Annotated in this window: 38 protein-coding genes, 2 rRNA genes and 1 riboswitch; of the genes, 12 read left to right on the plus strand and 28 right to left on the minus strand. The window is 60.2% G+C overall.

Features of this window, described 5'->3' with window-relative positions:
- On the plus strand, positions 1–270 hold a 270-nt coding region (locus D7D26_RS05625; protein WP_147413033.1), incomplete at its 5' end, for a transposase.
- Positions 271–752: 482 nt separating this feature from the next.
- Here the strand turns inward: D7D26_RS05625 and D7D26_RS05630 are convergent.
- Entirely contained in the window at positions 753–1,988 is a 1,236-nt protein-coding gene (locus tag D7D26_RS05630) for a dicarboxylate/amino acid:cation symporter (RefSeq protein WP_078016655.1), read from the minus strand.
- Positions 1,989–2,013: 25 nt separating this feature from the next.
- Complete coding sequence (locus D7D26_RS05635; RefSeq protein ID WP_078016654.1) at positions 2,014–3,051, minus strand: threonine aldolase family protein; 1,038 nt, start codon at positions 3,049–3,051, stop codon at positions 2,014–2,016.
- Between the two features lie 152 nt (positions 3,052–3,203).
- Between D7D26_RS05635 and D7D26_RS05640 the strand changes: the two genes are divergently transcribed.
- From D7D26_RS05640 to D7D26_RS05670, 7 genes are all read left to right on the plus strand, one after another.
- Complete coding sequence (locus tag D7D26_RS05640; protein WP_120372376.1) at positions 3,204–4,154, plus strand: LysR family transcriptional regulator; 951 nt, start codon at positions 3,204–3,206, stop codon at positions 4,152–4,154.
- Positions 4,155–4,393: 239 nt separating this feature from the next.
- Complete coding sequence (locus D7D26_RS05645) at positions 4,394–5,311, plus strand: ABC transporter permease (RefSeq protein WP_078016652.1); 918 nt, start codon at positions 4,394–4,396, stop codon at positions 5,309–5,311.
- Positions 5,304–6,164 carry a nickel/cobalt ABC transporter permease gene (gene opp1C, locus D7D26_RS05650; protein ID WP_078016651.1) on the plus strand — a complete coding sequence of 287 codons (861 nt, stop codon included), beginning with the start codon at positions 5,304–5,306 and terminating at the stop codon, positions 6,162–6,164. The genes D7D26_RS05645 and opp1C overlap by 8 nt, the downstream gene beginning before the upstream one ends.
- A gap of 6 nt (positions 6,165–6,170) precedes the next feature.
- Positions 6,171–7,148: an ABC transporter ATP-binding protein gene (locus tag D7D26_RS05655; protein ID WP_120372377.1), complete on the plus strand. Its 978-nt coding sequence runs from the start codon at positions 6,171–6,173 to the stop codon at positions 7,146–7,148.
- The gene (locus tag D7D26_RS05660; RefSeq protein WP_120372378.1) at positions 7,135–8,103 is read left to right on the plus strand and encodes an ABC transporter ATP-binding protein; all 969 of its coding nucleotides are present in this window, start codon (positions 7,135–7,137) and stop codon (positions 8,101–8,103) included. The genes D7D26_RS05655 and D7D26_RS05660 overlap by 14 nt, the downstream gene beginning before the upstream one ends.
- 82 nt (positions 8,104–8,185) lie before the next feature.
- Entirely contained in the window at positions 8,186–9,757 is a 1,572-nt protein-coding gene (locus D7D26_RS05665) for an ABC transporter substrate-binding protein (RefSeq protein WP_120372379.1), read from the plus strand.
- Between the two features lie 142 nt (positions 9,758–9,899).
- On the plus strand, positions 9,900–10,733 hold the full coding sequence (locus tag D7D26_RS05670; protein WP_120372380.1) for a M55 family metallopeptidase: 834 nt from the start codon (positions 9,900–9,902) through the stop codon (positions 10,731–10,733).
- 100 nt (positions 10,734–10,833) lie between these two features.
- Here the strand turns inward: D7D26_RS05670 and D7D26_RS05675 are convergent, their stop codons facing one another.
- From D7D26_RS05675 to D7D26_RS05695, 5 genes are all read right to left on the minus strand, one after another.
- The gene (locus D7D26_RS05675) at positions 10,834–12,345 is read right to left on the minus strand and encodes a tripartite tricarboxylate transporter permease (RefSeq protein ID WP_120372381.1); all 1,512 of its coding nucleotides are present in this window, start codon (positions 12,343–12,345) and stop codon (positions 10,834–10,836) included.
- An 11-nt stretch (positions 12,346–12,356) separates the two neighbouring features.
- Positions 12,357–12,836 carry a tripartite tricarboxylate transporter TctB family protein gene (locus D7D26_RS05680; RefSeq protein ID WP_120372382.1) on the minus strand — a complete coding sequence of 160 codons (480 nt, stop codon included), beginning with the start codon at positions 12,834–12,836 and terminating at the stop codon, positions 12,357–12,359.
- Between the two features lie 81 nt (positions 12,837–12,917).
- Entirely contained in the window at positions 12,918–13,880 is a 963-nt protein-coding gene (locus tag D7D26_RS05685; RefSeq protein WP_120372383.1) for a Bug family tripartite tricarboxylate transporter substrate binding protein, read from the minus strand.
- 50 nt (positions 13,881–13,930) lie between these two features.
- Positions 13,931–14,926, minus strand: a complete 996-nt coding sequence (locus tag D7D26_RS05690) for a 2-hydroxyacid dehydrogenase (RefSeq protein ID WP_078016643.1) — start codon at positions 14,924–14,926, stop codon at positions 13,931–13,933.
- A gap of 30 nt (positions 14,927–14,956) precedes the next feature.
- A complete protein-coding gene (locus D7D26_RS05695) occupies positions 14,957–15,682 on the minus strand; it encodes an RraA family protein (protein ID WP_120372384.1) in 726 nt (241 codons plus the stop codon).
- Positions 15,683–15,843: 161 nt separating this feature from the next.
- On the opposite strand from D7D26_RS05695, the gene D7D26_RS05700 reads away from it, so the two are divergent.
- Positions 15,844–16,812: a LysR family transcriptional regulator gene (locus D7D26_RS05700; protein WP_120372385.1), complete on the plus strand. Its 969-nt coding sequence runs from the start codon at positions 15,844–15,846 to the stop codon at positions 16,810–16,812.
- A gap of 138 nt (positions 16,813–16,950) precedes the next feature.
- Here D7D26_RS05700 and tnpA read toward each other — a convergent pair whose 3' ends face one another.
- The 7 genes from tnpA to D7D26_RS05735 all read right to left on the minus strand — a co-directional run bounded on the left by tnpA (position 16,951) and on the right by D7D26_RS05735 (position 22,600).
- Positions 16,951–17,427: an IS200/IS605 family transposase gene (tnpA, locus tag D7D26_RS05705; protein ID WP_120372386.1), complete on the minus strand. Its 477-nt coding sequence runs from the start codon at positions 17,425–17,427 to the stop codon at positions 16,951–16,953.
- A 193-nt stretch (positions 17,428–17,620) separates the two neighbouring features.
- Positions 17,621–18,124: a branched-chain amino acid transport system II carrier protein gene (locus tag D7D26_RS12760; RefSeq protein ID WP_158606282.1), complete on the minus strand. Its 504-nt coding sequence runs from the start codon at positions 18,122–18,124 to the stop codon at positions 17,621–17,623.
- On the minus strand, positions 18,100–18,966 hold the full coding sequence (locus D7D26_RS12765; RefSeq protein WP_120372388.1) for a branched-chain amino acid transport system II carrier protein: 867 nt from the start codon (positions 18,964–18,966) through the stop codon (positions 18,100–18,102). Before D7D26_RS12765 ends, D7D26_RS12760 begins: the two co-directional genes overlap by 25 nt.
- Before the next feature lie 124 nt (positions 18,967–19,090).
- Positions 19,091–19,606 (minus strand): pyridoxamine 5'-phosphate oxidase family protein, encoded by a 516-nt coding sequence (locus D7D26_RS05720; RefSeq protein WP_120372389.1) that lies wholly within the window; start codon positions 19,604–19,606, stop codon positions 19,091–19,093.
- 90 nt (positions 19,607–19,696) lie between these two features.
- On the minus strand, positions 19,697–20,353 hold the full coding sequence (locus D7D26_RS05725) for a hypothetical protein (protein WP_120372390.1): 657 nt from the start codon (positions 20,351–20,353) through the stop codon (positions 19,697–19,699).
- 13 nt (positions 20,354–20,366) lie between these two features.
- The gene (locus D7D26_RS05730) at positions 20,367–21,062 is read right to left on the minus strand and encodes a DUF5058 family protein (protein ID WP_120372391.1); all 696 of its coding nucleotides are present in this window, start codon (positions 21,060–21,062) and stop codon (positions 20,367–20,369) included.
- An 86-nt stretch (positions 21,063–21,148) separates the two neighbouring features.
- Positions 21,149–22,600, minus strand: coding sequence for an amidase (locus tag D7D26_RS05735; RefSeq protein WP_199674708.1), 1,452 nt, complete (start codon positions 22,598–22,600; stop codon positions 21,149–21,151).
- A 328-nt stretch (positions 22,601–22,928) separates the two neighbouring features.
- Here D7D26_RS05735 and D7D26_RS05740 point away from each other — a divergent pair, with 328 nt between their 5' ends.
- Both D7D26_RS05740 and D7D26_RS05745 read left to right on the plus strand, forming a co-directional pair.
- Positions 22,929–23,243: a winged helix-turn-helix transcriptional regulator gene (locus D7D26_RS05740; RefSeq protein WP_120372393.1), complete on the plus strand. Its 315-nt coding sequence runs from the start codon at positions 22,929–22,931 to the stop codon at positions 23,241–23,243.
- A complete protein-coding gene (locus D7D26_RS05745) occupies positions 23,243–24,127 on the plus strand; it encodes a MurR/RpiR family transcriptional regulator (protein WP_120372394.1) in 885 nt (294 codons plus the stop codon). Before D7D26_RS05740 ends, D7D26_RS05745 begins: the two co-directional genes overlap by 1 nt.
- A 71-nt stretch (positions 24,128–24,198) precedes the next feature.
- Here D7D26_RS05745 and D7D26_RS05750 read toward each other — a convergent pair whose 3' ends face one another.
- The 4 genes from D7D26_RS05750 to D7D26_RS05765 all read right to left on the minus strand — a co-directional run bounded on the left by D7D26_RS05750 (position 24,199) and on the right by D7D26_RS05765 (position 28,419).
- On the minus strand, positions 24,199–24,984 hold the full coding sequence (locus tag D7D26_RS05750; protein ID WP_120372395.1) for an ABC transporter ATP-binding protein: 786 nt from the start codon (positions 24,982–24,984) through the stop codon (positions 24,199–24,201).
- Entirely contained in the window at positions 24,981–26,042 is a 1,062-nt protein-coding gene (locus tag D7D26_RS05755; RefSeq protein WP_120372396.1) for a FecCD family ABC transporter permease, read from the minus strand. The genes D7D26_RS05750 and D7D26_RS05755 overlap by 4 nt, the downstream gene beginning before the upstream one ends.
- Positions 26,043–27,047: an ABC transporter substrate-binding protein gene (locus D7D26_RS05760; protein WP_120372397.1), complete on the minus strand. Its 1,005-nt coding sequence runs from the start codon at positions 27,045–27,047 to the stop codon at positions 26,043–26,045. It lies immediately after the preceding gene.
- A gap of 364 nt (positions 27,048–27,411) precedes the next feature.
- Positions 27,412–28,419 (minus strand): ABC transporter substrate-binding protein, encoded by a 1,008-nt coding sequence (locus D7D26_RS05765; RefSeq protein WP_009163837.1) that lies wholly within the window; start codon positions 28,417–28,419, stop codon positions 27,412–27,414.
- 150 nt (positions 28,420–28,569) lie between these two features.
- A riboswitch (cobalamin riboswitch) is annotated at positions 28,570–28,738 on the minus strand.
- Between the two features lie 141 nt (positions 28,739–28,879).
- On the opposite strand from D7D26_RS05765, the gene D7D26_RS05770 reads away from it, so the two are divergent.
- Complete coding sequence (locus D7D26_RS05770) at positions 28,880–29,542, plus strand: L,D-transpeptidase family protein (protein ID WP_009163836.1); 663 nt, start codon at positions 28,880–28,882, stop codon at positions 29,540–29,542.
- 114 nt (positions 29,543–29,656) lie between these two features.
- On the opposite strand, the gene D7D26_RS05775 is transcribed toward D7D26_RS05770, so the two are convergent.
- The 10 genes from D7D26_RS05775 to rrf (D7D26_RS05820) form a co-directional block, all read right to left on the minus strand.
- Positions 29,657–30,760, minus strand: a complete 1,104-nt coding sequence (locus D7D26_RS05775; RefSeq protein ID WP_009163834.1) for an ornithine cyclodeaminase family domain — start codon at positions 30,758–30,760, stop codon at positions 29,657–29,659.
- Complete coding sequence (locus tag D7D26_RS05780) at positions 30,757–31,923, minus strand: ornithine cyclodeaminase family domain (RefSeq protein ID WP_009163833.1); 1,167 nt, start codon at positions 31,921–31,923, stop codon at positions 30,757–30,759. The genes D7D26_RS05775 and D7D26_RS05780 overlap by 4 nt, the downstream gene beginning before the upstream one ends.
- The gene (locus D7D26_RS05785; RefSeq protein ID WP_009163832.1) at positions 31,920–33,251 is read right to left on the minus strand and encodes a helix-turn-helix transcriptional regulator; all 1,332 of its coding nucleotides are present in this window, start codon (positions 33,249–33,251) and stop codon (positions 31,920–31,922) included. The genes D7D26_RS05780 and D7D26_RS05785 overlap by 4 nt, the downstream gene beginning before the upstream one ends.
- Positions 33,252–33,301: 50 nt before the next feature.
- Positions 33,302–34,231 (minus strand): carbamate kinase, encoded by a 930-nt coding sequence (arcC, locus tag D7D26_RS05790; RefSeq protein WP_009163831.1) that lies wholly within the window; start codon positions 34,229–34,231, stop codon positions 33,302–33,304.
- Positions 34,232–34,266: 35 nt separating this feature from the next.
- Positions 34,267–36,756, minus strand: coding sequence for an AAA family ATPase (locus D7D26_RS05795; protein ID WP_120372398.1), 2,490 nt, complete (start codon positions 36,754–36,756; stop codon positions 34,267–34,269).
- A 9-nt stretch (positions 36,757–36,765) separates the two neighbouring features.
- The gene (locus tag D7D26_RS05800) at positions 36,766–37,923 is read right to left on the minus strand and encodes a CD0519/CD1768 family membrane protein (RefSeq protein WP_009163829.1); all 1,158 of its coding nucleotides are present in this window, start codon (positions 37,921–37,923) and stop codon (positions 36,766–36,768) included.
- 97 nt (positions 37,924–38,020) lie between these two features.
- A complete protein-coding gene (locus D7D26_RS05805) occupies positions 38,021–39,400 on the minus strand; it encodes an alanine/glycine:cation symporter family protein (RefSeq protein ID WP_009163828.1) in 1,380 nt (459 codons plus the stop codon).
- 84 nt (positions 39,401–39,484) lie between these two features.
- Entirely contained in the window at positions 39,485–40,477 is a 993-nt protein-coding gene (gene argF, locus D7D26_RS05810; RefSeq protein WP_009163827.1) for an ornithine carbamoyltransferase, read from the minus strand.
- A 281-nt stretch (positions 40,478–40,758) separates the two neighbouring features.
- Positions 40,759–40,873, minus strand: a 5S ribosomal RNA gene (rrf, locus tag D7D26_RS05815).
- A gap of 163 nt (positions 40,874–41,036) precedes the next feature.
- Positions 41,037–41,151: ribosomal RNA gene (gene rrf / locus D7D26_RS05820) — 5S ribosomal RNA — on the minus strand.
- Between the last annotated feature and the right edge of the window lie 232 nt (positions 41,152–41,383).

Raw genomic sequence — 41,383 nt, forward strand, 5'->3', positions numbered from 1 at the left:
GGGAGCAACGTCATCGGCGATAAGGCTTACGGTTCGCAAGCCATCAGAGAGTACATTACTTCTCGGGAGGGAAGTTACACTATCCCGCCGAAGAGCGATAATCCCGAACCGTGGTTTATAGATGAGCATGTTTACAAGGAACGACACTTGGTTGAATGTTTCTTTCAGAAAATCAAATGGTTCCGTAGAATTTTCACCCGCTATGACAAACTTGACGCTTCGTTTTTCGCTTTTGTTCTTGTTGCTGCCAGTGTTATTTTATTGAAATAATACAAGCTGAAATGTTTTTTTTAACAAGCCCTAATATAATCATGTTTGTTTCTGCTTAATTAATGCAAATTTCTTCGCGATTACTATCATCCTTAATATCCATAACTAAACTATAAAGCTCCGAGGTAGTGCAGAATGCCCGTGAAAAACGAGATCACATCTGTCCGAGCTTTCGGAATGAGATCTTTTTGACGCTTGAGAACGTTGTCGAGCGTCTGTGCCGTACGATCAGAAATCTCACCGATCAAACCATAAAAAGTATTACGGCAAGACAATAGGTCGTCGGTGTTTTAAACGGGAAACAATATAAATACAAAAAACTAAACTCTCAATAAAAGGCATCTTTTAGCAAGATATTTTTCTCCTCCCCATCGGAAACTACACGCAAAAAAATTGCGGCGTTCATCGCTGAGCTTGTGCTCTTCGATGATCGGCCGCGATTTTTTCTCTCTGTCTCTCGACGTTTTCTATGTGAAAATCTTCTAGGCTCTCTGTTTCTCCGCGTTGTACTTTTTTTCGGCTGTGCCGACGATAATGGTACCGACGAGGTCGCCGAGACAGTTGTTCGTCGTGGTGCCCATGTCGAAGAGGCGGTAGAACGCGGCGATGATGCCGACGACTTCGATAGGCAGTCCCACGGACTGGACGACGACCATCAGCTTGACGATGCCGCTGCCGGGGATCCCCGCGCCGCCCATGGAGAGGATGGTGGAGATGAACACGGCGTTCAGCAGCTGCGGCATCGACATGGGCTGGCCGATCATCTGGCTGATGAAGAGGATGACGCAGGCGTAGAGCAGCACGGAGCCGTCGGAGTTCATCTGCGAGCCGAGGGGGATGGTGAAGCCGGAAACGCGCTCCGGAATGCCGAATTTTTCCTCGGCGGTCTTGATGTTGACGGGGATCGTGGCGATGGAGCTGCACGTGGAGATGGTGTAGATCCACACGTCGGCGCTCTCCTTGATGAACCGGAAGGGGTTCATGTGAGGCTTGAAGGTCAGGAGGAAGCCGCCGTACACGAAAACGACGTGGGCGAAGCAGGCGGCGTAGTAGGTCCCTACGAGCACGGCCATGGAGGTGAAAATGCCGGCGCCGTACTTGCCGAAGGAGTTGCCCATGAGGAAGAACACGCCGACGGGCGACACGTCCATGACCATGCCGATCAGCGAGAAGACCATGCTGCTGAAGCCGTCGAAGCACTTTTTCATCGTCGCCTTGCGTTCGGGATCTTTGATGCGCAGGATGGCGACGCCGAGCAGGATGGCGATGACCAGCGTCTGCACGATGTTGCCGTCGGCGAACGTCTTGATCATGTTGGTGGAAAACAGCCCTTTGAGGAAGCCGGCGAAGGTGATGTCGACGCCGCCCTTGATCTGCTGCGAGGCCATGCCGGCGAAGTTAGCGAACTTTCCGGGCTGGAGCAGCGTCGCCACGGCCAGGCCGACCGCGCAGGCCAGCACGGTGGTGACCACGTAATAGGCGATGATGCGCGCGCTGACGCGGCGCAGCGAGGCGAGGCTGTCCTGCGAGGTGATGCCGGTCACGATCGTGCAGAGCACCATGGGGACCACGATCATCTTGATGCAGTTGAGCCAGATGTCGCCGATGAAGCCGAGCTGGACCATGGTCTTGCCGCCCACGAGTCCGGCGACGGAACCGAGGATCATAGCCACGAAAACCTGTGTCGTCAAAGAGATCTTCTTGCCGCCGATAATCACTGTGTTGTGCCCCTTTCGAATATGGTCAAAGCGCCGCGTCGATTTCGCGGATGATAGCCGCGGCCCGTTCCGCGTCGCGGCGCGTGATGCCCTTGTAAAAGACGAGCCGCACCGAGGTGTTGATGATGGGGCGGATCAGCAGCCCCTTTTCCCTGGCGCGCTCGCAGAATTCCCGAGGCGTGACGCCGGCGTCTTTGACGTCGAGCATCATGATGTTGGTCTGCACGTTTTTCTGCACGAGCGTCTTTTTCAGCCCGGTCAGCAGCGAAGCGCAGTACGCGGCGTTTTCGTTGTCTTCCCTCAGACGCTCTATATTGTGCTCCAGCGCGTAGATGGCGGGCGCGGCGACAACGCCGGCCTGACGCATGGCGCCGCCGAGCAGCTTGCGGGTGTCCTTGGCTTTCCCGATGAAGTCTTTCGGCCCGCAGAGAAGGGATCCCACGGGCGCTCCCAGCCCTTTGGAGACGCAGAACATGAGCGTGTCGGCGTATTGGGCCAGTTCCTTCACGGAAACGCCGAGATACGCGGCGGCGTTGAAAACGCGCGCGCCGTCCATGTGGACCGGCACGCCGTATTTATCGGCCAGGCGGCGGACGGCGGCCATGCGTTCCGGCGTGATACAGGTCCCGCCGGTGTAATTGTGGGAGTTCTCGACGCAGATCAGCTTGACGGGTTTTTCCCTGAGCGTTCGCTCCATGTCGGCCGGGTCGGGCATGCCGTCGGCGTCGAATTTGTAAAAAGCTTTTTCCATCTGCCCGAAGCGCGGCTCGAAGGCGGTTTTTTCGCTGCGGTCGAGGTGCTGCAGCTCGTCGACCAGCACGGTGTCGCCGGGACGGCACCAGGTTAGCAGGGCGGCCTGGTTGCCCATCGTGCCGGAGGCGCAGAACAGAGCGGCCTCCTTGCCCGTGAGAGAGGCCGCCATGTCCTCCAGTTTGTTGACCGTTGCGTCTTCGCCGCGTCCTTCCGCGTCCAGCCGTCCGTCGTCGCCCAACGGCGCCGACAGGATCGTCTCCAGCATGGGGCGGTCCGGGAGCGTAAGCGTATCGCTTCTTAAATCGATCATTGTGCGCCAGCCTCTTTTCGATCGTGAAAATTTGTTCTTGCACTGCTATTAAATGTCAGCTGTCTGATATAATCCAATATAAATGTTAGAATATCATCATAGATAAAAATAAATGATAAATGGACATTACCTCAGAATAAGGAGGCCGCGTCATGTTTCAGTACGCCGACTATATCTATGCCGTTTACCGCGAACGAAGCTTCAGCAAAGCGGCGGACAAACTGTTCATCACCCAGCCGTCGCTCTCGATCACCGTCAAAAAGGCGGAAGCCGAACTGGGACTGCCCATCTTCAACCGCCAGACCGTGCCCGTGACGCTGACGCCGTTCGGGGTGGAATACATCCAGGCGCTGGAACAGCTGCGCGGACTGGAACGACGGCTGCGCGAGTTCGTCGAGAAAGAAGGGACGCTGCAAAGCGGCCGGCTGGCGGTCGGCGGCAGCAATCTCGGCATCTCCTATTTCGTGACGGAACGTCTGGCGGATTTCCACCGCCGGTATCCGCAGATCGAGCTGCAGGTCCGCAATTTGAATACAATGCAGGCCAAGCATCTGCTCGATTCCGGCGAACTGGACTTCGTGATCACCAACCGTCCTTACGACGGCAAAAAGTACGAGCAGAAAGTGTGCTATCGCGAGTGCCTGATCCTCGCCGTACCGAAATCGTTCGGCGTCAATGAAACGCTTTATGGCAAACGGCTTGCGCCGGACGAACTGGGCGACGCGGTCTTCTCCGTTCCCGCGGCGCGATCGGTGCGTCTGGACTCTTTCACCGGGGTGCCGTTTCTCCTTCTCAGCAATCAGAATTACCTTCGCCAATACACCGACATCCTCTTCCGCGAACGCGGCGTCGATCCGCCGATAGTTCTCGAGGTGGAACAGTCGGCTGAATCCTTCAACTTCGCCCGCCTCGGACTGGGCGCGACGATCCTGAGCAACCGGCTCGTGCAGAGGCCCGATTGCGAGGCGCTGTATTTTTACAAGCTCGACAGCCGCTATGCGGAACGCGACGCCTTCCTCAGCAGCCGCCGCGGCGCCTATTTCACTTCGGCCATGAAGAGCTTCGAGCGGATGCTGCTGGACCTGGAATGGAGCGAAAAATAGTTTTTTCCGCGTGCGGCGCGACGTTTTTGGGACAGAAAAAATGTATACGATTTTTCAAGACCGCTTTGAAGATATGCTTGAAAAAAATTATGACAGTCTCTATACTTTGATCTAAGAAATATAAAATCATTCAGGAAAAGACGCCGTACAAAAGCGTTTTTCAATGAAAGCGGACGAGGAGATGATGGGGAAGGACCACGCGGCGATCCAATCTTTACGAAAGGGGAAAGTGAAACACCATGGGGAAGTATATTCTTCGCAGGCTTGTGATGTCCGTCCCCGTCATGATCGGCGTCTCCATTGTCGCGTTTCTCATTATGCACCTGACTCCGGGCGATCCGGCACTGCTGCTTGCCGGTCCCGACGCGACGATCGAGGACGTGCAGCTGATCCGTGACCGATTCGGTTTGGACGATCCTCTGCCCGTTCAGTATGTACGGTTTGTCAAGGGAGTTTTCGACGGTTCGCTTGAATCGATGAAATATGAGGTTCCCGCGATCGGCCTGATCGCATCGCGGCTGAAGAACACGGCGGTTCTCGCCGGGGCGGCGATGCTGCTCGCGGTCGCTCTGGGGGTGCTGGCGGGAATTCTCTCGGCGGTGCGGCGGTATTCGTGGATCGATTATCTTTCCACGTCGCTGGCGCTGATCGGCGTTTCGATGCCGGCCTTCTGGCTGGCGATCATGCTGGTCATGCTGTTCGCCGTCGAGCTGGGCTGGCTGCCGGCCGCGGGCATGGGCGGCGTGCGGCACATTGTCCTTCCTTCCGTCGTGCTGGGCACGGGCTCGGCGGGGATCATCGCGCGCATGACCCGTTCGACGATGATGGACGTGCTGCGCCAGGATTACGTCACAACGGCCCGCGCCAAGGGGCTGACGGAGCGCGTCGTCGTGTATCTGCACGCGCTGCGCAACGCCATGATCCCCACGGTGACCGTGATCGGCATGCAGATCGGCTCGCTGCTGACGGGGGCCGTTCTCACCGAATCGGTCTTCGCCTGGCCGGGGGTGGGGCGCCTGCTGGTCGATTCGATTCTGGGGCGCGACTATCCCGTGGTGCAGGCGACGCTGCTGGTGGTGGCTTTTATCTACGTAGGGGCCAATCTTCTGGTCGACATCCTCTACGCTTTTCTCGATCCGAGGATCCGCTATGAATAGTCGGGGAAGAACGCAAACTCACGCGGCGCTGGTATGGCGCCGTCTGCGCCGGAGCAAGACGGCGGTCGCGGGGCTGGTCATCGTCGGCGTGTATCTGTTTCTGGCTCTCTGCGGCCCGTGGCTGGCTCCGTACGATCCTTACTTTCAGGATCTGAACCTTTCCTATCTCCGTCCCTGTATGGCCCACTGGCTGGGCTGCGACGAGTTCGGGCGCGACATCCTCAGCCGTCTGCTTTACGGCGCCCGCGTCTCGCTGGTGATCCAGTTCTGGGCGGTGATGATTTCGCTGGCGGTGGGGACGTTCCTCGGTTCGGCCAGCGGCTACTTCGGCGGCAAGGTCGACGAGATCGTCATGCGCCTGATGGACGTCATGATGGCTTTTCCGGGCATTCTGCTGGCACTGGCGATCGTCGCCATCCTCGGGCCGAGTCTGACGAATCTGATCGTCGCCATCGGCATCAACTCGGTGCCGGGATTTTCGCGCGTAGCGCGCGGCGCGGTGATCAGCGTCAAGAAAAACGATTACGTGACGGCGGCGCGGGCGATCGGCGAGAACGATCTGTCGATCCTGTTCCGCTACGTCCTGCCCAACGCCATCTCGCCGATCATCGTGCAGACGACGATGCGCATGGCGACGGTGCTGCTGACGGCCGCAGGGCTGGGCTTTCTCGGGCTGGGGGTACAGCCGCCGTCCCCCGAATGGGGAACGATGCTTTCCGCCGCCCGGGTGTACCTGCGTTCCGCCCCTCACGTCGCGATCATTCCCGGCGTGACGATCATGATCGTCGTCCTCGGCTTCAACTTCTTCGGAGACGGGCTTCAGGACGCGTTGAATCCCCGTTTGAAGGAGTAATCCGCCATGACTGACGATAAAACTCTGCTTCGCGTCGAAAATCTGAACGCGTGGTTCTACACGGAAGAAGGGATCGTCAAGGCGCTGGAAAACGTCAGTTTCAGCGTCGGCCGCGGCGAGATCCTCGGCCTCGTCGGCGAGACGGGCTGCGGCAAGTCGGTGACCTCGGCCTGCATCATGCGTTTGATCCCGTCGCCGCCGGGAAAGATCATCGGCGGCAAAATCCTGTTCGAGGGCGAGGACCTCGCGCAGGCGACGCCGGAACGGATGCGCCAGATCCGCGGCAAGGATATCGCCATGATCTTTCAGGATCCGATGAGTTCGCTGAACCCCGTCTTCACGGTAGGGCGTCAGGTGGAAGAGGCGATCCGCGTCCACAATCCCGATATGAGCGCGGCGCAGATCCACGCTCGCGCGGCGGAGATGTTCAAAAAAGTCAATATCCCCGATCCCGAAAAGTCGATGAAGCGCTATCCGCACCAGTTTTCGGGCGGCATGAAACAGCGCGTCATGATCGCCATGGCGCTGTCGTGCAACCCTCGGATGCTGATCGCGGACGAGCCGACGACGGCGCTCGACGTCTCCATTCAGGCTCAGATCCTGTCGCTGATAAAAGATTTGCAGAAGGATTTCGGCAGCAGCATCATGCTGATCTCCCACGACCTCGGCGTGATCGCCACGATGGCGCAGAAGGTAGCCGTCATGTACGCCGGCAGCATCATCGAATACGGCACGGTCCGCCAGATCTTCGAACATCCGCTTCACCCTTACACGCAGGGATTGCTGGGAGCTATTCCCCGTCTCGATCAGGCGCAGGAATATCTGGAAGTCATTCCCGGCGCGCTGCCCAATCTGCTGCATCTGCCGGAAGGCTGCAAGTTCCGCGCCCGCTGCTCGCGCGCGACGAAGCGCTGCGCTCTGGCGCGGCCGGTGGCCGTGGAAGCGGAGGAAGGACATGAGGTGGCCTGCTATGAATATCGTTGAAGTCAAAGATCTTCACATGTACTTCCCGATTCTGAAGGGCGTGCTCTTCCATTCGGTCGCAGGGCACGTCAAGGCCGTGGACGGCGTTTCCTTCTCCATTCCCGAGGGCGAGACGCTGGGACTGGTCGGCGAGTCGGGCAGCGGCAAATCCACCGTGGGCAACATGCTGCTGCGTTTGCTTGCGCCGACGTCGGGCGAGATCCTGTACCGGGGACGGTCGATCCTTGGCCTTTCGCCGCGGGAAGAACGCGAGTTCCGCAGCCGGGCGCAGATGGTCTTCCAAAATCCCTTCGCTTCGCTGAACCCGCGCATGATCGTCGGCGACATCATCGGCCGCGTGCTGAAAGTGCAGCGTCCCGAGCTGAAAAAAGACGAAGTGCGCGATCTGGTTCTGGACGGCATGCAGGAAGTGGGGCTCAAGGTCGAGCACATGACGCGCTATCCGCACGAATTCTCCGGCGGCCAGCGCCAGCGCATCGCCATCGCCCGGGCGCTGATCTCGTCCCCCGAGTTCATCGTCCTCGACGAGCCGACTTCGGCGCTCGACGTCTCCGTGCAGGCGCAGATCCTCAACCTGTTCAAGGATATCCAGAAGAAGAGACATCTTTCGTATCTGTTCATCAGCCACAATCTCTCGGTGATCCGTCACATCAGCCACCGCATCGCCGTGATGTATCTCGGCAGCCTGATGGAATTCTGCGACCGGCAGGAAATGTTCCGCAACCCGCTGCATCCGTACACGCAGGCGCTGCTGCGCAGCATTCCCAAACCCTACGTCACCGGCGAGGACATTTCCGACAAGATCATCAAAGGAGACATCCCCAGCCCGATCGACCCGCCGGCCGGATGCCGCTTCAACACGCGCTGTCCGCAGGCGACCGACGAATGCCGCCGGGTGCGGCCGCAATGGAGAGAAGTGAACGCCGGACACTGGCTCGCATGCCATCAGGTTTAGCGAGCCGTTTCGATGTTTTCCGCCGTTTTTGCGGCGGAAGGGAATCCCCGCAAGGGATGAATTTTTTAAGGAGGAATGCCGTATGAAGTTTTACCGTACCGCGCTGCTTGCGCTCGCGGGGGCGGCTCTGCTCGCCGCCGGACCGGTTCTGGCTCTGGACAAGGACGTCCTGACGATCGTCAAGTCGGCGGAAATCATTTCCCTCGACCCGCAGGACATCACCGACACGCCGTCCGAAGACCTGAACCGCAAGATCTACGAAGGGCTCGTCGATTTCAATATGTCGCTGGACGTCGTGCCCAAGCTGGCCAAGAGTTGGGAAATTTCCGAAGACCGGCTGACCTGGACGTTCAAACTCCGCGAAGGCGTCATCTTCCACAGCGGCGCGCCCTTCAACGCCGATGCGGTCAAAGTCAACTTCGACCGCATCCTGAACGGGCGCTACAAGAGGACGTCCCTCTACCAGCCCATCATCAAGGAAGTGCGCGTCGTCGACGAATACACCGTGGCGTTCGACCTCAAGCAGCCCTTCGGCCCCTTCCTCAACAATCTGGCCCACACCGCCGGCCTGATCCTCGACCCCAGCTACGTCAAGGATCCCGCCAAAAACGCCAGGATCAAGCGCCAGCCCTCCGGCACCGGCCCCTTCAAGTTCGAGGAGTGGGAACCCGGCGACTACGTGAAGATGTCCGCGTTCGAGGATTACTGGCAGGGCAAGCCCAAGCTGAGCGGCCTGATCTACAAGTTCGCGCCCGAGGCTTCGACGCGCGCCATGCTCGTCGAGACCGGCGAGGCCCACGTGGCCCAGGCCGTCGATACCAACGACGTGGAGCGGCTGAAAACCCGCGACGACGTGGAGATGCGCATCTTCCCCAACATCACCGTTTACACGCTCGTCGTCAACACCAGCGACGCGATCCTCGGCGACGTGCGCGTGCGCCGGGCCCTGAGCCACAGCGTCGACCGCCAGGGCATCTGCGACAAGATCCTGCACGGCAACGCCGTTCCCGCTTACAGCATCATCTCCCCGATGATCAACTGCGCTGCCGGCCAGAACAACATGATCGCCTACGATCCCGAACTGTCCAAAAAGCTGCTCTCGGAAGCCGGCTGGAACAAGATCGGCGAAGACGGCATCCGCACGAACGCCGAGGGCAAGCGCCTGAGCGTCGAACTGTGGACCTCCAGCAAAAGCGCCATCATCCCCGAGGCTTACATCGGTTTCGCCCGGGCCGTGGGCATGGAGATCAAGCTCCAGGCCATGGACTGGGCGACGTTGAACTCCCGCATCGAATTGCCCGAAGAGAAAAACAAGGCGCAGATTTTCATGATGGGCTGGAGCCCCTCCACCGGCGACGCCGACTGGGTGTACCGTCCGCTGCTGGCTTCCTGGCTGGTGCCTCCGACGGGACAGAACCAGAGCTTCTATCGCAACGAGATCGTCGATCAGGGCATCAAAGACGGCATGCGCGAATCCGACAACGCCCTGCGCAAGGCCGCTTACGAAAAGATCGAAGAACAGCTGGTCGCCGATCAGCCCCGCATCCCGATCTATTCCATCAAGAACCTGTACGCCGTCCGCAGGGAAGTGAAGAACCTCGACATTTACCCGATCAACTTCGTCATGGTGAATCACTTGACCTACGTGGAATAAACGGCTCGCAAAAAACGGAAGCGCGCGGATCCAGGCGCGAAAGCGGGACTGAGGCCGGCCTTTTCCGCCCTCAGTCCTTTTGCTGTCGCCGCCGCGCCCCTCGTGACGAACAAAAATCCCGTGAAAGGAATCTGATCGCCCCATGAAAATTTACATCAGCGCCGATATGGAAGGCTGCACCGGCGTGACCGACGTTCATCAGACCATGAACGGACGTCCCGAATACGCTTTCGGCTGCAGGATGGAACTGCACGACGTGCGCGCCGCCGCCGAAGGCGCGCTGGAAGCCGGCGCCGACGAAGTGCTGGTCAACGACGCGCACGGGCGCAAGATCAACGTCGACATCGACGGCCTCGGCAGCCGCGTGCGCCTGCTCAGCGGCACGCCCAAGCCCCTGGGCATGATGGAAGGCTGCTCGGGAAGCGACGGCGTCTTCTTCATCGGCTACCACGCCATGGCCGGGACCCCCGTCGCCGTGCTCGACCACACCATCTCCGGCGGAACGGTCTATTCGATCGAACTGAACGGCGTGGAGATGGGCGAACTGGGGCTGAACGCCGCCGTCGCCTCCTCCTTCGGTCTGCCGGTGGCGCTGGTCGAGGGCGACGACGCATTGGAGCGCGAAGTCCGCGCGCAGCTCGGCGCAGCCCCCGTCTACGCGCGGGTGAAAATCGCCAAGGGCCGTCTGGCGGCGGACTGCCTGTCGCCGGAGGACTCCTACGGCTATATCAAGGCGAAGGCGAAGGAAGCCGTTGAGCGCCTGAAAGCGCGCCAAATCCCGCTTTTCGACATCGGCGACGGCAGCTACGACCTGCGCGTCACTTTCCACACCACGGTCCAGTGCGACGCGGCCACTCAGATCCCCGCGCTCGAACGCCTCGGCGGCCGCACCGTGCGCGTCCGCGGCCGCGGCATGGCGGAAATGCGCCGCTGGACCGGCGCGATCGTCGGGCTGGCAAGCACGGCCAACAGCTGATTCGATTCGGCGTCTGCAAACTGGTCTGCAAGCTTCGACACAAAAAATTTCTGCCCGGCCGCAACGGTCGGGCAGAAATTTTTTTGGATGCGCAACGGGGTCAGGCAGATTTTTCCTGAACCCTTGATTTTTTGTTCACGTAATTCATCAGGACCGGCGTGAACATGGAGAGCGCGATGAGGACCAGCAGCGCAAGGCTGATGGGACGGCTCAGGAAATATTTGAACATATTGCCGCGGGACATGATCAGCGCGCGGCGCCAATTGCTCTCGACGATTTCGCCCAGCACCATGCCCAGCACGAGGGGCGCGGTGGCGAAACCCGTCCGCCGCAGCAAATACCCCAGCAGACCGAAAGCAAGCATCACGAACACGTCGAACATGTTGTTGCGGATCGCGTAGGTGCCGATGGCGGAGAGCGCGACGACAAGCGGACCGAGCACGCCCATCGGGATGGTGCTGACCCGGGCCACGTATTTGGCGACAGCCAGACCGATGAGCCCCATGAGAACGTTGGAAAGCAGATAACCGAATATGATCGTGTAGGTAACGGGAGCCTTTTCGGTGAACATGGAAGCTCCCGGGACGAGTCCGTGCATGAGCATGCCGCCGAGAAGGATGGCCGCCACCGCGCTGCCGGGCAGAGCCAGCGTGATCAGGGGAACGAGCGCGCCGCCGGTGGCGGCGTTATTGCCGGCTTCGGACGAGGCCACCCCTTCGAGAGAGCCGTTGCCGAATTTCTCGGGATGTTTGGAGAATTTTTTGCCGAGGCTGTAACAGACCCATGAAGAAACGCCGGCGCCGGCCGCCGGAATGATACCGATGATCGTGCCGATGACGGATGAACGGGCGATGGTCGGAATCAGCCCTTTGAACTCGCTCCAGGGCGGCAGGATACGCCCCGTCATGCTCTTTTCGTCGACGATGGCATGCTTGCCCTTGAAGACATCGTCGGCGATGATCATGACCTGCGAGATCGAGAACATGCCGATCAGCGCGGGAACGAACTGGATGCCGTCTTCGAGCTGGATGGAACCGAAGGTGAAACGCGGCGTGCCGGTGATGGCATCCAGACCGACGGTGCCGAGGAACAGGCCGAGAATGCCCGAAAACAGCCCCTTGTACAGCGATTCTCCAGCCAGGGAGGCGATGATCGTGACGCCGAAGATGGCCAGCATGCAGTACTCAAGCGCCGAAAATTGCAGGGAGAATTTCCCCAACGGCGGCGAAAGGAACAACAGCGCCAGCGCGCCGACGACGCCGCCGATCATGGAAGCGACCGTGCAGACGCCGACGGCTTCCATGCCGCGTCCCTGCTGGGTCAGCTTGTATCCATCGATCGCCGTCGCGGCAGAAGCCGGCGTGCCGGGCGTGTGGCACAGCGTGGCGGTGATCGAGCCGCCGTAAATGGCCGACGTATAGACGGCCGTCAGCATGATCAGCCCGGCGACGGGCGACATTCCGTAGGTGATGGGAATCAGCAGCGCCACGCCCATGGATGCGCTGAAGCCGGGCAGAGCGCCGATGACGATGCCGCCGACGGTGCCGACGATCAGCCCCGTCAGCGCCCCCCACTCGAAGGTCATACCGAGGACCTGTCTTACCAGTTCCATGAGATCGCCTCCTAAAATCCGCCGCGCATCCGCAGCCAGTTGCCGAGCCAGCCCAATTCGTCGATGGAGACGTTCAGCTGACGAACGAGGAAGAAATAAGCGAAGGCCACGAATCCGGCGGTGGTGACCGCGATGAACAGCCAACTCTTCTGCTTGAGAAAACGCATCGCCGCCATCAGAAAGAGTATCGTTGCGGCATAGTAACCAACGGCGAGGAACAGCAGAACATAGACAACGATCAAAGCGAACATGGTCAGCGGCGTTTTCAACGTAGCGCAGGTCACGAAAGGCCTGACGGGGTTCTCCGCCGTTGCTCGGCGCGTTTTTCGAATGCCGTCGGCTAAGATGATGAGGCCCAATACCGCCATAAAGGCGAGCAGAATGAGCGGCATCAGAGCCGGTCCCATGTCCATCCTCAGGGCACAACACGTGAAAAAGGCGCAGAACAGCAGGATGACGATGCCAATGGTCACGTCCTGATGTCGTTTCATGAGAAACCTCCCCTTGTTTTACTCAAAGCGCCGCTGACCGGCAAAAGGCAGCGGCGCGAAAAATTTCACATCAGGCCGGGATTAACGCTTCACGTCCCAAATCCTGCATCTCCACTCGAGCTGATCGTTCAGCAGCTTCTTGTAAGCGTCGCCGGAATAGAGCTCGACGTTGACGCCCATCTTGCGCATGTTCTCGAGACACTCGGGGTCTTGAATAGCGGCGCTGACGGCCTGGGTCATCTTCGCGACGATCTCGGGATCGACGCCCTTCATGTAGGCGTAGCCGCGCGCGGAGAAGGAGACGTAATCGCCCAGCCCCAGTTCCTTTTCGGTAGGCACGTCGGGCAGCTGTTCGTCGCGCTCGTTGGCAAAGAGGACGATGACCTTGTAGTTTTCTGGATTGAGCGTGACGTCGCCGACATTGCCGATCAGGAAATCGATGTTGCCGGAGATGAACATGGTGTTCGCGTCGCCGGCTCCGCCGACAGGCACGACGCTGACTTTGGCGCCGTGGAATTTTTCGAGCATGCGGGCCACGCTCGCTTCGCCGCTGGTGATGCCGGTGCTGGAAGCTGCCGTCAGGAGTTCGTTGCTCTTGGCGTATTCGAGCAGGCTTTTATAATCCGTGAAACGCTTTTCGTCGGGGCGGATGGCGATGACCTGATAGTCGATGGCCTGGTTGGCAAGAAGCTCAAAGTCGTCGATGGTCTCTTTGCGGGGCGTCTTGTCGTCGTAGTGCCCGAACACGGCGCTCAGGTTGACGAGGGCGAACGTGTTGCCGTCGGCGGGCGTGTTGTGGAGAAAACGGTTCCACGCCACCCAGCTGCCGCTGCCGGGACGGTTCTCGACGACGACGGGCACGCCCAGCTGCTTTTCAAGCGCCGCCGCCAGATAGCGGCAGCCGAGATCGGAACTGCCGCCGGCGCTGTACCCGCATACCAGCGTGATCGGTTTGGTCGGCCAGTCGTTTTCCGCCGCGGCGGCGCTGCAGAACAGAACGGTCAGCGCCGTCACAATACCTGCGATGCGTGAACTTTTTTTCATTATGATTCGCCTCCTAAAAAATTTTGAGGATCCGGTGCGGTGTGAACATTTCAGAGCGGATCGGAAATCCGCTGCCTGCCAAGGAACTGCCGGTTGACGACGCTGCGCGGGTTCGGTCCGCGGCCGCTTTCCATGGCGTCGATGTTGTCCATGATGTAGACTGCCATGTTGCGGTTGTTGTCTTCCGTGTTGCCGCCGGCGTGGGGGGTGATGATCAGGTTGTCGAGTCTGAAGGCCGGATGATCGGCGGGGAGCGGCTCGTTCTCGATCGTGTCGAGCGCGGCGCCGAAGAGGCGTTTTTCCGCCAGCGCCTTCAGCAGCGCTTCGGTGTCGACGATGCCGCCGCGGGCGGTGTTGACCAGAAGGGCCGATGGTTTCATTTTGGCGAGGGCGGCTGCGTCGATCAGGTGCCGGGTCGAATCGAGCAGAGGCATGTGCAGGCTGACGATGTCGCTGCTCTTCAGAAGTTCGTCGAGCGGCAGAAATTCGACGCCCAGCTCCTTTTCGGTCTCCGGCGCGGCGCGGCAAGGATCGTAATAGGTCACTTCCGCGCCCATGCCGCCGACGGCTGCGGCCACACGCCGGCCGATGCTGCCAAGGCCGACGAGGCCGACGCGTTTGCCGCTGATCAGCCACGAGCGCGCGATGATGTCTTCCTTGTCCTTGCGCCCCGCTTTGGCGCGGCTCATCAGCTCGGGCAGATGGCGCAGCGAGGCGAGCATCAGCATGACGGTCAGTTCGGCGACGGGCTGCGAGTTGACGCCGGCGCAGATCGAGACGGTGATGCCTTTTTTCCCCGCCGCCTCGATATCGACCGCGTCGAAACCGACTCCCCAGCGGTGGATCAGTCGGGCGTCGCCGCCGAGTTTTTCGATTTCCGACGCTCCCATCGGGAAGCCGCGCAGGATATAATAGGTACCGTCCAGATGCCTCGCCAGATCCTCGCCGCTCAGGACTTCTGCCACGTCGTAGCGGCCGGCGCAGCGTTCGTACAGGATTTTTCTGCCCGCATCCGGCACTCTGCCGGCGATGACGACCTTACTCATAACATCGCGCTTCTTTCGGGAGCGGACGCTTTACAGGCCGTATTTGTCGGCGAAGCTGCCGAGAATTTCAGGAGTATGGCCTTCCATGCGCTTTTTGGTGGTGGCGGCGTGTTTTTCGGCGTACGCTTTCCAGTCGCCGTCCATCAGCGTGAACGTCCGGTCCTCCGAAGCTTTTTTCTTCTGCGCGGCAGCCGCCATTTCCGCGGCGTCCTCTTTGTGGATCACGACGATGCCGTCCATGTCGCCGACCAGGATGTCGCCGGGGAATACAACCTGCCCGCCGCAGGCGATCGGCGCGTTGATCTCGCCCGGGCCGTTCTTGAAAGGCCCCTGCGGCGTGATGCCGGCGCAGTAGACCGGCATGGACAACCCGCGCAGCGCGTCAAGATCGCGCAGGCAGCCGTCGACGACGACGCCGGCAAGCCCCTTGTACTGGGCGAATTTGAGCATGATCTCTCCGGCCAGCGAACGGTTGTTGCAGTGACCGCCGTCCACGACGATAATGTCGCCGGGGAGCGCCATGTCGAGCGCCTGATGAAAGAACAGGTTGTCGCCCGAGGGGACCTTGACCGTGACGGCCGTACCGAGCAGCTGCACGGCGTGATCGGGATTGACGAGGCGCATGGAGTCGTGCATGCAAAAGAGGCGGTTCATTTCGTCGTTGATATTGCTGGAAGGAATACCCTTGAAGGCTTCGACGAGATCGCGCCCCGGGCGTCTGACTTCGCTGAAGATCCGATTGCCGATTGTGCTCATGAAAATCGCTCCTTTGAAATTGCCGGGAAATTAACCGGCCGGACTGTTGAGGAAAATGCTTTTTATCCTGCTTATCACGATAAACGGTTCCGACTTTTTTATCAAACAGAAAAAAGCGGGAGAGGCTCACAGCTTTTGACTGTCAGAAGGAGGGAAGGGAAATGCCTTTGCGAAGTTTGAGATATTTTCTGGTCGCCGCCGAGGAGATGAATTTCCGCAAAGCGGCCGAGCGACTCTACATCACGCAGCAGTCGCTCAGCTCCAGCATCCAGAAATTGGAACGCCAGTACGGCGTCGCGTTCTTCGAGCGCAAGCCGCGGCTGATCCTGACGCCGGCGGGGCGCAGCATGGTCGAGTACGTGCGCAAAGTCCTGCACACCGAGCAGCAGCTTGTCGCTGCCCTGGCGGACACCTCGCGCACCAGCACGGGGTCGCTGCGCGTCGGCGTGACGGGCACGCGCGGCGCCGTGTTCATGCCGCGCATCTGGGACGTGTATCACAGACAATTCCCCAACATCGTCGTCACCACCGTGGAAGCTTCAACCGCGGAACTGGACGAGCTGCTTCGGGACGGAAAGATCGATCTCTATATCGGCGTCAACGTGCCGCGGCACAGCAACATGCAGGTGCTGACCTTCATGCGGGACCGCATCTTCTGCGTCTTCAGCCGCCGCTTCCTGGCGAAAGTCCCGCCGGCCTGGCGCGAAGCGCTGCTCGATCCGCACGGTTTCGATCTGACGAAGATCGACAGCATGCCGCTGATCACGTTCACTCACAGTAACGGACTGCGCTACACGCTGGAACGCTTTTTCGAGAAGCAGGACATCCATCCCAACATCATTTTCGAGACGAGCCGGCACGATCTGGCGCTGAACCTGTGCCGTCAGGAACACGGCATCGGCCTCGTCTACGAAATGATCCTCTACGACGCCTTGAGACGCCCCGACGTCGCCGGCGAGCTTTACGCCGTGCCCGTCCGCGCCGAACTGCCGCAGAAAAACACCGAGCTGGCCTACCGCCTGGAGAGCTTCCGTCCCCGCTATCTGCAAGGCTTTATTCAGATCGCTCGGGCCGTTTTCGAAGAGTACTCACAGACCGTCGGCGCCGTGATTCGCCGCGCGCAAAAATGACCGGTCCATAATCATAACCACCGGCCGTGCCGGTGGTTTGCACAAGCCCCCTTGGGGCATCTTCCCAGCCGAGCCTATAGGCTCATCGAAAAGTCTGTCAGCCGCGCAACTCTCACAGGCTGCCCCTAAAGGGGCTCTCTACTTGCCTTCCTGTGCCGGCTTACCCGTAAACGGGTCAACGTACTCTTTGATCGTCAACTGTTCCTCGGCATGATCTTCCTGTAATTGATTCCTGATGGAGGTCTCTATTGCATTCTTGTTGCGTCCTACCGTGCTTACGTAATAACCGCGGCACCAGAAATGTCGATTGCCATATTTGTACTTCAGATTCGCGTACTTCTCGTAAATCATCAGACTGCTTTTACCTTTCAAGTAACCCATCACCTGTGATATGCTGTATTTGGGCGGTATACTCAGGAGCATGTGGACGTGATCTTTGCATGCTTCCGCCTCCAATATTTCAATTTCTTTGTACGCACACAGTTTTCTCAGCATCAGGCCAATGTCTTGTCTGATCTTCCCGTAGATGATCTGGCGGCGATACTTCGGCGCAAATACCACGTGATACTTACACTCCCACTTCGTGTGTGCTAAACTACTTATGTCAAGTTTCATCAGGACTTGATCCTCCTTTGGTTTGGCTTGGCGGCTGACAGACCGTTCTTACTTTACCAAAGGAGGAGTTCTTTTTCTCCATAGCTAAAGCCTTTTGGAACCACCGGCACTGCCGGTGGTTTTCGTTTTACAAAAAAACGAGTCTGTCTCGCCCCCTCGCGGCGGCGGAGACAGACTCGTTTTTTTAGACGCTTCACTCGATCTCCAGCCCATCGACGTTCACCTCGCCGCTGCGGTGAGCCGCGCCGAGCCAGGCGACGGCGTAGGCCGCGATCGAGACGGGAATCCACGCCAGCGAACTGGCCGACAGCGGCAGCGCGGCGTAAAAACTGGCAAAGCGAGGCAGGTCGAGATGGAACAGGCCGGCGTAAACGTTCAGCAGCGCCGCGCCGCCCATGACGGCGGCCGCGATCATGGCGCACTTGAGCGCAAAGAGGTTACGGCGGCTGTTGTTGTGCCGGCAGAAGCAGTAAAAGAACGTGATGACGATAGCGCCGGGATAACAGGCGTCGAGGACAGGGCCGACGACGGTGACGATCGCGTCGATACCGGTCGAAGACACCAGGCCGCTGATCACGCACGAGGCGGCACAGATTTGGCGGTAGGACGCGCGTCCGCCGAGAATTTTCTCCCAGATGCCGGCCGTGGACGAAGTGATGCCGATCGTGGCCGTCAGCGAGGCCGTGGCCAGCGCCACCAGGAAGACCCTGCCGCCCGCCCCCACAGTTCGACGACCATCTGCACGTACAGGGCCGCAAGGTTGAGACGAATCGTACCGCCGATGTTGGCGCCGGCGATCATGTGGCCGAGGTGCGCCAGCGCCAACAGTCCCAGACCGATGACGCCGATCTTGATCAAATTTCTGTTGACGTCCTCGCCGGCGATGCCGGCGTCATGGATGCCGCGGACGACCACCAGCCCGTACAGGAGCGCGCACTGCAGGTCGCCGGCGGCATAGCCGGCAAGGAACCCATGAACGACGGGATTTTCGCCAAAACTCGGTTTGCCCCACGACGGCGAGAGCGGCGCAACGATACTTTGAACGATGACGCTGACGACGATCGCCATCAGCACGGGGAAGAGAATGCGGCCGATGCGCTCGACCACTTTGCCGCTGCTGGCCACGAAGACGTAGATCACCGCGTAGAACGCGCCGTTGAACAGCAAGATAGCGGTTTTTCCCACGGGGCGCCAGCCCGTCAGCTGCAGGACGGCCGCCCACAGCGCGGCAGTGACGCGGGGGACAACGAAGAACGGCCCCAGCACGAGGATCGTCGCGGCGACGAAGAACAGCCCGAACACCGGCGAAGCGCGGCGCGCGATGTCGAGGAAATTGCCGCGCCCTTTGACCAGTGCCACATAGCCCAAAAAGGGCAGGACGATCCCGGAGAGGAAAATCCCCAGGTATGCGCTCCACACGGCCGAACCGGCGTCGTTCCCCCAGGTGACGGGATAGAGCAGGCAAATGGCCCCAAAATGCATGGAAAACAGGCCGCCGCCCATGATCAGCAGCTCTTTCGGCGAGAGATTCTTTCTCATGATTCTCTTTATTCAGCTCCAATGGAAGATACCGGCGAAAATTTTTACGCAGCCGCAGCAGACCGAGAAAAACTCCTTTCGGAGCGCCGCGCAAAGAGATCTCATTCCCGCGGACGCGCGCCCTTCATTCCTTTCTGACGACGACGGCGTGCGGATTGTCGGGATTGGGATAGCCCTTGGTCTTGCCCGTCAGCGACGTGATCTCGATCGCCAGCACGTTGACCACTTTCTCCAGTTTGGCGTCGGCGACGGAGTAGTTCTCCCTGACGTCACCGTAATGGGCGTGGAGCAGGTCGATGGCGCGGCGCTTTTCGTCCAAGTCGGTGACGACGCGCACCTTTCCCTCGCCCATGACGCTGCGGTAGATGCCCCATTTATAGCCAGCCTTGACGGGGCTGAGAACCAGTTCGTAGCCGACAACGACGTGAAAAGCCACGTCGGGGTGCGTCCGCATCGTTTCCGCCGTGCGCCCCTGCATGGCGCCGTGGATGTAAAGGCAGTTGTCGCCCAGGCCGTAGTGAACCGGCACCGAGTAGGGTTTCCCCGCCGGGTCGATCAGCGCCAGATGAAGGATCTCGGCTTCTTCGAGGACCTTGCGGATCCATGCCTCTGACGTCACTTCGCGGTCTTTTCTTCTCATAAAGATCCCCCCAGACGAATCAATTGACGAAACGGCGCCGGCGGCGACAGGCAGTTCCGCAGCCGGCCGCACAGAATCGGGGCGCGGGTCCTACTTGACGAACTTGGCCTTGTAGGCGAACTTGGAAATGACCATGTTGCCGAACACGGCGATGAGGATGTACCCCCAGCTGGGCAGCGGAACGAACTTGCGCACCAGCAGCACCAGCGGCAGCGCGTACAGGGCGATGCGGGGCTTCTTGACCACGAACTGCATCAGCACGGCGCCGAACAGCGCCGGCAGAATCAGGTTGGAGATCGCGTTCTTGACGGTCTGAGGCAGGACGCCCAGGATCTGGTAGCCGAAGACGACGAAGATCGTCAGGATCGTGATGTTGGTGACGATCGAACCGGCGATGCCCATCGTGGAGATGATCTCGCCCTTGTCGGAGCCGGCCTCGTTGTTGGTAACGTCAAGCGCGGTGGCGGCGGCGGGGACGCGCATCTGTCCCATGGAACCGGCGAGGATCCCCATGTAGGAACCGGCCGTGCCAAGCACGGTGTAGTAAGTGATCGGCTCGATGACGTAGAACGCGCCATAGGCCGCGGCGATCTGTCCCCAGCCGGCCAGCAGGTCGCCGATGCTCGGCGCGGCGCCGTAGGCCAGCGAGAGGACGATATTGGGCAGGAAGCTGCAGCAGATTGCCAAGAGCATGGTGACGCGGCCGACGCGAACGACCGATTTGTTCCATTCCGTTCTGAAATCCATGTGAACGGCCTCCTCACATAAAGAAGTAACCGCCGATCAGGCCGGCGATGATGGCGAAGCCCAGCGAATAGTCCTTGATCCAGGGATGTTTTTTGCCGAGCTGAATCAGCACGAACATGGAGACAGCGCCGATGATCGCGGCGACGGTGCGGCCGCTGAACGTGACCAGATAAGGGCTGGTCATGTGACTGTAAAGGCCGATGCTCGCCGTGGCGGTAAGAATGGCGCGCCATGCCTTGTCGGTGCCGCCGATCTTGTCGCTGACTTTGTCCATCCTGTGGGTGAACAGCCACACCATCAGCAGCCAGCCGCAGCCGTTCACGCTCATCGTGAACCAGGAAACGGCCATCTGATTCAGGCCGTAGCCGGCGCCACCCAGTTCCACGCCGCAGGCTGCGGCGCCGGTGCGGGCAGCGGTCAGCTCGGTGGCGGCCGAGCCGATCATGGACAGACGGATCCAGGAGATGGGGCCGCCGACGACCGAGATCATGGCCAGAATGACGATGACCTGGGCGATAGCGGGGCCCGTGGCGGAGATCATGCCGCTCTTGAAGGCGCGGTTGCAGGCGGCCCTGTCGAGGCCGACGCTGCCGGCGAACTTGTAGCCCAGCTTCACGTAGCGGAGCGCCAGCAACGCGACGATGCCGACGCTGATGGCGGCGCACCCCCAGAAAGGCGCCGCGTTGCCGATCTTCAACAATTCTTCCATAAAAGAGCTCCTCCTTGGGCGGGAACGAAAATTTTGAGAGCGCGGGACGAGCCGAACGGTTCCGGAACGCTTTCTGCGAAAAAAAACTAGAATTTCGGCGGGAATTTCTCGACGAAGCCGGTGACCGCTTCGTAGGCCGAAGCGAACTGCAGCGCCTCGAACTCCCGGTGCGGCGCGGCGACCAGCTGCAGGCCGATGGAAAGGCGATTCGCGCCGCCGAATCCGGCCGGCACCGTGCAGACGGCGTTGCCGCCCATGGTCCACGGCGTGACGATCTCCATCCAATTGTGATAGGTGCGCATCGGCGTGCCGTCGATCGCTTCGGGCCAGTGAACGTTCTTGTCGAAAGGGAAGCAACAGGCGGTGGGCGAGACGATGTAGTCGTAATCGTCGTAAACCTTGAGCATGGCGTGATAGAACTCGGTGCGCTTCTCGAAGGCACGGTACACCTCCTGGGCGCTCATGGTCAGCGAACCCTCGTACTCCCAGCGGCTCTCCGGCTTCATCAGGTCCTGACGGCATTTGTCGTACCACGGCTTCAGCGAGGACGCGCAGTAATGGCGGATGGGCAGCCAGATGGTCTCCCAGAACTCGTTCATATTGTAAAAGGGCTCGATGTCCTCGACCGCCGCGCCGAAGTCCTTCATGCGTTCCACGGCCGCGCGGCAAGTTTCCAAGACGCCGGGCTCGGTGGGCAGCGCGCCGCCCCAGTCGCCGATCCAGGCCACGCGAACGCCTTTCTGGTCCTTTTTCAGCGCCTCGCGCACGTTCGCCGGCGTCAGCGCTTTTACGCGCGGATCGGCCTCGCGGGTCAGCGGGAACTTGGCGTCGTAGCCGGCCATGGTGGCGAACAGCAGGGCCACGTCGGCCACGGTGCGCCCCATGGGCCCGTTTGTGGCCATGGAGTTGGTGAACAGTTCGGTGCCGCCGGAGGGGACGGCGCCGATGGATGGGCGCAGGCTGACGATGTTGCACCAGCCGGCGGGATTACGCAGCGAGCCCATGAAGTCGCTGCCGTCCGCCACGGCCTGCATCCTCAAAGCGACGGCGCAGGCTGCGCCGCCGGACGAGCCGCCGCTGGTGCGGTTCTCGTCGTAAGGATTGCCGGTGGCGCCGAACACTTCGTTGTAGGACTGGGAACCGTAGCCGAACTCGGGCGTGTTGGTTTTGCCGATGATGATGGCACCGTCGCGCTTCATCGCGGTGACGACAGCGCCGTCGGCGTCGGGAATCCAATCCTTGAGGAGCAGCGAACCCTTCGTGGTGCGGATTCCCTTGGTGGGAACCAGATCCTTCACGGCCTGCGGAAAACCGTGCATCCAGCCGCTGTCCCCGCCGGATGCCAGCTCGGCGTCCTTTTTCCCGGCCTGTTCCAGCAGCGCCTCGCCGTCGACGCGGGTGACGATGGCGTTGACGCGGGGATTGGTCTTGTCGATGTGATCAAGGTAGGAAGCCATCACCTCGCGGCAGGAAACTTCCCTGGCGTGGATGGCCTTGGACAGATCCACAGCCGTCATTTCGACAACAGTATTGCTCACGAGAATTACCCCTTTCTGGCGTTTTCATGAAAAATTCCTTCCCATAAGACAATTTTGCTGAACTTATGAAGGACTGAACTGGCTGTTATTTTATAAATTTCGTCAGCTGCGATCAATCTGGGATAAAAATCTTGCCTATGTTAGAATTCTGATGTACTGCCGCGGGAAAGAGGCGGAAAAACTTTTCGTTTCACCGCCGTTCAGGGAAGAGGATCCGTACCGTGCCGCTTTAGAAAGCGCCGGCGGCCCGTCGGAAAACGGCTGCGGAAGCGTCACTTTCTGACGGCCGGCGCAGCAGACGAATTCCTATGAAGATGAGGCGAATTTCATGATTCCGGAAGATTTTGCCGAAAAGATCACGTTCAACCGCACCTGGGATCTGCTTTCCCATCGCTGGAAGTTCTACGTCGTCTATCTGCTGGGCGAGCGGCCGCTCCGTTTCGGCGAGCTGCGGCGGCTTTGCGCGGCAGTGTCGCGCGTGACGCTGACCGGCTACCTGCGCCAACTGGAACAGGAAGGTTTTATCAGTTGCCGCAAGCTCAGCGAGCCGGCGCTTTTCGCCGAATACGCGCTGACCGACTTGGGACGCAGCGCGCTGCCTCTGGTGCGCCAGTTGATCGCGTGGGGCGACGGGGCGGACTGATGCATAACGACAGCAAATCCTTTTCGGTCAAACAGAAGCTCATCAACGCCGAACACAGAAGTGATCTCGACGAAGCCAATTGGGAGCTGGCGCAGTATCTGCTGCTCCACTACAACGAGATCGACCGCATGAAAACGCGCGATCTGGCAATGCAGTGCCACATCTCCTTCTCCACGGTACGGCGCTTCTGTCAGAGTCTGGGCTTCGACAATTTCTCCGACCTGCGCAAGGCCAAGATGAACAATCCGGAAAACCAGTACGAGATCGCGCTTGACAACTTCGGCCGCGGACTCTATGGGCCGCGGCGGCTTTACGACGAGATCCTGAGGAACGTCTGGGGCGTCGGCCAAAAAATGGATTGGAATCGCCTGCGCTGTCTTGCCGAAGCGATGGCGGCCGCGCGCAGTATCATCATTTTCGCCGTGCGTCCCTATTCTTTCGTGCTGCAGGAATTCCAGAGCCAATCTATTGCTCTCAATAAACCGTTGTTTATTTTAGATGACATTTGTACTCATCGCAGTATCATTGAGCGCCTATTGAGCAGCGACCTGTGCCTGATCACTGTATCACCCGCCGGCTGTCTGATTCCCGCTATCAAAGACGAGCTGAACAAAATCGCGGGCTTCAAGACGGCGCTCTACTGCCCGGGGGCGTTGGCCCACGAAGGGGCGACCGACTGTCTGCGAGGCTATGATCTGACGTTCCCGCTGACGCTGCGGAGCGACGCCTACAATTATCTCGAAATCTACGGCAAGTACGCCGTCGGCTATTTTTTCGACCTGCTGCTGGGCGAGGTGATCCGCCGAGTCGGCGGCAAAAAGCAAGAGCGGCGTCGCACGAAGGACACGCGGCAAACGATGTTCCACGTGGAACATCGCACGTAAAAACGTCCGACGATCCAGTCATCGTCGGACGCGGCGTTATCACAGGCTTTTTGCGCAACAGGATTTTCTGTTTAGAAAGCGCCGCCGGAGCTCAGGCGGTGCAGAAAAACGATCTGCGGCCGTCCCGTCTCGGGGTTGGGAGCAACGCTGGCCTCCACACGGTAAACGGCGCGGATCAGTTCGGGCGTGAGCACCTCGGCCGGAGCACCGCTGGCGAAGACCTGACCGTCCTTCATCACGTAAATGCGGTCGCAGTACTGTGCCGCCAGGTTCAGGTCGTGCATGACGACCAGCGAGGTGACGCCGAGACTGCGCAGCAGGTCCATGATCTCGAGCTGGTAATAGATGTCGAGGTGGTTGGTGGGCTCGTCGAGGATCAAAAAATCCGCTTCCTGCGCGATAGCCCTGGCGATCAGCGCACGTTGCTTTTCGCCGCCGGAGAGCGAAGCGAAGGAGCGCCCGGCGCGATCCAGCATCCCCACGTACTCCAAAGCACGGTCCACCAGCGCGAAATCGTGCGCGTCGTCGCGCTGCAAGGCCTTTTTGTGCGGATAACGCCCCATCGCCGCGATCTCGCGCACGGTGAAGTCGAACTGCCCCGGCATCTCCTGAGGCACCGCCGCGGCGCGGCGCGCAAATTCCCGCGCGCGTAGCTTCCATACTTCTTCGCCGTCCAGCAGGATCGAACCGAAACGCGGCTTGTTGACGCGGTACGCGCAGCGCAGCAGGCTGGACTTGCCGCTGCCGTTGGGGCCGATGACGCCGACGAACTCGCCGCGTTCCACGTTCAGGTCCACGCCGCGCACGATGTCCCCGGCTCCAACTCCCCAGCGCAGCGACGTGACCGCCAGCTTCATCGCGGACCTCGCCCGCCGCTTTTGAGCAGCCAGATGAAAAACGGCGCGCCGATGAAGCCAGTGACGATGCCCAGGGGAAGTTCCCGCGGAGCCAGGGCCGTGCGCGCGAACACGTCCGTCCAGATCAAAAAGCTCGCTCCCGCCAGCGCGCCCACCGGCAGGAGGCGGCGATGGTCGGAACCGACCAGCAGCCGCACGGCGTGCGGGACGATCAATCCGACGAAACCGATCGAACCGCTGACCGCCACGATCACCCCGGTCAATACCGAAGTGGCGGTGAACAAAAGGCGGCGGAATTTCGCCACGTCCACGCCGAGCGCCGCCGCGTTCTCATCGCCCAGCAGCAAGGCGTTGAGCGGGCGCGACTGGGCGATGAACAGTACGAGACAGGCAACCAGCGCGACAAAGGGCAGCGGCAGGCGATCCCATCTTGCGCCGCCGAGCCCGCCGAGCATCCAGAACATCGCCGATTCGGCGCCGTTGCGCTGTTCCAGATAGACCATGAAATTCGTCACGGCCATAAACACGTACGAAACGGCGAGTCCCGACAGGACCATGCGCACCGGGGTCAGGCCGTTACCCTGGCGCGCGATGGCGAAAACCAGCACGAAAGCCAAAGCCGCGCCGGCAAAGGCCAGCGCGGAAACTCCCGACATGCCGGTCAGAGCGGCGCCGAAGACCCGCGTCATGAAAAGCATGGCGAACACCGCCCCCGCGCATGCACCCGAAGAAATCCCCAACAGGTAAGGATCGGCCAGCGAATTGCGGACCAGTGACTGGATCACCGCCCCCGCGGTGGCAAGCCCCGCGCCGACGACAGCGCCGAGCAGCACGCGCGGGAAACGGATCATCCAGACGATGCCCACTTCGTTGCGCGGCCATTCTGCACCGATCCAGCTCCATTCCGGAAACATCTGATGGAGGATGATGCCCCACACATGCCGGAACGGCAGCGGGGCCGTCCCCATCGACACTCCCAGCGTTACGCTGAAAAACAGCAGGACCGTCAGGGCAATCAGCAGCGGTGCCAGATTCCGTTTGGCGAAGAACCGGGGCACTTAAAACTTCCCGGGATACAGCCCGCGGGCGATCAGTTCCAGTCCGCGAACGGCTCGCGGCCCCGGATAGACTTCGTCCACCGACATGTAGATCAGCTTTTTGTCGCGGATGGCTTTGACGCCCTGCAGCGCTGGATTGTCGAGCAGCATGGCCTTGCTTTCGTTTTCCGGCGTGGCGCGGTATTCGAGGATCAGGATGACGTCGGGGTCGCGGGCCACGACTTCTTCCCACGTCACTTTGATCCAGCTGCTTTCGACGTCGTCGAAGATATTGCCGGCATGGGCGAGGCGAAGCAGGGCGCTGGGCATGGCTTGACCGCCGCAGGCGCGCGGTGCATCTTCGTTCGGCGTGCCGAAGCTGCGGAAGATGAACACGCGCGGGGTCGCCTTCACGCCGGCAAGCTTTTCCCGTATGGCCGATACTCTCGCCTTCATGCCGGCGATCACGGCCTCGGCTTTGTCTTGCACGTTGAAGATCACGCCCAGGTTGCGCAGGTCATTGTAAGTGTCCTCCAGCGTCACAGGCGGCTTGTTCATCACGCGGATCAGCGATTCGGTGATGGCGTAGCTTTTGACGCCGTGCTTTTCCAGTTCTTCGGGCGTGACGGCGTTGCCGGCCGTGCTGCCGGGGATGTCGAGCCCATAGTTGTAGCCCGACAGGAAGAAATCGGGATCGGTGCCGAGCAGCGTTTCCAGCGTGATGTAGCCTTCCTGGGCCACGGGGATCTTCGCCAGTTTTTCGCGGTATTCGGGCGAGACCTGATGTTTCGAGCCGGGGAATCCCGCATAGCCCACGAGTTTGTCTTCGAGGCCGAGCGCGAACATCAGCTCGATGATGTTGCTGTCGCCGTTGGTGACGACGCGCTCGGGAGCTTTTTCGAAGACAATTTTGCGGTTGCCGTTGTCGACCGTTGCGGGGTAGACCGTTTCCGCCGCGCCCACGGCCGCGGCGGAAAGCGTGGCGCTCAGCAGCGCCGCAAGAACGGCGCAAAGCGATTTTCTCATCGTAAGACCTCCGATTCAGTTAAGACGATTAATACTATTTCTTAATCAAAAAGACGAACACAAGGGCGCTGCGAGGGAGATTCACAAAGCGAACTGCGCAGACTGCATAGCAGTCGAGATAGTTCTGAGCGACTAAACTCCCTCGCTGCGCCCAGAAAACTATGTCAACACTTTCTATCAAGAATTAGTATAAACAACGCGATCCCGAAAGGCCGCGGCCCTCTTGGAAAAAAGCCCCGTTCCGCGGCTCGCTCCGCGCGAACAGGGCCTACATTTTTTGACGCATGACGAACGCCGCCCGTCTTTCTGCATCGTGGGATGTCCCCCAGACGCGGCGGCACGTCTTCCGAAAAGACGCTTTCGTTTACTTGAACAGTTCGGGATAGAAAGCTTTGGCGATCAGTTCCAGTCCGCGGATAGCGCGGGGGCCGGGGTAGGCGTCTTCGATGCGGATAATGTAAACGCGCCCGTCCTTCACGGCGTTCACGCCCTGCAGCGCGGGATTTTCGAGCAGCAGCTTCTTGCGCTCCTCGCCGTTCGTCGTGCCGGCTTCGAGCAGCAGGATCACGTCGGGATTGCGCGCGACGACCTCTTCCCATGTCACCTTGATCCAGCTGCTGTCGACGTCGGCAAAGATGTTGCGCGCTTCCACCATCGCCACCAGGGCGCTGGGCATGGCCTGCGCGCCGTTGGAGCGGGGCGGCTGATCGGGAGCGCCCCATGTGGGGTGGATGAACACGTTCAGAGGCTTGGCCGTATCGATCTGCGCCAGTTTGGCCTCCACTGCTGCGGCGCGCGATTTCATGCCGTCGATGACTTGCTGCGCCTTGTCTTGGACGTCGAAAATCACGCCCAGATTGGCGAGATCGGCGTAAGTGTCTTCGAGGCTGACGACGTTTTTTTTCATCACGTGGATCAGCGACTCGGTGATGGCGTAGCTCTTGACGCCGTGCTTTTCCAGCTCTTCGGGCGTGATCGCGCCGCCGGCCGTGCTGCCGGGGATGTCGAGCCCGTAATTGTAGCCCGACAGGAAGAAGTCGGGATTGGCGCCGAGCAGAGCCTCCAGCGTGATGTAGCCGGGCGCGGCGATGGGGATCGCCTTGAGCTTCTCCCGGTATTCCGGCGAGACCTGCCCGCCGTACTCGGGGAAACCCGCGTAGCCGGCCATGCGGCCTTCGAGCCCCAGCGCGAACATCAGTTCGATGATGTTGCTGTCGCCGTTGGTGACGACGCGCTCGGGCGCCTTCTCGAAGACGATCCGGCGATTGCCGTTGTCGACGGTTACGGGATAAACGGTTTCCGCCGCGAAGGATGCCGCGGCCATGGCCAGTGAAGCGGCTGCCACAAGAAAACTGCGAAGAACCTTTTTCATGCTGTGAACCTCCTGCGCAAAAAACGTGACCCGGCCCCCGCCGGCTCGCCTCTATAGAAAACGCGGGCATAAAAAAAGACACGGTCCGCGGCCGTGCCTTTAGAGACAGTGATGTCTGCTGCCCTGAAAAGATTTCGCCCGCGCAAAAGCCTTCCTTCGCGTCGCCCGGCGCGTATCCTGACTCCCCTTCTTCCTGCGCGGACTCTTCCCAAAGGGCACAAGACCTTCAGTGAGCGTAATACCGCTTCGTCAGGGGTTACAGTGGCGGGGCCGCGCAGGACTTTCACCTGCTTCCGACGCCCGGCGACGTTCCATTTTCACATATTTTAAGCGCCTCCAGGCCCCCTGTCAAATCCTGAGGCAGGACGGGACTGAAGCGGGACTCGCGCAGACAGCGCGGCGCTTTTGTGCTATGCTTGGCTCACCCAATGGAATCATTCCAAAGAGGAGGTTGCTCGTTATGAAGCGTACTCTTGCAAAGATTTTCCCGGCGCTTTTCGCCGCCGCGGCGTTGGCTGCGCCCGCCATGGCCGCCGATCTGCGCGAGCTGCTCGCCGCGTCGCGGACGGCGCAGAAGACCGGCGAGATCATCCTCGTCGTCGACCGTGCGCTCTCTCTGTGGAAGAAAAGCGACGCCGGCGCCTGGGAAAAGACGCTGGAAGCGCCGTGCGGCTACGGCAAGCTGGGACTGACGGAAAACAAGCGCGAAGGCGACAAGAAGACGCCCGTCGGCGCCTTCCCGATCCTGCACGCCTTCGGCAACAAGCCCAACCCCGGCACAGCCATGAAATGGCGCCCGGTGACTCCCAACTCCTACTGGGCCGACGACGTGAACCAGCCGAAAATCTACAACACCTGGGTGGAGAGCGCGAAAAAAATCCACGGCGAACACCTGGCCGACTACTATCAGTACGATTACGCCATGGCCGTCGGCTACAACGCCGACCCCGCCGTGCCGGGACGAGGGTCGGCCATCTTCGTCCACGTCAAATCCCGCCGCCACTGGACCACCGCCGGCTGCCTCTCGCTCGAACGCCGGGACATGATCGAGCTGCTGCGCCAGTGCCACGACGGTGCCTGGATCGTCATCGTCCCGAAAGCGGAGCGTCTCGCCCGTTTTTAGACGGAGCCATACCAAATACAAAAGCCATTTCTTTCATCATTCGTCGCGGCGATAAAAAACTGCCCCGCCTTTTTCGGCAAGCGAGAAAGGCGGGGCAGTTTTTATCGCCGCGAATCAATCCTGAGGCCTGTTCAGCGCGCGGTCGAGGTTGCGCACGAAATCCTGCGTGTTGGTGACCATGCTGACAGCCGTGACGGTGCCGCGGTCGGACAGCTTGTTGACGGCGAATTCCTGCACGTCGACGGTATACATGTAGACGGGACGGACGACGCCGTCGAACTCGTTGTACGAGGGGGTCATGTTGCCGGTGGCGATAGTGTAAAGGATCGCCGACATCATGATCATGGTCGAGGTCTTGCGAGCGTGGACGCGCATGGCGTTCTGAGCGGCGTAGACGTTGTTGCAGGCGCCGGGCAGGGCCAGGCGGTCGCGGATGGTGCCGGCCATGACCAGAGCTGTGCCGCACTCGACGCAGGCCTTGACGAAGCCGTCTTTGACCTTGCCGGAGGCGACGAGCGCTTCCAACGAACCGTAGGAGTTGGCGAGGTTGATGGTGTCGTAGAGGTTGTAGGTGCTGTTCTGCTCGTGTTCGAAGATTTTCTGTCCCCACGACGTGTCAAAGACGCCGCGCTCGAGATCGAAAGCGGCGGTTTCGGAACCGCAGAAGATCGCCTGCACGTAGCCGTTGCGGATCAGGCGCTCGAGCGCCAGGCGCGAATTCTGGTCGAGGGCCAGCGCCGTGCCGACGACGAGCGTCACGTAGCCGCGGTGTTCGCGCTCGTGCCGCAGCACTTCGTAGAGCGTGTCGTAGTCGAGCGAGTAGGCGGTCTCGCGCGAACGGCCTTCGCGGAAAGCGAAGGTGTCGGAGGTCGCGGTTTCGGCGAGGAAGCCCTGCGTCCACACGTAGATGCCCTCGCTGGCGTCTTCGGTACGACCGATCACGACTTTGTCGCCTTTTTTCAAGTTGCGGAACTCGACGATCTCGACGCGCTCCCGGCCGGGCGTGTCGCGGGCCACGCAGACGGTGTCCATGCGGCTCTGCGTCGCCAGCACCCACGTGCCGTTGATCTTGAAGTACTCGGGGTAGACCGACAGGGCGTGGTAATGACGGGGGCTGATCCCGTCGCGCTCGACGGTTTCGAGACGGCAGTTGGGCGCGTTCTTGAGGAACTCCTGCTCGAAATCGGGGTGGCGATATTTCGGCATTTCGAAATTCATTTGCCCGCCTCCTCGCGCTGCGCGTTTTTGACGACGACGAATTCCTCGGCGGGGACTTCCATCGCCTCCACCTGCTCCCGGGCGACGGCGCCGATCAGCGCGCGTTCGCAGTTGACGACGAAGTCCTGGACGTTGGTGTTCATCGGCACGACGGCGATGCGCTCGCGGGCCGCGACCACCTTGTTGGTGACGTTTTCGGTGATGTCGATAGAGTACATGTAGACCGGCGTGATGGCGCCGTCTTTTCGCACGTGATAGCTCGACGCCATGTTGGCGACGGAAAGGCTGTGCAGCATCGTGGCGATGCCGATGATCAGCGTGGCCTTGTCGAGGTGCTTTTTCATCTCCGTCAGCGCCTTGTCGGTGTCGCCGATCACTTCGGGCAGCGGGCCGTCGTCGCGGATCGAGCCGGCGAGGACCAAGGGCACGTTCATCGAGACCAGCGTCTTGATAATGCCGTCTTTGACGTGGCCTTCGTCGATGAATTTTTTCGTGGAGCCGGCCGCGCGCACTTCGTTGAGCAGGTCGAGGTGGTTGTAGTGTCCCATCGGCTGGTTTTCCTGCGTGTAGATGTTCTGTCCCAGCGCGGTGCCGAGGAAACCGCCCTCGAGGTCATGCGTAGCCATGGCGTTGCCGCCCATCATGCAGCTGATGTAGCCATTCTCGGCCAGGTGGTTGAGGGCGACGCGCGTGTCGTAGTCGAAGACGACGCTGGGGCCGAGCACCCAGACGATGTAGCCGCCGTTGTCGCGCTCGTACTCGAGCTGCGCGAACAGCTGTTCGTAATCGGTCGTGTAGGCGGTCTCCACGGCGCGGCCGGGCGCGGCGTAAACGCTTTCGGGGAAGCCTTCCTTGTACACGAGGACGCCCTCGGAGCCGTCGGTCGCGCGCCCCAGAACGACCTCGTCCCCCACTTCGAGGTCGCGGATCTCCGTGACGGCGATTTTCCCCTCTTTGAGCACGGCCACGCAGTTCAGCGAATTGTGCTCGGGAAGCTGCCACGTTCCGTTGCAGCGATAAAAGGTTGGCAGATGGGTGGTCAGATAAAAGCCGCGCGGCGCCACGCCTTTCTTCTCGACTTTCGCGCATTTCACTTCGCCCGCTCCCCGAAACTTCGCGTCATTGAAGTCGGGGCACGCAAAGACAGGCATTTCAAACTTCATGATTGCTCCTCTCTGGACAAACGAAACAGGTGGCCGATGTCCACCGTGTCTTTCTGTTCCGTCACTCGTTCTCGAAACTCGCTGGCCGTAACTTTCAGCCATTTCAGAAAATTACGGTTGAAACTCCGCAGTGAATTGTAGCCGACCTGAAACGCGATATCCGTCACCGACTGATCGGTGCGAAGCAGCAGGTTCGCCGCCTCGTGGATGCGCAGGTAATTCAGGAAATTCGTAAAGTTCATCTCGACGATGTAGCCCAGGGACTCGTTGACCATCCTGGGAGAGGCATTGAACCGCTCCGCCACGTCCAAAACGGTAAGATCGCTCGCAAAATTCCGATATATGTATTCGATGATCTTGCCGGCTTTCGGCGCGGGCAAAACCATGGAGACGCCGGGATTGTTCCGGTAGCAGCGGCGGAACTGCTGCGCTCCGATCCCCTGTTGGTCGGAAAAGACGCGGGACAGATGCGATATGTCGGAGTAATCGAGGATGTCGGCGATCTCCGCCAGGGAAATATTCGTGTGCAGCAGCAGAAACATGACCTTCGACAGCTTCATTTCCTGAAGCAGCTCGTAAAAACCGAGCCCGGTCACCTTGAAGATGTAGCGGGAAAGCGACGCTTCGCTGACAAAATAGATCCGGCTCAAGTCCTGAAGCGTCAGCTTGCGGTGCAGATTCAGGTACATGTACTGAAAAATGTGGGGGGAACAGCTTTCTTCCTCTTTTTCAAGACGGGCCTGTCCGTCGGAACGTTCTTCCTGGTCCTGCGCCAAGCGCAGGTAGAGGACGACCAGTTCCACCAGCTTCGCCGTCAGGTACAGGTCGGACCACGACTGGCGGACGGCGGACGTTGCGATGGAAACCGGTTCGATCTCGCGGCGGATCTCGTCGAAGAGGGCCCTGACGCGCGAGCGCTCCCGCTCCGGGACGCGCACGCCGCCGTAGCGGTACAGAAGCGTGACCATGTCGAATTTCTCGTTTTCGATGTTGAACTGGTTTTTGACGATGAAATTCAGAAACTCGAACGGATAGATAAGCAGGTAATAGCACAGCGGTTCCTTCACTTCGACGATTTCGGAAATTTCCCATGGCAGCAGGGCGATAACCGCTCCCGGCTCCATCGTATAGTTTTTGTCGTAGATCCTGATCGTGCCTTTTCCCGAAAGGACGTAGAGGAAGCGGCTGTTTTTGTGCAGCAGCGGCTTCGTCGGCGCGCTGTCCGACTGCACTTCGAAATAGGTCGCGACGCCCTCTCGGGACGCCGTGCGGTAAAACTCCTGAATCTCCACGCGCTTCCTCTGTCCGGGATTTTTCCGGGAAGTCATCTGTCCTCCCCCTTTTGCCGGCGCCTCCGGCGTCCCGAAGGCCCGCGGCGCTACGCCTGGATCCAGGTGCCGGTCGAGCCTTCCAGACCTTCCTTCGCCTTCTCCAGCGACGTGATCAGCGCCTTGCGGCCCGGTTTCGACTCGGCGAACTTGATGGCCGCTCTGATCTTCGGCAACATGGAACCTTCGGCGAACTCTTTGTCTTCGATATACTTCTTGGCTTCGGCCACCGTCAGCTTATCGAGCCACTGCTGATCCGGCGTGCCAAAGCGGATCGCCACTTTTTCCACGGCGGTGAGGATGACGACCACGTCGGCGTCGACAGTCTCGGCCAGTTTCACCGACGTGAAGTCCTTGTCGATCACCGCGTCGACGCCCGTCAGCACGCCGTCTTTCTCCACGACGGGCACTCCGCCGCCGCCGCCGGCGATGACGGTCACGCCCTGGTCGAGCAGCTTGCGGACGGCCTCTTCCTCGACGATGCGGACAGGCGCCGGAGAGGCGACGACCTGACGGTAGCCGCGGCCGGCGTCTTCGGCCACGGCCACGCCCGCAGCTGCCAGTTTGTCGGCGTCTTCCTTGCTCATGAAGGTGCCGATCGGCTTGGTCGGGCGCTGGAAGGACGGGTCGCAAGCGTCGACCTGGACCTGCGTCACGAGAGTGGCGACGCTGTCGTTCATCTTTCTGACGCGGAACTCGTTGCAGATGGCGTTCTGCAGATGATAGCCGATGTATCCCTCGCTCATGGCGCCGCACTCGGGGAACGGCACGAACGGCAGCTTCTCGCCCGATTTGGCGGCGATATCCATCGACTTCTTGATCATGCCGACCTGCGGGCCGTTGCCGTGGCACACGAGCACCTGCACGCCGGACTGCACGAAATCGACGATGGAACGCGCGGAGTGCTTGACGCGTTCCTTCTGCTCCTCAGGCGTGTTTCCAAGGGCGTTGCCGCCCAGCGCAATGACTACTTTTTTCATTATAATCTCCTATCCTCTTAAATGGAAACCCTTTTTCAGGAAACGACATCCGCGCCGCCGGTCCTTATGACGACGCGCGCGCCGGGACGCAACCGGCCGAGTAGTTTTTTCGCAGCCAGATCGGCGAGGACGGTCCGCTCCATATACCCGGCAACAGGATGAGCGCCGCTCTCGGCGCGGTCGAAACCGGCCGTGACGGCGTCGAGCGTCGCTTCGTCCCACGACAGTTCGATCTGCTCTTCCTCAAGCTCTCTTTGCAGTTCCCGCAGGCGGAGTGTCAGCAGTTCCCGGCGCTCCCGCAGCGAAAAGTCCTCGAAGTAATAGACGCCGTCGAGTCCGTCCCGCAGCAGTTCGCGCACCGGCGGATCGCGGTCCGTGCTGGTGACGGTGAAAAAGAGCAGGGCGTTACGGAAGTCGACGGTCCGCCCCCTGTTGTCGGCGATCTCGCCGTCGGCGGCGAGGCGCGCGATCAAACTCAGCACTTCCGCGCCGGCATGATCGACCGATTCGAAGACGATCACTCTGTGAGGGCGCAGGCGCACCGCTTCCGTCAGAGCGCCGGCCGCGTCGTGTCCGACATAGCCGGGCGGCGCGCCGATCAGTTTATTGACAGAAGCTTTGTCGGTGAACTCGCGCATGTTGAAGGACAACGGCGAACGTTCGTCTTCGTAATAATGCTTCGCGAACAGTTCCGCCAGATAGCTCTTGCCGGTGCCGGAGGGACCGACCAGCAGGAAGCTGCCCACCGGGCGGCGGCGCTTCATAAGGCCGCTGCGTGCCCGCAGGATGCTCTGCCGAACGGCGGAAACAGCGTCGCGATGGCCGACGAACTCGGCAAGCAGGCTCTTTCCGGCCTGCTCCAGCTTTTCGCTTTCGCTGCGGCCGATGCTCGACAGCGGGATGCCGGCGCGGACGGCAACGATGCGCTTGATCTCCTCTTCCGTCACTTCCCGCGAAACGGGGTAGTGCGGTCCGATCCGTTCGATCTCCGCGATCTTGGCGTCGAAAGCCTGCCGTTCCGCGACGAAGCGTTTCACGTCGTCGACGCGGTGAGCTTCCTGGGCGTCTTCCAGGCTGCGGCGCACTTCGTCGCGAAGCTCCTTGAGGCGCGACAGCTCGTCGAGACGCTCCACTTCCTTCTGCCAGGCGGCGAAACGCTCTTCGTAACGGGCGCGTTCGTCCGCAAGCTGTTTTTCCAGCGTCTGCCGCCGCCGCTGCGCCGCGGGATCCGCCTCGTCCAGCAGCAGGATGTGTTCCATCTCCCACTGGATGATGCGGCGGTTCCACTCGTCTAGCTCCTGCGGCATGGAGTCCATGCTCATGCGCACCATCGCGCCGGCCTCGTCGATCAGGTCGATGGCCTTGTCCGGCAGGTAACGGTCGGTGATGTAACGCTTCGAAAGCTGAATCGCGGCAATGAGCGCGCCGTCGGCGATACGGACGCGGTGGTGCGTTTCGTATTTCGAGACGACGCCGCGCAGCATGGACAGCGCCGCCTCTTCGGAAGGTTCCTCGATGAGGATCTTCTGGAAGCGCCGTTCCAGCGCCCGGTCCGGCTCGATGTAGCGCCGGTATTCCTCGACCGTCGTGGCGCCGATCATGAGGATCTCGCCGCGGGCCAGAAAGGGCTTGAGGATGTTGGACGTGTCCATCGAGCCGGAACCGCTGCCCGCGCCGATGATGGTGTGCAGCTCGTCGACGAAGAGGATGATGCGGCCTTTGGAGGCTTTGATGATTTCGAGGATCTCCTTGAGACGCTCCTCGAAGTCGCCGCGGTACTTCGTGCCCGCTACCAACGCCGCCATGTCCAGCGAAAAGACCATGCGGCCGCGCAGCAGCGCCGGCGCGTCCTGTTTGGCGATGCGCTGGGCGATGCCCTCGGCGACGGCGGTCTTGCCAACGCCGGCTTCGCCGATCAGGACGGGATTGTTCTTGAGACGGCGCGAGAGGACGCGGAAACACTCGTTGATCTCCTCGTCGCGTCCCAGCACCGGGTCCATCAGGCCTTCGCGGGCTTCTTTCAGAAAGTTGCGACCGAAGCGGTTCAGCTGCTCCATCTGCTCGGGGCTGATGCCAAGCTCGTCGGACGCGGTCAGACGGGCCGCCAGCATCGACTGGACCGATTCGACGGTGACGCCGAACTCGGCGGCGATCGCCGCGGACGGCGACTCGCGATCGCGCAGAATGGCCAGATACAGGTGTGGCGTACGCACGTAGGCGTCGAACGAGGCTCGCGAGATCTCGCCGCTGACCAGGACGATCCTGTGATACTGCCGGCTGTAATACAGTTTGCTGACGCCGGGCGTAGCGCGGCGATCCTGCAGCGCTTCCGTCAGTTTTCGTTCGTATGAAAGAAGATCGACCCCCGCTTCCAGAAGCCGGTATTTGATCTCGCTTTCCTTCTGGCGCAGGATCGCCAGCGAGAGATGAAGATCCGTTATCTCCGCGTGGTCGCAGCGGATAGCGATATTCTTCGCCTCCGCGAAGACGCGCAGCGCCTCCTGAGAAAACTTCGAAGAGTCCATGGAGCTCCGCTAGCCGACCAGCATCCAGAGCAGATGCGCCGCGATGCCGGCGCAGAGGCCGCCGATCGTGTGCGAGAGAATGGCGTTGCCGGTCATTTCCTTCATGTCGAGCGCGTCCATCATGGCGATATGGGTCGAGAAATAACCGCTCCAACACATGCAGATGGCCGTGAAAACCGCCAGGTCGTTGCCCGTCGCCGCGCCTTTTTTCACGAGATCGCCTACCATGCCGATCGCCGCGCCGCTGCTGCCGAGCGCCGTGATCGGCACGGCGATCGCTTCGGGCGACTGGAAGCCGAAGAGCGGATCAAGCAGGAAACGCAGCTTCGCCCCGATCATCGGCAGCAGCGCTACGCCCTCGCCCGCCGCGCCGGTGTAAACGCCGTCCGGGCCGGGGCCGTTCGTCAGCATCAGCACGATCGTGCAGATCAGCAGCACGCCGGGAATGATGGAAAGCCCCATATCGACGCCGCTCTTGCCGCCGTGCAGCATCGACTGGATGAAGCGCGATCCCACCGACCCTTCGCGAACGACGCGCATGTCCGCGGGGATCGTCTCGCCTCCGGAAGTCAACATCGCCGCGTCGACGCCGTAATAGGCCTTCGTTTTGCGCAGCATCAGGCGCACCGAGACGACGGAGCCCGCGATCGCCCCCAGATTGCCGATCAGAGCCGCCTTCATGGCGCCGTCCACGGACAGGCTCATCATCGTCGTCGTGATGATCAACCCCATGCCGAACGCCGTGCCCAGATTCGTCAGCGCCGCCATCTGGTATTTCTTGAAATAGCGCTTGAAGTTGTCGTCCTGGGCGAAGGCCAGGATCGCCGGATTGTCCGACAGATAGCAGTTCATGATGCCCAGAGCGCTCGAGCCGGGAAGGCCGTACAGCGGATAGATGACGGGCCGCAGCACGCGGTTGATCAGCGCGATCACGCCGAACTCCGACAGAAGTCCGGCCGCGCCGCCAGCCAGCACCGACACCGCCATCAGATGGAAGCAGACGGACGTCAGCAGCTGATACCCCGTCAGCATCATTGTTTTGAACATGTTGGCACAGCCCATGACGCTGCCGATCCCTACGAAAAAGGCAAGGAAAAAGAAAAGGAAAACAAAAGCCTCTTTTCCGATCTCCTTCTTGAGTTTGACAGTTTCCCCGTTCGCCTTCATTGTTCCTCCTGTAAGAGAGCAGGGAGTGCGGTTTAACGCCACGCGATAAACCGCACTGCCCGCCGATTGGATGCTTATCTATATTCCCGGACGACGCTTACTTTTTGCCGGGAAAATACTTGGGATTGCCGAAGAAATCGTCGACGATCGCCCTGACCTTGCCGCTCATCATCACCATGCCCAGCATGTTGACAAAGACCACCAGCCCGAGCGTGAAGTCGAGGAACACGCCGGCGTGCTCGAAGGAGATGAAAGCGCCGAGCAGGATCATCAGGCTGGCGACGACGCGGACGATCTTGCCGACGGCCGTGCCAAAGCAGAATTCGGCCTGCTTTTCGGCGTAGAAGACGATGACGATGATCGTCGAAAGCACGAACAGGAAGAGGCAGATGGAGATCAGCACGCTGCCGAAGGCGCCGAACTGGGCGGTAAAGGCCTGATGGATGGCGATGTTCTGATTGGCGGGATTCTTCCAGACGTCGGTGACGAGGACGACCAGCGCGGAAATGGAGCAGACGATCAGCGTATCGGCAACGACCTCGAAAATGCCCCACATACCTTGACGCGCGGGATGGTCCGTGATCGCGGCGGCATGACCGTATCCAGCGGAACCCATACCGGCTTCGTTCGAGTAGCAGCCGCGGGCGATGCCCTTCTGCATGGCTTTGGCCAGCGTGGCGCCGACGATGCCGCCGGCGACGGACTGAGGATTGAACGCGCCCTGGAAGATGGAAAGCAGCGCGCCGGGGACCTTGGAAGCGTGCGTGAAAATGATGACAAGGCCGAAAATGACGTAGAGGCCGGCCATGAAGGGAACCATTTTCTCGGTGACCTGGCCGATCCTCTTGACGCCACCGAAGACGACGAGAGAGACGAGAATAAAAATGACGACGACGGAGACTTTCGAACTGAGGCCGAGCTGTTCGATCGGGCCGGCCGCGGAAAGGGTCTGCAGCGTGATCGAAGGCAGGATCTCGAGCATGAAGAAAAACGCGACCGTCCAGCCCATGATCTTGCCAAGGACGCCGCCGATGCCGTTCTTGAACGTGTAGGAAGCGCCGCCGACATAATCGCCGTCGGTATTGGTCTCACGATACTTGATGCTCAGCGCCACCTCGGCGAATTTCGTGCTGCAGCCGATGACGCCGGCCACCCACATCCAGAACACGGCGCCGGGGCCCGCCATGAAGATGATCGCCGGGGCGACGACGATATTCGCCGCGCCGATCGACGAAGCAAGAGCCGTCGAAGCCGCCTGGAACGGCGAGACCGTCCCTTCGCCGCCGACGCTCGAACTGAACATCTTGCCGAACGTTTCCTTCATAATCGTAGGGAAATACCTGAACTGCACAAAACGCAGCTGGAACATGATCCAGACGCCGCCGCCCATGAGCAGGAGCAGGATCGGCCATCCCCAGAAAAAGTCGGTGAGCGCAACCACATTTTTGATAACAGATTGCATGAACGCTGAATCCATAACGATTCCTCCCTCTGTGTTTATACACGGTAGCGTGCGCCGCCGCTCGGCGCGGCGGACACACGCCGGTCGTCGTTTTCCCGCTTAGCAGAGCGTGGCGTACATGACCGCCTTGATGGTGTGCATACGATTTTCGGCCTGATCGAAAACGTACGACTGCTTCGACTCGAAGACCTCGTTGGTGACTTCCATTTCGGTGATGCCGAATTTCTCGGCGATCTCCTTGCCGACCTTGGTCTCGGTGTCGTGGAAGGAGGGCAGGCAGTGCAGGAAAATGGCCTGTTCGTTGGCGTTCTTCATGGCTTTGGCGTTGATCTGATAGGGCTTCAGCAGCTTGATGCGCTGTTCCCAGATCTCCGCGGGCTCGCCCATGGAGACCCAGATGTCCGTGTAGAGGACGTCGGCGTTCTTCGTGCCTTCATCGACGTCGCTCGTCAGCGTGACGGTGCAGAAGTTTTCCTTGGCGATTTCCTTGGCCGTCTCGACCAGCTTGGGATCGGGGAAAAGCTCCTTGGGAGCGCAGGCGACGTAGTTGACGCCCATTTTGGCGCAGGCGATCATCAGAGAATTAGCCACGTTGTTGCGGGCGTCGCCCATGTAGACGAATTTCAACCCCTTGAGGTGGCCGAAGTGTTCTTCGATCGTCAAAAGGTCGGCCAGCATCTGCGTGGGATGCCATTCGTCGGTCAGGCCGTTCCACACCGGCACGCCGGCGTAGGCCCCCAGTTCTTCAACGGTCTTCTGCGAGAAACCGCGGTACTCGATGCCGTCGAACATGCGTCCCAGCACGCGGGCCGTGTCCTTGATGCTTTCCTTGTGCCCCATCTGCGAACCGGCGGGATCGAGATAGGTCACACCCATACCCAAATCGGCGCCGGCCACTTCGAACGAGCAGCGAGTCCTCGTCGAGGTCTTTTCGAAGAGCAGAACGATGTTCTTGCCCTCGAGATAGCGATGCGGAACGCCGGCGCGCTTCATCGACTTGAAGTTCTTCGCCATCTCGAGCAGATAACGAATGTCCTGAGACGAAAAATCGATCAGTTTCAAAAAATTCTTGCCGCGGAAATTCTTAGCCATGTGGCGCCTCCTGAAAGTATGAGAATGTGTGTCACGATTTACGCTTAAAACTAATTGACTTATTTATTCTACAAAAAATACGAAACACTTGTGAGACATTTCTCTTTCATTTATTTGACTTTTTTTGCAGAATAGAAAACAGGGAGCCCGGACATCCGAGCTCCCTTAAAGTTCAATCCTGACGGCAACAGCCTTTGAGCGCCGCCGCCTTAAAAATTGTTTGCAATTCTCGTACGATAACATGATATTTTTAAAGCGTAACACGAAAGGGTTCAAAGAGAAACTTGCGACGACCTGCTCTCCCGCGAAGCGAATCGCAGTACCATCGGCGCGTGAGGGCTTAACTTCCGGGTTCGGCATGGGACCGGATGGACCCCCTCCGCAATTCTCACCAGCTCCTCTGTTCCATCAGACTCCCGCCGCCGTCATGGCCTGGCCGCAACAGTGCGAAAGCTAAATTTTTTCAGGCGAACGTATTCGTTTATTTTCGGACTTTCGTTTTCGTTCTTTGCGCGTCGGCCAGTTCCGCAAGCGCAGGGACAAAGAAAAAAAACAGAGACACGGGCGAGGACCTACTCTCCCGCGAAGCGAATCGCAGTACCATCGGCGCGTGAGGGCTTAACTGCCGGGTTCGGCATGGGACCGGGTGGACCCCCTCCGCATTTATCACCAGTATCTCTGTTCTATCCTACTTCCGCCGCCGTCATGGACGCATCCGCGAGCGGCGCGAAAGCGAAATCTTTCCGTTTCTCTTCTCTTTTTTTGTCTCTTCTTTTTGCTTCTTCTTGTTTCTTCTTGCTTCTTCGGTTCTTCGTCTTCGTTTCGTTCTTCTTCTCTCGAACAGCACGAAACTGAAACAGGTTAAGGCCTCGGTGTATTAGTACCGGTTAACTCAACGTCTCGCAA

The organism is Pyramidobacter sp. CG50-2 (assembly GCF_003612005.1).
Classification (GTDB): Bacteria; Synergistota; Synergistia; order Synergistales; family Dethiosulfovibrionaceae; genus Pyramidobacter.

Bases quoted from the DNA above. Each gene is read 5' to 3' on its own strand.
- D7D26_RS05700 (WP_120372385.1), top strand. From the start codon at position 15,844: ATGCCTTTGCGAAGTTTGAGATATTTTCTGGTCGCCGCCGAGGAGATG.
- D7D26_RS05695 (WP_120372384.1), bottom strand. From the start codon at position 15,682: ATGAGCACAATCGGCAATCGGATCTTCAGCGAAGTCAGACGCCCGGGG.
- tnpA (WP_120372386.1), bottom strand. From the start codon at position 17,427: ATGAAACTTGACATAAGTAGTTTAGCACACACGAAGTGGGAGTGTAAG.
- D7D26_RS05655 (WP_120372377.1), top strand. From the start codon at position 6,171: ATGACTGACGATAAAACTCTGCTTCGCGTCGAAAATCTGAACGCGTGG.
- D7D26_RS05775 (WP_009163834.1), bottom strand. From the start codon at position 30,760: ATGAATTTCGAAATGCCGAAATATCGCCACCCCGATTTCGAGCAGGAG.
- D7D26_RS05745 (WP_120372394.1), top strand. From the start codon at position 23,243: ATGCATAACGACAGCAAATCCTTTTCGGTCAAACAGAAGCTCATCAAC.
- D7D26_RS05730 (WP_120372391.1), bottom strand. From the start codon at position 21,062: ATGGAAGAATTGTTGAAGATCGGCAACGCGGCGCCTTTCTGGGGGTGC.
- D7D26_RS05720 (WP_120372389.1), bottom strand. From the start codon at position 19,606: ATGAGAAGAAAAGACCGCGAAGTGACGTCAGAGGCATGGATCCGCAAG.
- D7D26_RS05750 (WP_120372395.1), bottom strand. From the start codon at position 24,984: ATGAAGCTGGCGGTCACGTCGCTGCGCTGGGGAGTTGGAGCCGGGGAC.
- argF (WP_009163827.1), bottom strand. From the start codon at position 40,477: ATGGCTAAGAATTTCCGCGGCAAGAATTTTTTGAAACTGATCGATTTT.
- D7D26_RS05675 (WP_120372381.1), bottom strand. From the start codon at position 12,345: ATGGAACTGGTAAGACAGGTCCTCGGTATGACCTTCGAGTGGGGGGCG.
- D7D26_RS05760 (WP_120372397.1), bottom strand. From the start codon at position 27,047: ATGAGAAAATCGCTTTGCGCCGTTCTTGCGGCGCTGCTGAGCGCCACG.
- D7D26_RS05805 (WP_009163828.1), bottom strand. From the start codon at position 39,400: ATGGATTCAGCGTTCATGCAATCTGTTATCAAAAATGTGGTTGCGCTC.
- arcC (WP_009163831.1), bottom strand. From the start codon at position 34,231: ATGAAAAAAGTAGTCATTGCGCTGGGCGGCAACGCCCTTGGAAACACG.
- D7D26_RS05680 (WP_120372382.1), bottom strand. From the start codon at position 12,836: ATGAAACGACATCAGGACGTGACCATTGGCATCGTCATCCTGCTGTTC.
- D7D26_RS05780 (WP_009163833.1), bottom strand. From the start codon at position 31,923: ATGAAGTTTGAAATGCCTGTCTTTGCGTGCCCCGACTTCAATGACGCG.
- D7D26_RS05640 (WP_120372376.1), top strand. From the start codon at position 3,204: ATGTTTCAGTACGCCGACTATATCTATGCCGTTTACCGCGAACGAAGC.
- D7D26_RS05635 (WP_078016654.1), bottom strand. From the start codon at position 3,051: ATGATCGATTTAAGAAGCGATACGCTTACGCTCCCGGACCGCCCCATG.
- D7D26_RS05770 (WP_009163836.1), top strand. From the start codon at position 28,880: ATGAAGCGTACTCTTGCAAAGATTTTCCCGGCGCTTTTCGCCGCCGCG.
- D7D26_RS05765 (WP_009163837.1), bottom strand. From the start codon at position 28,419: ATGAAAAAGGTTCTTCGCAGTTTTCTTGTGGCAGCCGCTTCACTGGCC.
- opp1C (WP_078016651.1), top strand. From the start codon at position 5,304: ATGAATAGTCGGGGAAGAACGCAAACTCACGCGGCGCTGGTATGGCGC.
- D7D26_RS05665 (WP_120372379.1), top strand. From the start codon at position 8,186: ATGAAGTTTTACCGTACCGCGCTGCTTGCGCTCGCGGGGGCGGCTCTG.
- D7D26_RS05795 (WP_120372398.1), bottom strand. From the start codon at position 36,756: ATGGACTCTTCGAAGTTTTCTCAGGAGGCGCTGCGCGTCTTCGCGGAG.
- D7D26_RS05800 (WP_009163829.1), bottom strand. From the start codon at position 37,923: ATGAAGGCGAACGGGGAAACTGTCAAACTCAAGAAGGAGATCGGAAAA.
- D7D26_RS05690 (WP_078016643.1), bottom strand. From the start codon at position 14,926: ATGAGTAAGGTCGTCATCGCCGGCAGAGTGCCGGATGCGGGCAGAAAA.
- D7D26_RS05645 (WP_078016652.1), top strand. From the start codon at position 4,394: ATGGGGAAGTATATTCTTCGCAGGCTTGTGATGTCCGTCCCCGTCATG.
- D7D26_RS05685 (WP_120372383.1), bottom strand. From the start codon at position 13,880: ATGAAAAAAAGTTCACGCATCGCAGGTATTGTGACGGCGCTGACCGTT.
- D7D26_RS05740 (WP_120372393.1), top strand. From the start codon at position 22,929: ATGATTCCGGAAGATTTTGCCGAAAAGATCACGTTCAACCGCACCTGG.
- D7D26_RS05660 (WP_120372378.1), top strand. From the start codon at position 7,135: ATGAATATCGTTGAAGTCAAAGATCTTCACATGTACTTCCCGATTCTG.
- D7D26_RS05725 (WP_120372390.1), bottom strand. From the start codon at position 20,353: ATGGATTTCAGAACGGAATGGAACAAATCGGTCGTTCGCGTCGGCCGC.
- D7D26_RS05670 (WP_120372380.1), top strand. From the start codon at position 9,900: ATGAAAATTTACATCAGCGCCGATATGGAAGGCTGCACCGGCGTGACC.
- D7D26_RS05785 (WP_009163832.1), bottom strand. From the start codon at position 33,251: ATGACTTCCCGGAAAAATCCCGGACAGAGGAAGCGCGTGGAGATTCAG.
- D7D26_RS12765 (WP_120372388.1), bottom strand. From the start codon at position 18,966: ATGAGAAAGAATCTCTCGCCGAAAGAGCTGCTGATCATGGGCGGCGGC.